The organism is Larkinella arboricola (genome assembly GCF_003259745.1).
GTDB lineage: Bacteria > Bacteroidota > Bacteroidia > Cytophagales > Spirosomataceae > Larkinella > Larkinella arboricola.
Map to the genome: position 1 here is coordinate 632,576 of NZ_QLMC01000005.1, position 57,671 is coordinate 690,246.

The following is a 57,671-nucleotide window of genomic DNA, read 5'->3' on the forward strand; positions in this document are numbered from 1 at the left end:
TTGCCCTTATTGGCATACTGAAACAGATCGCCATAGTTGGGCAACAGCGACACATCGGCTTTCTCGATTTCACCGATTGCGGCCAGCGCCGTCGTAAAATCACCCTGACCGCCGTTCAACCGCTTGGCCGTCCAGAGGTGTACGTCGGCTTTCACAGCCTGGGCCGCTGGTTTCGACCACTTGAAACGCCCGGTCGGAAAATTGTTGTCGGGATACAGTTGCAGGGCTTTTTCCAGATCGTCCTTGATTAATTTGAAAATCTCAGCCTGCGGAGAGCGCTCTTTTACGGTTACGTCGGCGCTGGCACTTTCGGTTGGCTCCGTGCGGATGATTAAATCGCCCCAGGTTTTGGTCATGGCGAAATAGGTAAACGCTCGCATGGTATAAGCCTGGGCCAGGATCGAATTTTTGGCGGCTTCTGAACTGAACGTAATCCCCGGAACATACTTCAGAATCAGGTTGGCCGAGTTGATCACCGTATAATAAATCCGCCAATCCGTATGCAGGGGCTGATCGGCACTTAAGGCATTGTGCAGCATGTCATTCCCCCCAGTGCCGTACACTCCGCCCTGGAAGATTTCGGAGCGTTGTTCACCGACCGCCGTGAGGGCATCTTCAATGGCGCGCAGGTTTACATACATCCCGTTCAGGGCTCCTTCGGCATCGTTCTGAGTTTTCCAGAATGTATTGTTGGTAATAACGCTCACTGGACTTACATCCAGGACATTACAGGAAAAACAACTAATCAGAATAAAACTGATACTGAATACTAGTTTAAGACTTTTCATAGCGCGTTCGATCAGAATGACAGTTTAGCTCCGAAAATGATATTCTTTGGCAGGGCATACCGGCCATCGTCTTTTCCGCCTTCTTCCGGGTTAAGACCGTTGTATTTCGTGAAGTAATGAATGTTATTGAGCGTCGCGTTGAACCGGAGATTGGCAACTTTGAACTTGCTCAGGAATGAGGTCGGGACTCCATAGCTCAGGGTGATTTCGCGCAGGGCCAGGAAGTCGCCGGAACCATAATAAAGGGATGTGCCTCCCGTTGTTGTGCCGTCAAACAGGTTGCGCTGTACGCGTTCTCCACCCCAGTACGAGCGGGGCAGCTCGGCAATATCGCCCTGTTTTTTCCACGAACGATCCACCATGTCCTGCGTCAGGTTGCCATCGGCATACATGTTGCCATCCAGAAACATTTTCGCCCAGTTGAAGATGGTATGCCCCGCCGTGTAATCCATCCGGACGTACAGCGACAGGTTTTTGTAGCTGACGGTATTAGCCATCCCACCTGTCCAGACCGGGAACTGATTGCCCATGTACCGCTTGTCGCGGGAGTCGATCAGACCATTCTTGTCGGCATCATAATATTCAACATCTCCTCCGTATTGCTTTTTGTCGTTCCCCACAATGTAGGTAGCAACGGGGCCACTCTGGGCCGCTTCATCCGTGGGGTATACCCGAACGAACTGCCGATCATACATTTCACCCATTCGGAGCCCTTCCTGCAAACCGCCTTTCCAGCGGTAATCCTGCGCGGCATCGTCCCAGACCAGAAAACCGCCTACCCGGTTATTTTCCGCGCCGTTATAGGGAAGTTTCAGGATCTTGTTTTTGGTCTTGGAAGCATTGAAACTCAACTGCCACTGAACCGGCGAAGAGGGGCCTAACACCCGGGCGCCCAGTTCCAGGTCAAAGCCCCGGTTTTGCAGGCTGCCCAGATTGGTCAGTACACTCGAAAAACCCGTCGAATTTGGAAGGGGGAGACTGGTTAGCAGGTTATCCGTTACCCGGCTATAGACATCGGCAATCAGGGTTACGCGGTTGCTGAAAAAGCCCAGATCGGTACCGATATTGAACGTTTTCGACTGCTCCCACTTTAAGTCCTTATTGGCAATAACGGTATTCTGAATGGCAGCAGCTCCGGCATATCTTGCGCCGACACTGTAAGCCCCTTGTGCCGTAAAGTCACCCAAACCGCTGATATTCCCGTTGACCCCGTAACTGGCCCGGAGCTTCAACTGCGACCACGTATTATTAGACCAGGTCCAGAATTTTTCGTTGTGCACATTCCAGCCCAGCGAAACCCCCGGAAAAAAGCCCCATTTGTAGGCATCCCCCAAATTGGAAGCCCCATCGTAGCGCATATTGAGCGAAACCAGGTACTTCATGTCATAATTGTAATTGGCGCTGGCGAAGTAGCCCATGATGACATGTTTCGAAATCGAACTGCTGACAGAAACCGCTTCCCCGGAAGCATTCAGCGTTGGAATCAAATCGGTTGACGCATTCCGGCCACTGGCGCTCAACGCGCTGTTTTTCCGGTCGTAGTAGGCAAAACCGGCCCGGGCATCCAGGTTGTGCACCCGGTTAAAGGTCTTGTTGTAGGAGAATACCCCATCCACCTGATACTGTAGCCATTTGGAACTGCTGGCCGATGCGACCCGGGAATCGACATACGCCGTGGGACCATTCCAGTAACCCGGTTGGAAATTATACGAGTTACCCGTCGTGTTGTACATGGATACCAGCGGTTCGAACGCCAGACCGGGAGCAATATCCCACCGACCGCCGAACGACAAGGTCAGTTTCTCGTTGACATTCTCATTGACCCGGGTTGTCATCTGATACAGCGGGTTACCGATCGAGTTGTTCGTACCGGGCGCCAGCGTACCGTCTTCAAAATACAGCTTGGCGGTAGGGGCCAGACCGGCATTGCGGTAGAAAATAACCGCAGTGGAGCTGTAGGGTTCGTTGTTGGAGGCCCGGGAATAAATGGCACTCGACGTAATTTTAAGGTTATCCCGAACTTTCAGTTCACCGCTCATATTCAGGCTTAACCGGTCGTATTTTGTGGTAATAACGGTTCCGTCGGCTTTCAGGTAGCCAAGCCCGACATTGAACGTCGATTTGTCATTTCCGCCCGAAATGTTCAGGTTGTGGTTGTGCGACAGGGCCGTTTGATACAGCAGGGACTGGAAATCGGTATCCTGAAAGATCAGGGTTTTGGTCGGGTCGGCGGGGTCGGGCATACTTTGCCAGCCTTCGTTCAGTTTGTGCTGGTTTGCGGGCGTCAGATACTGCGTGGTAAAAGCCGTATTCCGGGTTAAATCGTTACCTGTACCGTATCCCATCGGTAGTGTCAACCGCGACGCATAACTGCCAAATTTGGCATCGTCACTAAAAACGCCCAGGCGGTTGATTGTCAGGTAGTCCCGCGCATTGGCCATTTTGTACAGTTTACCGGGCCGAGAGTCCGTCAGATCATAACTGTAAGAAATCCGGGCCTGCCCCGATTTACCCCGGCGTGTGGTCACGATAACCACCCCGTTGGAGCCCCGGGCACCGTAGATGGCCGTCGAAGCGGCATCTTTCAAGACCTGCATGGTTTCGATCTCGTCGGCGTTCAGGTCGCTCAAATCTGTCCTGATAACCCCGTCGATGATGTACAGCGGAGCGGCTGCGTCCGGGTTATTGATGGAGGTTCCTCCGCGGACGATTACGCGGGGGGCGGCACCCGGCTGGCCGGACGTGCTCTGTACGCGAACACCCGAAACCGACCCTTGCAGGGCCGATGCCGGGTTGGCCATCGGCACGTTTTCCAATACCTTATTATCAATTTTACTGATCGAAGTGGTCAGCGTTTCCCGCGACTGCGTTCCGTAGCCCACCACCACGACCTCATTCAGCGTTTTGGTGTCTCCTTTCAGGGTAATGCTCACCAGCGACTGGCTGCCAACGGTTATTTCCTGAGACTCATAGCCCAGAAAGCTAAAGACCAGCACCGCCTGGTCGTTGGGAACATTGATGGCATACTGGCCATTGACGTCGGTCGTGGTTCCGGTTGTGGTTCCTTTCAGAACGATGCTCACGCCGGGCAGACCTTCGTTGCGCTCGTCGGTAACAGTGCCCTTAACCGTACGGGTTTGCTGAGCCACAACCGCCAGGCTGCAACAGAGCAGTGTAAGCAGAAAAAAACAGTGCTTTCCCGTTAAAAAAGCTGGTAAAGTTTTCTTTTTCATAAGTATCCCGAATAAAAAGTCGTGCCGAAGTTGACAGAAGCAAAATTAGGTTTCGGTCCTGTCGAAATCTGCTACTTTTATCTGTATTTGTGATACTATTTTTCAGAAAAGTCGTACCGGTATTTTTTGAGTCAGATAACTGCCTTCAGACGGCAGCGTTCAGGGTCTTCCGGTATTCGCTGGGCGTCATTCGCTTGATCTTTTTGAACTGACGGTTGAAATTAGCGAGGTTATTGAAACCGCTTTCGGTGGCGGCTTCAACGATGTTGAGGTCTTTTTCGGAGATCAGTTTACAGGCGTGACCGATGCGCACGGTATTTAAATATTCTACGAAGGAGACGCGGTAGTGTTCCTTGAAAAAGCAGCAAAACGTCGTCAGGGCCATGTTGGCAACGCCCGCAATTTCGGGCAGCGTAATTTCTTCCTGGAAGTTCTGCATGATATACTGGTTGATCTTTCTCAGGTGGTCGGACGATTTCAGCGGAATGTTTTGTACGTAGCCCGGGCTGGCAAGCATCTCATAGTCAGTGGTATTTGCTAAAAGGTCAAAGACGGATAGCAGGGCTGAGATCCGCTGCAACCCATTCATGGTTAGCATCTGTTTCATGAGGTCGGTTATCTTTTCGCGGGTTGCGCCGGTGATTTCCATTCCCCGGTTGGAGCGCATCAGGAAATTCCGGAACGGTTCCATCTCCGGGATGTCCATGAACGGTTTTCCCAGAAAATTATCCACAAACTGCACCACAATAGCGTCGGCCTGGCATTCGGCTTCGCCCCTGAAAAATTCCGGATCGTTCACCCAGACATGCGGAAGCGACGGACCCATAAACACCAGATCACCGGCATCGAAATACCCGATGTGATCGCCCACCATCCGGCGGCCGGTACTTTTCAGAACCAGTACTAATTCGTATTCCGGATGATAATGCCACGGGCAGGGAAAAAATTGGCCAACTTCCTGAAATACAATAAAAGATTTGTCGTATTCCTGTGGTAACCGAACTTCAACTGTTTTCATGATGGATAGAGCTTAGGATATAAAAGAGGTGAGTAAGTATACCAAAAAAAGTGAAGCAACCGGAGAGTTGTGAAAAATAGTACCAGAAATATGGATAAAAGTAACAGAAATAGCAAACTTCCCCGACTACTTTTGCTGACAGTTCCAGGTGTGATCAGGGACGTCTAGAACCACACCCTTTCTATCTGCATTTTCACGCATGAGTAAAACAAAAGTGATTCACCCCGATCGCGACCCCGCCTTTGCAACCGGCGCGTATTCGGACGGCGTGGTGGCCGGAGGCTTTCTATTTGTGAGCGGACAGGCGGCCGTCGATTTTAAAACTTCCCAGTTCGTGCGGGGCACCATTGAAGAGGAAACCCATCGCACGTTACAAAACATTAAAACCATCCTCGAATCGGTAGGCGCAACAATGGACGATGTGGTCAAATGCACCGTTCACCTGGCCGATATTGCCGAGTTCGACCGCTACAATGCGGTGTACGCCAGTTATTTTTCGGGCATTAAACCCGCCCGGACAACCGTGCAGTCGGTATTGGCCGAGGAACTGAAAGTAGAAATTGATTGCATTGTTAAACTCCCGGCCTGATTAACCTGCTCGGCGAATGGATCAGATGATACAAACAAGTGAGATCAGCGTAGGCGTGGTTGGATTGGGGTTGATGGGGAGCAGTATTGTGGCGGCTCTCTTATTGTCTGGTCATCCGGTGAAAGCCATTGCCCCCTTACCCGACGAACTGGCCGACGCGCCGGAACGCATTTACAGTCAGATTAAACACGGTGATGAAGCGGATTTGCTCCGCAAACCACCGGAAGCCTATCGGGCGCAACTAACGGTTTCGGGAGATTACAACATCCTCAGCGACTGCCGGCTGGTGCTGGAGTGCGTTACCGAGCGAATTGCCATCAAGCAGAGTGTTTACCAGAAAATAGCCGCCGTAGTCAGCGCCGATACGGTAATTGCCAGCAATACGTCGGCCATTCCGATCAGCCAGTTGCAGCAGTATGTGCCGAACCCGGAGCGGTTTATGGGCATTCACTGGGCCGAACCGGCCTACATGACCCGGTTTATGGAAATCACCTGCGGCACCGAAACATCGCTGGAACGGGCCAACTGGGCGTTTGAACTGGCGCACTACTGGCAGAAAGAACCCACGCTGCTGCGCAAAGACATTCGCGGTTTTGTGACCAACCGGCTGATGTACGCCATTTACCGGGAAGCCTTTCATCTGGTGGAAACGGGCGCAGCCAGTGTGGATGCTGTCGATAAAGCCTTTCGTTACGACGCCGGTTCCTGGATGACAATGATGGGCATTTTCCGGCGCATGGACTACACCGGTTTGCAGGACTACGCCGAGATTTTCCGGCGTATTTTTCCCCTCCTGTCTAATTCGGAGGAGGTACCTTCATTAATGAAACCACTCGTCGATCAGCAGTTGCGGGGAACGCAGAGCGCCCGGGGGCTGTATGACTATACCGAAGAAGAAGCAAAGGAATGGGAAAAAGCCTTTGCGGTTTTTAACAAAGACATTTTTCAACTGGCCGCCCGGTATCCGATCCGGACCGACCAGCGAATCGGCTAAATTCTACCATGACACACTACACCGAATCGGCCGCCCTGCTGGAGCGGGCTAAAAAAGTCCTGGCCGGGGGCGTCTCGTCTGAATTCCGGAAGTACAACCACCCGCACGCCATCTTTTACACGCACGGGAAAGGCAGCCGGATTTACGACGTGGACGGCAACGAATACCTGGACTTTACACTTAGTCAGGGGCCGTTGCTGCTGGGGCACTCGCACCCCGACGTTTTGCAGGCCATCAATACCTATTCCGAACAGGGACAACTTTTTGCCGGTCAGCACATCCGGGAAATCGAACTGGCCGAAAAACTGGCCGAACTCATTCCGTCCGCCGAACTGATGCGGTTTTGTCTCGACGGTTCTGAAGCCGTGCAGACCGCGTTTCGGATAGCCCGCGCCAAAACTGGCAAGGCCAAATTTCTCCGGTTTGAAGGGCATTACCACGGCTGGCTTGACAACGTAGCCTGGGGGCTTTCGACGCCTTCTGCCGAAGCCCTGGGCGAGCGGGAAAACCCTGAAGCGTATCCGTGGAGTGCCGGTCTGGCCGACCACGCCCGCGACGAATTCATCATCCTGCCCTGGAACGACCTGGAACTGGTCCGGAAAACTGTGGCCGAACACCAGCACGAACTGGCCGCTATCATCACCGAGCCGGTTATGTGCAACAACGGCTGCATTCTGCCCAAAGACGGCTTTTTGCAGGGGCTTCGCGCCATCTGTGACGAGTACGGCATCGCCCTGATTTTCGACGAGGTGATTACCGGTTTTCGGGTGTCGCTCGGCGGAGCGCAGCAACGGTTTGGGATTACCCCCGATCTGTCCATTTTTGCCAAGGCCATTGCCAGCGGGTATCCCATCAGTGCCATTGTCGGCAAACGGGAGTGGATGGGTTTGATCGAAGACGCTAAAGTGATTCACGCGGGAACGATGAACGCCAGCAACCCGACCGTGGCGGCTGCGCTGGCCACCATTCAGGTGCTGGAACGCGACCAGCCTTACGAACGGCTTTACCGCTACGGCCAGAAACTGATGGCCGGATTGCAGCAGGCGGCAGCCGAAACCGGGCAGAACCTGCGCGTACAGGGCCTCGGACCGATGTTTCACGCCGGATTTACCGATCTGGAAACCGTCACCGACTACCGGGGCACACTGTCGTACGACAAAGCCAAGCTCGGCAAATTCATCGCCGGGATGCACGACCGGGGCGTTCGGGTGATTGGCCGGGGCCTGTGGTACATCAGCGCGGCCCATACCGAAGCCGACATCGATCACGCCATTGCAACGGCCCGGCAGGTGCTGGAAAGTATGGTGTCAGAAACAACAAAGAACTAAAGGCGGCTCGTACGCAGGTTAACAAAACAAAGTATGGGGAATACATCCGCTCAAAGAGACGCCATTCTGGTAGTGGGCTGGAGCAAGGCCATAACGGGCATTATTGCCTGTCTGCGGCAGGCCGGTCACCCCGTGGTGGCTTATACGGGCAACGGTTTTGAAACCACCGAATGCCAGCCGATTTCGCCAAAAACAATAGATATACCAGAGCTGGATTCGTCGGTGGAACTCATCGACGGGCTCGACGAAGCGCGCGGTTTTAGTTTGATCATTGTCTGTACGGACGAAAATGAGTTCCAGAAAAAGACCCGGATTCAGCAACTGGAACAGGTGGTTTCGCCGGATGCACTCATTGCCCTCAACACCGAAAGCATTCCGCTCAGCACCATTCAGCGGGACGCCCACCACCCGGAGCGGATCATTGGCGTTAACTGGAGCGAACCCGCCGATACCACGTATTTTCTGGAGATCATTACCAACGAAAAAACCGATGACCGGCTTGTCGAGGACTTTTCCACGCAGGCAAAACAACGCTGGCAAAAAGATCCGTACGTCGTGCGCAGCGACAACGGGATTCGGACGCGAATGCTGTGCGCCATGATCCGGGAAGCGTTTTTTCTGCTCGAAAATAAGTATGTTTCCGTCGAGGACATCGACCGCGCCTGCCGCAACGACCCGGGGTATTATCTGCCGTTTGGCGGCCACTTCCGGTATATGGATTTGATGGGAACGTTTATCTACGGCGTAGTGATGCAGGATCTGTTTCCCGAACTGTCGAAAGACCGGCACGTGCCCGGGTTCTTCACCGAAATGGTGCAGAACGGCAGTCTGGGTATGGTTACCGAAAAAGGATTTTACCCGTACAAAGAAGGCGAAACGGCGCAGTGGGAAGTCTCTTTTCGGGAATTCAGCCAGCAAATCCGGGATCTGATGAGTAGGTACCCGTTTCAGTACGAAGCTACACCGGAATGGGCACATAAACCGTCTGTTGTCCATGACTAAGCGGCTTATCGTTGACGCCCACCTCGATCTGGCCATGAACGCGCTGGAATGGAACCGCGACCTTTCGCGCCCGCTAACCGAAATCCGGCAGCGCGAAATGGGGATGCGCGACAAACCCGACCGGGGCCGGGGCACGGTTTGTTTGCCGGAACTGCGCAAAGGCGGTATTGGATTGGTGGTAGCCACGCAACTCTCGCGGGTGACGCCCTACGGAAGCGCCCTGCCGGGCTGGCACTCGCCCCAGCAGGCCTGGGCCATGACGCAGGCGCAACTCGTCTGGTATCGGGAAATGGAAGCCCTCGGCGAAATGGTGCAGATCACCAACCTGACCGAACTGGACAACCACCTGGCCCTCTGGGATAATGCCGAACTGCCGGACGAGCAAAAACCGATTGGCTACATCCTGAGTCTGGAGGGCGCCGATTCGCTGGTGAATAGTTCGTACCTGCACCGGGCGTATGAGTACGGCTTGCGGGCCGTCGGACTGTCGCATTTCGGGCCGGGACGCTACGCGCCGGGAACGAAAATGGAAGGACCGATTACCCCGTTGGGGCTGGATTTATTGAAGGAAATGGGCCAGCTAAACCTGATTCTGGACGTGACCCACCTGACCGACGAAGGGTTCGATCAGGCGCTGGACGTGTATCAGGGGCCGGTCTGGGCCAGTCACCATAACGTGCGGACGATTGTACCGACACAGCGACAATTGACCGATGAGCAGATTAAACGGCTCATTGAACGCGATGCGGTCATTGGCGGGATGCTGGACTGCTGGGCAATGGATATCCGGTTTATCGACACGGTTTCGGACCCCTGGCAACTGAACATCCGGCTGGAAAACCTCGTCGATCACTGGGACCACATCTGCCAGATCGCCGGAAACAGTCGGCACGTCGCCATCGGCAGCGATCTGGACGGTATTTTTGGCACCGAGCAATCGCCCTGGGACATGAACTCGATTGCGGATTTGCGGAAATATGAGGACATTCTGGCCCGGCGCGGTTATGAACCTGCCGATATTGACAATATTTTTCACGGAAACTGGCTCCGGTTTTTACGCCGGGCCTGGAGCTAAACCCAGTCCTTTGCTATGAACGTGCCTACTTTTCAAGCCGGTGCGGCCCGGGTGGACATTACGCCCCCGCTGGGCACTTTGATCAACGGCGATTTCATTACCCATTACGCCCGTTTTATCCACGACCCCCTGTACGCCAAGGCGCTGGTGCTGCAACAGGGCGAAACAACCGTGGCGCTGGTGATTGTCGACATCTGCGCCATGCCGAAGGATTTTCTGGATGCGGTGAAACGGGATATTCAGGAACAAACGGGACTGTTGCCGCAAAATATTTTAATTTCCAGCACGCACACCCACGCAGCCGGTTCGGTGGCCAGCCTGTTGCTGGGCGCGGCCGATTTACCGTACCGCCAGAAACTGCCCGGCCTGCTGGTCGAATCGGTCAAAGCGGCTTTGCAGAACCGGCGTCCGGCAAAAATCGGGTTCGGGGCGGTGGACGTGCCGGAACACGTGGTTTGCCGACGGTTTTTCATGAAAGAAGGCTATCAGGCGCTCAACCCCGTCACGGGTGGGCTGGATGGTGTCAAAACCAATCCCTTCGGTGATGAGCAGCAGATCGACCGGCGGGTCGTTCCGGTTGATCCTGAGGTTGGTTTTCTGGCCGTGAAAGGACTGGACGATCAATGGATTAGCCTGCTGGCCAACTACTCGTTGCACTACGTTGGCGATTGGGAGAACGGCAGCATCACGGCGGACTATTTCGGTGTTTTTTCCGAAGAAATCGGTCGCTTGCTGCAAGCCGGTTCGGGCTTCGTTGGGATGATGAGCAACGGCACGAGCGGAGAAGCCAACATCTGGGATTTTCTGGACCCGGATCGGTATCCAACAGAGCAATTTGCTAAAAGTGAACTCATTGGAAAAGCCATTGCCGGAAAGGTATTCTCTGCGCTGCAAACCGTTGAGTGGCAAACCGCTCCCGCTCTGTCGGCCCAGTATGCCGAAGTGACAGCGGGCGTTCGGAAACCGTCAGCCGATGAACTGGAAGTGGCTAGAGAATTGGTGGCCGAAACGTATTATGAGGCCATTCAGCAGGTGGATATGGACGTGCTGCGCCGGATTTACGCCCGCGAGCAAGTATTGCTAAATGACTACCCGGACACAATCGAGTTTCCGGTGCAGGCCCTACAGATCGGTACCGGACGAATCGGCGCGTTGGGCGGAGAGTTTTTTGCCGAAACCGGCCTGAAACTCAAGCAAAGCCATTCGCCTTATTTTACGATCACGATGGCCAACGGGTATGTCGGCTACGTGCCGCCCGCGCACGAAATTGAGCGGGGTGGGTACGAAACCTGGCGCTGCCGGACCAGTTTTCTGGAACCGGGTGCTGAAGAAACGATTCGGACAAAGTTGGCGGAATTGCTGAAAACGCAGGCTGAGCGTCCGGTTTATTCGTAACCAATGGACCAAACGGATTGAACGATAACGGTTTAAATTCCTATGGAAACCCTCAACGCCCAGGCCCTCAAAGAATCGTTCCGAACCGACGGGTACGTTTTTCTGCCCGGCTTTTTGTCCACCGAAGAAGTTCGGGAGCTAAACGAGAGCGTGAAAAACTTTATTAGTGAGCAGGTGCCCGTGATGCCCCACGAGCAGGTTTTTTACGAAGACAAGGACGACCCGGCTACCCTGAAGCAGTTGATCGATATGCAGAAATACAATCCGTATTTTGATCGAATGTTGAACAACAGCCGGTTTAGGCAACTGGCTGAATCGTTGCTCGAGGACGCGGTGCTTCCCAAAACGCTGGAGTATTTCAACAAACCGCCCAAAATCGGCAAACCGACGCCCCCGCATCAGGACAATTATTACTTCATGCTGAAACCGGCCGAAGCCGTCACGATGTGGCTGGCGCTGGAAGACGTGGATGCCGAAAACGGCTGCGTTCGGTATGTCAAAGGTTCGCATCGTCATGGTGTTCGTCCGCACGGCCGGACCCAAACGCTCGGTTTTTCGCAGGGTATCACGGATTTCTGGAATGAAAACGATCAGGCGCAGGCCGTCGCCTTTCCGGCCAAACCGGGTGATCTGTTGATTCACCATTCCCTGACGATCCATTGGGCGGAAGCCAACCGCAGCGAAAGCCGCAGTCGTCAGGCCATCGGACTGATTTACTGGGCAAAATCGGCGCAGGAGGATACGGAAGCGAAAGAAGCTTACAGGCAAAAGTTAAAAGCAGAGTTGAGCCGGTAGAGTAGTCACGGAAGCGAGAGAAATACAAAACCGTTCGTTGGATACGGTTTTAGAAACGATATAAACAGATTGTTACCATGAAAATGCGCGAAAGCCGGGTTCTGAAGAAGTTGCGGGCCGGTGAAGTGGTGAGTTGTTTGAAAGTAAATTTTGGTGACGGACAGGTTTCTGAACTGGCCGCCATGGCCGGATTTGACTGCCTCTGGGTCGACCGTGAGCACCTGGCGCAGGATTGGTCGGTAGTGGCTACGCATGTCTGGGCTGCGAAAGCCCACAATACCGACGTTATGGTCCGGGTGCCGCGCGGAAGTTATAGTGATTATGTCAAACCGTTGGAACTGGATGCGGCCGGTATTATGGTGCCGCACTGCATGGGTGTCGAAGACGCCCGAAATGTGATAAAAATGACGCGCTTTCACCCGCTGGGGATGCGGGCCATCGACGGTGGTAATGCCGACGGATTATATACCAACCTGGATTTCAACGAGTACCTCCAGCAGGCCAATCAGCAACGGTTTGTGGTCCTGCAAATCGAAGACCCCGAACCGCTGGACGAGCTGGACGAAATTGCCGCCCTTGATGGGGTGGACATGCTGTTTTTCGGCCCCGGTGATTTCAGTCAGGCCATTGGTGCCCCCGGCGAATGGAACCACCCCAAACTCGTGGCCGCCCGCAAACGGGTTGCGGAAGTCTGCCGGAAACACGGCAAGTTTGCCGCCACCACCGGCAGCATCGACCGGCTGGAAGAATTTGTCAGCATGGGCTACCAGTTTGTGAGCGTAGGCGCTGATGTGGTGGGCATGAGTGCGTATTGTCACGGTCTGGTCAGTCGATTTAACAAAGAAACTACAACGACCCAACCAGTGCAGGGTGGTTACAAATAACATGAGAAAACGCGTTTTAGGAGCCACCGGCATCACGGTTTCCGAACTGGCATTCGGGGGCGTTGAAATCGGGCTGCCGTACGGTATTGGCGTGAAAGGCGCGGAAGATATGCTTTCTGAGCCGGAAGCGATCCATCTGCTCCACGCAGCCACTGATTCTGGCGTTACCTTTTTCGACACCGCCCGGCTATACGGAGCCAGTGAAACCATCATGGGCAAAGCCTTCCGGGACCGGCGCAGCCAGGTTGTAATCGGCACCAAATGTCGGCACCTGCGGGACGGCAACGGCGAACTTCCGGACGGTGATATGCTGAAAAAGATCATCAAAACGTCGCTGCTGGAAAGTTTAACGGCCTTGCAAACCGATTACGTGGATGTGTTCATGCTTCATCAGGCTGATCTGGGTATTCTGGCGAATGAAGACCTGCCCCGGATTTTTGCCGATTTAAAAGCGCAGGGCGCTATCCGCAGCACGGGTGTCTCCACCTATTCCGTCGAAGAAACGCAGAAAGCCATCGAAAGCGGGGTGTGGGATGTGATTCAATTGCCGTTCAACCTCATGGATCAGCGGCAGGCGGCTTTGTTTGCGCAGGCCCGGGAAAAAGGCGTCGGCATTGTCATTCGCTCGGTTTTGCTGAAAGGGCTGCTCACCAGTAAAGGCCAGCAATTGCACCCGGCCCTGGTTGACGTGGAAAACCACATTCGCCGGTTTGACGAGCTGGTGCAGGAACCGGTTCCGGACCTGTCCACGCTGGCGATTCGGTTTGCGCTGGCTTTTCCGGAAGTGTCGTCCATTCTGGTCGGCATCGACAAACTGGCCTATCTGCATCAGGCGCTGGCGGCCGTCAATGGGCCGGAATTATCAACTGAAACCGCCGACCAGGCTAAAAAGCTGGCGTACCCGAATCCCGCGTTTCTGGACCTTCCGCACTGGGACCGGATGGGCTGGCTAACGTAGCGGTTTCTTCGCAAAAACACTGATTTTATGCATGTCAAAGACTTATTGAGTTTGAAAAATACCGTCAGTCTGGTAACGGGCGGGGCCGGCAATTACGGCAAGTGCATCGTGGAAGGACTGGCCGAAGCCGATTCGACGGTTTTGATGGCGTCGCGGAATCTGGCCGCGGGGCAGGAGGTTGCCGCCCGGTTTCGGGATCAGGGGCTGGATGTTCACGCCCTGCAAGTCGATCAGGGCGACCCGGCTTCGGTTCGGGCGCTCAAAGAACAAATCCGTTCGCAGTTCGGAAAGCTGGACGTTTTTATCAATAACGCGGTGTCGCGACCGATGAAAGGCTACAACGCGCCCATCGAGGATTTTGCCGAGTCGATGCGTGTCAATGCTACAGGGTCGATGGATATTCTGCGCGAAATGGCCGACCTGATCGTTGAAAACGGGGGTGGCAGCATCATCAACATCGGCTCGATGATGGGCATGTTCGGGCCGGATTTATCCAATTACGAAGGCACCAATATGGGCACTCCGCCCCCGGATTATTTTTTCCACAACGCCGGTTTGCTGAACCTGACGAAGTACATGGCGCAGGTGCTGGCGGGAAAAAATGTGCGCGTCAACTGCATCAGTCCCGGCGGATTGTTTAATAACCAGCCGGAGCGGTTTCTGGAAAATTACACCAAAAAAGTGCCGCTGCGTCGCATGGCCAACAACGACGACATCAAGGGGCTGATCGTGCTGCTGGCTTCACCAGCGGGTGCGTACATCAACGGCGAAAACATTCTGATGGATGGCGGGCTGAATGCCTGACCGCCGTCATTTGATGTAGTTCCCCTTGCGCAGCACCTCCGCCCATTTTCGGTAGCCCGCCAGCGTCAGATGCACCCCGTCCCAGGTGTATTCTTTTCTGAGTTTTCCGGCCTCGTCTACGAAATGCGGGTGGAGGTCAATCACGTCAAAGCCTTCCGCCGGGGCCATTTCCTTGAGCGCGTCGTTCAGATACCGGATGTGGTCTTCCTTGTTATAGTGGTTTTTGAGCTTCTGAAACGTGTCGTTGGTGGGCAGCAGCGTTTGAAAATAAATCCGGGTGCCGGGCGCTCCGGCCTTTAACCGGCGCACCATCCGGCGGTAATTTTGCAGAATAACCGAGTCCGGGATATTGCGGGCCAGGTCGTTTATACCGATCAGAATAAATACTTTGGCCGGTTTCCCCTGAATCACTTCGTCCAGTCGTTCGAGCACACCGAACGTAATATCACCCGGAATGCCCCGGTTTTTGTACCGGGTGTTGCCAAGCAACTCGCTCCAGTCGGCCCAGAAGGTAATGCTGTTGCCCAGAAAAACCACGTCTTTGCGGGCGTGCGGCAGCGAGCGAAAAAGCTCAACCCGGGTGTTGTAAATATCGGGCCGGACGGTGCTATCCCACTTCATTTCCTGCGCCTGCGCCAGACTGCTCCAGATTAGGAGGGTAGTGGTTAGAATGGGTAGTTTCCCGGAATATTTTCGAAGATCTGTAATCGTCATCTGTCGTTAGCGTTCATTCTTCATCAATAGGTTAAAGCCGCGCTGGGGCCTTACCCCGTTTTGGCCTGCACGGCAATTTCGATGGCTGCCACCGTAATGGTTTCCTTGCTCTGGTTTTCGACCACAATTTTGTTCCAGCCGTCGGCCACCAGCGAAACCGGGAAACGGTAATTGTAGCCAACGTGGTCTTTGGTATGGTGGGTCAGCGAACCGCAGGGCATGAGCAGTTTTTCGGTCGATTCGCTGGTCAGGTTCGGCCAGCAGCCGTTCACCGAAACAGGCATGTAACCCGGTTTGTCCCCCGCTTTCAACACCACCTGAACCATCAATTCCAGATTCTGATCGGCGGGTTCGGCGCACATCGCCAGCTGGAACGGTCGTTGCGCAAAGGGGCCGATGCTGGCGGGCAACTGGGCCGGTAGCTCAAACGGGGTTGGATTAAAGAAGGCTCCGGCGGTGCCAAAACAGTAGTGTTTGGGCTTCCCGCGCAAAAAGCTCAGTTTGTCAATGTCGCGCAAAGCCGTGTAGTCGGCCCGGATGCCCGGCAGACGGCCCTGATCCGTACAGAAAAAATTAAACCATTCGATGCCCTGCGCGCCCATCGCCAGTTTTCCGGCTGCGTTGGCCCGCTCAATTTCCGGGCTGGCCCCAATGTATCGCATCCGCTCCCGAACGCTTCCCGACTCGTTTTGGGTGGGCAGACTATTCGCTCCATCGTCCACCGATCCGTAAATGGTCACGCGGTCGCCCAGCCGTTTGTGAAATTCGTCGTGGGGCATGTCCCAGGTGGTTGCCCAGAAACCCGCCGGAATAACAAAATCGAGGGTCCCTTCCTGGCACAGCGTCACGACATCCACGCCAATGGCTTTCAACTGATCCAGTGCACCCGGGATGCGCATCCCCAGCGGATACGGCTTTCCGGTTTTCTTCGCCCGGCGCTGCGTCAGGGCGCGAATCTGGCGAAACCAGTCGTTCATCACCGCAAGGGTCTGGGCCGATGCGCCGGGTTCGCAGCAGAGCGGTTGCCGCCACCAGTCCAGTTCCAGTCCCTCAAAGTCGTAATTGTCCACCACATCGCGAATCTGCTCGAACATCATGGCGCGAACCTCCGGCTTTTCGTAATTAAAGCCCTGCCGGTCGTGCGTGTTCTGCAAACCGTAGTAGGCCTGTTGCAGCCGCATTTCTTTCTGCTTATAAAGCGGATGATTGAAAAAGCTTCCTTCGGGGTTGCGGCTCCCGTGCATGTCGTTCATCCGAATGCTGACCCAGGGCGAGATTTTCCGGCGCCGACATGCTTTAGAGGTTTCCGCCAGCCAGTCCACGCCCGCATCGATTAGATCCTGATAACGGTTCATGAACACTGTGAAGTTGTCGAGAAACTCCTCCACGGCCTCGGGTTCCGTAATGCCCTGGCAGATGGCGTGGCCCCGGAAAAAATCGCGGTTGCCCCGCTGGTAGCCGTCGAGGACGCTTGGAAATTTCTTGCTGGGATACCAGGCTCGGTTCGCGTTGGCGTTGATGACGAAGGTGTCAATTCCGTTGTCGGCCAGCAAATCCACATAGCGGTGAATGGCCTTTGCCTGAAAAGGACCGCCTACCACCGTGGGTTTGGGGTTCATCTTACCGGTGCGGGGGTTCACGACGGTCCTGAGCGAAAAATCTTCGGGTTGCCACAGTTCCGGATTGTAAAAATAGACGCAGGTATCGCCGTTGAAAAGGTTACGGTGTTTGTCCAGACTGGTTTTCCTGGGCGGAAGGGTTTGTGCGCCCGCCGTTGCCTTGTCCGAACTAGTACTGAACGGATTGGGCAGGGCGGATACGGTGGCCGCACTGAGTAAGCCGTTGCGGACAAAACTTCGTCGGTTTCTTTTAGGCTGGGTAGACATCAATGGTAGGTGGCTTCAACTGGTGGAGCAGCTGGCAGACCCGGAAAATCAGGTTTGGGAATGATTGCTGGACAAAAATATCGTTTTCAGGACGGCCAGTCTTTTACAATATTATCCATTTGTAATACGATCTTTCAGATTGTTCCCTGATTGAAAACAACTCGATTTGTCCGGTCCTTTAAATGGGAGGGGAAGGGGGACAAAACGACCGGCGGTACGGCAATCAAAATAGGTCCGGTAAACCGTATACACCGATGCGACCGTCCGTTTGGCTAAAACCGGGACGAGCTGCGTAAGGCTAAAGATTTATGAGTTGGGTAAAGGAAATAATAAATAGAAGATAACGAATAAGTTTGGCTTCGTACGCCCTAACGGAGTGGGCTTTTGAAATGGCGGTTTATATTTGTAAGTCATACCGCTACCGTCTGAGGTTGATACGAGAAAAACAGACATACAATGCCTTTATTCGACGGCTGGTTTGCCTGCTGATGAGCCTTCATGTGCTCAACCTCAGTATTGATAGCCCCGATCAGTACGGCTCAACGCTCCAACGGCTTAATCGGGTGGAAGACCTGTCTGTCAACGACATCGAAAGCTATACGGAGTTTTTTCTGGAAGTTTGTTTTGGGATCGACAATGCTATTCCTGAGCACGATGAACCCGACGACGACTCGGATCTGCTGAAGCTCAAACAGGATTATTTCTTCTTTTCCAACGCTTTTATGTTTTCTCCCGCGTTACCATTGGTGCATCGGGAGCTCGCCAGATTTTCGCATGGCCAAACCGCCCGTGCCCCGATGCACGTGCTGGATATTCCTTCTCCACCCCCTCAATTCGTTTGAAAATAGCGTAGGCAACGAGGCTACCGGTCAACCAAACGAAATCCGCGTTTGATTAGCCCGGTATGTTCGACTGTGCTCCAATCGTCGGGTTTTTCTGATATGCCCGAACGATCGACATTCCTTTTTGCCATTCATCCAAATGGCTCTGCTGGATTTATACGAAAGCGGAGCCCGCTGGTCTTCAATTGATTCATAGGCTTATTCAAACGAATTTTCAATGTTTACAATATTCATTCGGCGCCCGCTGCTGGCGTCGGTTATTTCTGTATTGATTACGCTACTGGGGCTACTGGCGCTGAACGGCCTGCCCGTTACGCAGTTTCCTGATATTGTTCCTCCTTCCGTTACGGTTACGGCAACGTATACCGGCGCCAACGCCGAAGTGTGTACCAAAGCCGTGGCTACACCCCTGGAACGGGCCATCAACGGGGTGCCGGGCATGACGTACATGAACACGGTATCGAGCAACGACGGAACCACCCTGATTCAGGTTTTCTTCAACGTGGGCACCGACCCGGATATGGCCGCCATGAACGTGCAGAACCGCGTTACCTCGGTGCTGGACGAACTGCCCGCCGAAGTGATCAAGGCCGGGGTAATTACCGAAAAGGAGGTAAATAGTATGTTGCTGTACCTCAACCTCTATAGTACGGACCCCGATATGGACGAGAAGTTTATCTACAACTTCGCCGATATCAACATCCTGGCCGAACTCAAGCGGATTGAGGGGGTGGGCTTTGCCGACATCATGGGCGCCCGCGAGTATTCGATGCGGGTGTGGCTCAAACCCGACCGCATGACCGCGTACAACATCTCGGCCGAGGAAATTGTCGAAGCCATCCAGAAGCAGAACGTCGAAGCGGCACCTGGAAAAGCGGGCGAAAGTGCCGACCGCAAACCGCAGGTGCTCCAGTATGTAATGCGGTATACCGGTAAGTTTAACGAACCGCAGCAGTACGAAAACCTGGTGTTACGGGCCGATCCGGACGGCTCAATGCTGCGCCTGAAGGATGTGGCCGAAATTGAATTTGGTTCGGCTGACTACAGTGTTACGTCAAAGACCGACGGGCGTCCTGGTGCTTCGATCATGCTGAAACAGCGTCCCGGTTCCAACGCCCGCGAGATCATCAACAATGTCAAAAAACGCATGGCTGAGATTAAGGAACGGTCGTTTCCGGCGGGAATGGACTACAACTTCGCTTACGATGTATCCCGGTTTCTGGATGCGTCCATTCACGAGGTGGTGCGGACGTTGCTGGAAGCCTTTGTGCTGGTGTTTCTGGTTGTTTTTCTGTTTTTGCAGGACTGGCGGTCTACGCTGATCTGCGCACTGGTGGTGCCGGTGGCCCTGATCGGAACGTTTGCCTTCATGAGTCTGATCGGTTTTTCGATTAACCTGCTGACCCTGTTCGCGCTGGTGCTGGCCATCGGTATTGTGGTCGATGATGGAATTGTGGTGGTGGAAGCCGTCCACGCCAAAATGACCGAAGAGCATCTGCCGCCCGTCGAAGCCACGACGGTTGCCATGAAAGAGATCAGCAGCGCCCTGATTGCCATTACGCTGGTGATGTCGGCGGTGTTTGTGCCCGTGGCGTTTCTGTCGGGGCCGGTCGGGATTTTTTACCGGCAGTTTTCGCTGACGCTGGCCGTTGCCATTCTGATCTCCGGCGTAAACGCCCTGACGCTGACCCCGGCCTTGTGTGCGATGCTATTGCAACCGGCCCACGCTCATGCTTCGTCGGGACCATTGGGCCGATTTTTTGCCGCTTTCAACCGCGGATTCGACGCAATGACGGGGCGTTATCAGCGGTTATTGCGAAAAGTAGCCCGCCGGGGGGCCGTAACCATTGTTCTCCTGCTGGTATTTGGGTTGGGCACTTGGGGCATTAGTTCGGTGTTGCCCAGCGGCTTTATTCCCACCGAAGACCAGGGAATGATCTACGCAAACGTAACGACGCCACCGGGTGCCACAGTGCAGCGAACGGAAGATGTATTGGATAAGATTCAGAAGATTGCTGCCGGAATTGAGAGTGTCGAGAACGTTTCCACGCTGTCGGGCTTCAGCCTGATGACGGATGGAGCTGGTGCTTCCTACGGCATGGGTATGATCAACCTCAGAGACTGGAAAGACCGCAAGCAGTCTGTCGATGATGTGATTGCCCAACTGGAAGCTAAAACGCGGCACATTCAGGACGCCAGCATTCAGTTTTTTTCACCCCCGACGGTGCCGGGCTTCGGAAATTCAAGCGGGTTTGAACTCCGAATGCTGGACCGAACCGGTACGGGCGATTTGCAGAAGACTAAAAAAGTGGCCGATGATTTTATTGCTGCCCTGAAAAAACGGCCCGAAATCAGCGATGCTTTCACCAGTTTTAACCCGGATTATCCGCAATACATGCTGCATGTTGATCAGGACAAGGCTGCCCAGAAAGGCGTTTCCATCGAAAATGCGATGAACACGCTACAAACACTGATGGGCAGTTTGTACGCTACCAACTTTATCCGCTTCGGGCAGATGTACCGTGTTTTTGTGCAGGCTGCGCCGGAATACCGGGCTAAACCGGAGGACGTGCTTTCGCTGTACGTGAAAAATGAGGAGGGCGAAATGGTGCCTTACTCCAACTTCGTCAGTCTGGAACGGGTGTACGGACCCGAGCAGTTGATGCGGTACAATATGTATACGTCGGCACTCGTTAACGGCGATGCCGCCAAGGGCTTTAGTAGCGGGGATGCCTTGCGGGCGGTCGACGAAGTGGCCCGGCAGACCTTGCCCAACGGCTTTTCGTACGAGTGGTCGGGTATGTCGCGGGAGGAAGTCCTGTCGGGCGATCAGGCGGTCTATATTTTTATGGTCTGTCTGGTGTTTGTGTATCTGCTGCTGGCTGCCCAGTATGAAAGTCTGTTTTTGCCGCTGCCGGTACTCCTGTCGCTGCCCGCCGGAATTTTCGGTTCGTTTCTGGCGCTGCAACTGGCGGGGCTGCAAAACAATATCTACGCCCAGGTGGCGCTGGTTATGCTGATTGGTTTGTTGGGGAAGAATGCCATCCTGATCGTCGAGTTTGCCAACCAGCGGCAACAGGAGGGCATTTCTATCGTGAAGGCCGCCATCGAAGGGGCCGTAGCCCGTCTACGACCCATCCTGATGACCTCGCTGGCTTTTGTAGCCGGTTTGATTCCGCTTTGCATTGCTTCCGGCGCCGGGGCGTTAGGAAACCGCTCGATCGGGACGGCTGCCGCCGGTGGGATGCTGGTGGGTACCATCTTTGGGTTGGTGCTGGTACCCGGTCTCTATGTGCTCTTTGCTACGCTGGCCCAGAAATTTCAGGGCAGAAAGATTAAGGTTAACGACGATCTGATTCTGAGTGCATTGGCCAAACGAAGCCGGTCCAGCGAAGCGAATAATTAACCGATTTCTTCGGATTGAGAAATGATAAAGCCCGGTTTTGCAAGCCGGGCTTTATCATTTCTCAAAAGTAACAGGAGTTGACCCATTTGTGACAGGGTTTGGGCGGTGTTGTGCCGACCTTTGATTCAACAAAACAGCACAACAACATCAAAACAACATACGCCATGAAAGCCTTATTCAACACCCTGCTCGTCGCCCTGACCGTTGCCTTCACCAGTTTTACTGCCGCCCAGGCCGAAAACCACAAACCCATCGGTCAGCCTAAAAAAGTGGCCGCTTTCCAGAGCGGTATGTATACCACCCAGGAAGGTAAGTTACAGGTCGCCGTTAATAAAGAAACCGGGAGCGCCGTGATGGTCCGACTGGTTAACCAGGCCGGCAAAGAAGTCTTCGCTCAATCAATCGGCAAACGTCAGCAGGCCGTCCGTCTGCGGTTGGATGTGAGCAATCTGCCGGATGGAATTTATCAAGTGGAGATCACCAACGGCGTGGAGACAACCACCCAGGAACTGAAGCTGGATACCCGGAAACCAACCGCCGTTCAACGACTCGTTGCCGTGAACTAGGGGCCGAAAAAGACTATTTCCATACCGTAAAGAAAGACCGGTCCGTCCCGACCGGTCTTTCTCGTTTAGATTTAAATGGGTTCGGCGGTTGAGATCAGCAAACCTTTTGTATTTTGCTCCTTCGTTGCCGCCCGCTAACCCGCTGCTTCGGCAGGATGGGAGACGGTTCTGAAGGCTTCGTTTACCAACGCTGACCTGCCGCAACGACCGACCCTTACGCTGATTGATCAATGAAAACCAAAATACTCCTGGTTGACGATGAAGCCGATCTGGAAATCCTTTTTCGGCAGCGCTTTCGTCAGGCAATTCATGCAGGCACCTACGAGTTTGTTTTTGCCCATGACGGCCAGCAGGCGCTGCAAGTGCTGGAAGAGCAGCCCGACATTGATCTGGTGCTGACGGACATCAACATGCCCGGCATGGACGGCCTGACCCTGCTGGAACAACTGCCCCAGGTGAATGCCGTGGCCCCCGCGGTGGTGTTGACCGCGTACAGCGACATGACCAACATCCGGAGTGCCATGAACCGGGGGGCCTTCGACTTCCTGACCAAACCCATCCACTTCGACGATTTGCAGACCACCATCGAGAAAGGCCGTCGGCACGTTCAGCAACTCCGCGAAAGCCAGCAGGCAAAGGCCGCCGACGCGATGAAAACGCGGTTTTTTACCAACATCATTCACGAATTACGCGTCCCGCTGTCGCTGATTATTTCGCCGGTCGATAAGCTGCTGGAAACCGAAGAATTGCCCGATCACCTGCAACAACCTCTGGTAACCGTCCGCCGGAATACCCGGCAGGTCCTGCAAATGATTAATCAGTTGCTGGCCATCAATCAGCTCGAATCCGATCAGATGGAGGTGGTGGAACAGGTGGGAGATTTGCCGGGGTTCGTCGGGCAACTGGTCGATTTGTTTCGCCCTTCTACCGACCTCAAGGACCTGACGCTACGCTACGAAACGGATTTTCCCACCGGAAGCTACTGTTTCGATGCGGGCAAATGGGAAACCATTCTCTTCAACCTGCTGACCAACGCCATCCGGTTTACCTCGGTGGGGGGGATTACGGTTTCACTGCACCAAACCCCGACGGGTGCCCGTTTAACCGTGCGGGATACCGGAATTGGCATCAGCGCCCACAAACTCCCACACGTGTTTGACCAATATTACCAGGGTGATAACCAGCGCATTCGCTCCAACGACACCACGGGTATCAGTCTGGCGCTGGTGCGGGAACTGGCCTTGCGGCTGGGCGGAAGTGTGCAGGTCGAGAGCCAGATTGAAGAAGGGGCTTCCGGAACCGTGTTTGTGCTCGAATTGCCGGTGCAGCGGACCACTAGCGAAACCATCAGCCAGTCGGTGGAAGGTCCGTCGGTGTTGGTTGATCTGCCCGCGCGGGCCGGTGAATCAGGCGCTAAACTGCCGTCCGAATCCGCCGAGTCGGTGCCGCTGATTCTAGTGGTCGAAGATAATCCCGAACTGCGGGATTTTATGGTGACCGAACTGGCCATAACGTACCGGGTGCGGTCGGCGGCCAACGGCTACGAAGGCTGGGTGATCGCCAAGGAAGAACTGCCGTCCATCGTAATTACTGACCTGATGATGCCCCGCTTAGACGGTCATGGCCTGATTGAGCGCCTGAAGGCCGATCCGGCCACCGACCACATCGCCATCATGCTGCTTTCGGCGAGTGCCGAGGAGACGCACCGGCTGCGGGGTCTGAGTCTGGGCGCGAATGATTACCTGAACAAGCCCTTCCACCTGGGCGAACTGCGGCTGCGGCTGCGGAACCTCCTGAGTCATCAGCAGCGGCTGCGGGAACACTACCGCCAGCAGTTGGCCCAACCGGACAGCGCCAGTCCGTTGCAGAGCGTTGGGGATGAATTTTTGCGCAAACTCTATACGCTGATTGAGCAACACCTGGATGACTCGACGCTGAGTGTGGAATGGCTGGCCGAGGAATTGGCCATGAGCCGCAAGGCGCTGTACCTGAAAGTGCAGAACCTGACGCACCTGTCGCCCGTAGAGTTGATTCGGCAATACCGTCTGCGGAAAGCCATTGACTTGCTGCGGCTGGGGCATAGTGCCGCCGAAACGGCTTATATGGTGGGTTTTGAAAGCCCGTCGTACTTTACCAAAGTTTTTCGGGAGTTTTACCATCAAACGCCAACGTCCTACCGCAAGGGATAGAGCGGTTGGCATTAGTACGGAAGCATAGTACCTGAACCAATAAATCCTTAACCCCATGAAATACCCAAAAAAATCTTTCTGGATACGAGTCGCCGTATGCTTCCTGACGTTCTGGATGCTGACAGGCGCCAACGGGTTCGCCCAGCAGAAAAAGAAAACCGGCGGTAAAGCGGCAGATCGGTCAAAAACCACAGTCGGCGGTTCGGCAGATCCTAAAAACTGGAAACTGGGCGTGGCCCTGTACACGTTTAATCAATTTACCTTTCCGGAGCAGTTAGCCAAAGCGGATAGCGCCGGTTTAAAATTTGTGGAAGGCTATACCTTCGGTAAGGCCGGAGCGGCACTGAAGGATTCGCTGATCATGAATCTGTCGTCGGCCGGTATTGAAAAGCTGCGGCAACAGGTCAGCGACAGGGGGCTGTTGATGGAGTCGGTGTATCTGGTGGGTGGCAAAACCGTCGATAAATGGGTTCGTGAATTTGAACTCGCTAAAAAACTAAACGTAAAATACGTCACGGCCGAACCTCCGGTGGACCTTTGGGATAGCGTGGATAGTCTGGCCGGTGCGTATGGCGTAAAAGTTGCCCTGCATAACCACTGGAAAGGAACGAGCGCCTACTGGCACCCGGATTCGGTGCTGGCAGCCCTGAAAAATCACCCCAATTTCAGGGTTTGTGCCGATATTGGTCACTGGCCCAAGAGCGGTATTGATCCGGTGGAAGGATTGAAAAAACTGGAAGGGTACCTGATTGCGCTGCATTTGAAAGACATTGCCGCCTACAACGACCCGAAGCTCAAAGACGTGCCGGTGGGAACGGGTGTCATCAATTTTCCGGACGTGTTCAAGGAGTTGAAGCGGCAGAATTTTAACGGCCATATCATCATCGAGCGCGATACCCAGGATAAGCCCAGCAACCTGCCGGTTGTTATTCAGACCGTCAGATATTACAACGATCAACTGGGGCTAACGCCGGTCCGCTAACGCCGGTCGCTTATTGGTCCTTTGCCGAAAGCCAACTTCCTATTCATTTCCAAACCATGCTTTTTCTGTGCCTGAGCATACTGCTTTCGGTGGTTTTGCTGCTCAACTTTCGCTTATTTCCGCGCTACCAGGTCAATACGTTTCAGGCGATTGTGTTCAACTACCCGGTTTGCTTCCTGACTGGTTTTCTGCTGTTGCCGCGTAATCAGCCATTCGCCATTGATTTTTTCCAAACCTGGACGTGGCTGGCGCTGGGCCTCGGAGTCGGTTTTATCATCACGTTTATCCTGTCGGGAATCTCGACGCAGCGGATGGGCATTACAGCTACCTCACTGGCCAACAACATGTCGCTGGTGGTGCCGGTTTGCTTCAGCCTTTTCGTGTTTCAGGCCGGTGGTAAAACCTTCAACGCACTGAATTACATGGGGCTGGTGCTGGCCGTGGTGGCCGTTGGGCTGAGTACGTTCCGGAAAGAAGAAGGCCAGACCGTCCGGGCGCTGGGCTGGAATACGCTGCTGCCGGTGGGCGTTTTTCTGATGTACGGAGCCACCAATACCATGATTAATTACATGAACATCCACTACATTTCGTCGGACGACAAAACCTTGCAGGTGACGCTGACGATGGTATTGGGGGCAATTGCTGCCGGGCTGGCGATGCTGGCATTTCGGGCTATTCAGGGAAAAGAAGAACTTAAACGGCAGAATCTGGTGGGCGCTATCACGCTCGGGGTGCCCAATTTCCTCAGTTTTTATACGCTGATTCTGGCCCTGTCGCAGTTTGGCGGCAACGGGGCGTTTGTGTACCCACTTTACAACATCGGCGTCATTCTGGTCGCGGCTTTATCGGCCACGGTATTTTTTAAGGAAAAACTACTGGCCGTCAACCAGATTGGTCTGGCGCTGGCGGTATTGGCCATCGGGCTGATTTCGTGGCAGGAACTGGCGCAGTGGATAACGAGATAGCATCGTCTTCTTTTGTCTCCAATCTCACTTCTCTTGTCGGATTTCCCGAGAATTCTGTATTTTTCGCTTTTTAACGATTATTCCAAAACCTTGCATGAACCGTCGTCAGACTCTTGCTGCCTTAGCCGCCACGACTGGCGGAGCCGTTTTATCCCCATCGGCTCATTCAGCCGCTTCCTTCGTGAAAGACCCTCCGCCATTTGCATATGCCTTAAATGTAAGCACGATCCGGGGCCAGAACCTCGGTTTTGTGAAGGAACTGGAAGTGGCTTCCAAAGCCGGTTTTCGGCATGTTGAAATCTGGATGAACTCCTTTCAGGATTACCTGAAAACCCATACGACGGCCGATGTCCGCAAACTGCTGGGCGATCTGGGTCTGCAAGTCGAAAATGCCATCGGGTTTGCTCAGTGGATTGTGGACGACGAAACGACCCGCACGAAAGGTGTTGACCAACTCAAACAGGAAATGGAATTGCTGGCCGAAATTGGCTGCAAACGCACGGCTGCCCCGCCGATGGGCGCGACGCAGCAACCCGGTCTGGACCTGCGCAAAGCCGCCGAACGCTACCGGACCATTCTGGAGCTGGGTGATAAAACCGGTGTTGTCCCCCAACTCGAACTCTGGGGTGGCTCCAAAAACATGAATAAACTCAGTGAGGTGATGTTTGTGGCCATCGAAAGCGGTCATCCGTCGGCGCGGCTGTTGCTGGATATTTATCACCTCTACAAAGGCGGTTCCAGCCCGGCGAGTCTGCCGCTAGTGGGCAAACCCGGCATCGAGGTATTTCACCTGAACGATTACCCGACCAACCCGCCCCGCGAAACCATCGGGGATGCCGACCGTGTGTATCCCGGCGACGGCATTGGACCTGTCCGCGAAACGCTCAGGCAGATCAAAACGCCCGGCAAAACCATTGTTCTCTCGCTGGAACTGTTCAATAAAAGCTACTACGCCCAGGACGCGCTGGCAGTGGCCAAAACCGGTCTGGCGAAAATGAAGAAAGTGGCCGAGGGGGCGTAATTGGTTATAAATCAGAGTTAATCAGAGAGAATTAGAGTTGATCAGAGAACACCCTGATAACCTCTGATGTTCTCCGATTAACTCTGATTTACAGTCCATCAGTGCGAATCCCGTTTTACAACCGGGCCGGAACTGCCTTGCAAAAAGTCGAAGTCGGCGCCCTCGTGGGCCTGGAGGACGTGTCGGATGTACATTTTGGTATACCCCCGCTCGTAGCCGAGATCAATCGGTCTGAAATGCGCCAGCCGCCGGGCCAGTTCTTCTTCATCGACGTGGAGGTGCAGAAGCCGTTTCTCTACGTCCAGCGTAATCATATCACCGTTCTGCACCAGCGCCAGATTGCCGCCCACAGCCGCTTCCGGCGAAACATGCAGCACCACCGTCCCGAAACCTGTGCCGCTCATCCGCCCGTCCGAAATCCGGACCATGTCGTGAACGCCCTGCGCCAGCACCTTGGCCGGGAGTTGCATATTACCCACTTCGGGCATACCGGGGTAGCCTTTCGGACCCACGTTTTTCAAGACCAGCACACACGACGGATCAACGTCCAGATCGGGGTCGTCGACGCGCTTTTTGTAATCGTCGATGTTCTCGAAAACCACCGCCCGACCCGTGTGTTGCATCAATTCGGGAGAGGCCGCCGAGGGTTTCAGCACCGCGCCGTTGGGGCACAGATTCCCGCGCAGCACGGCAATTCCCGACTCGGGCTTGAACGGTTGGCTGACCGACGCAATCACGTCAGGATTATAGCACTCGGCGTTGGCGCAGTTCTCGCCCAGCGTTCGCCCGTTGATGGTCATGGCGTCGTTGTGCAGGAATTGTTTCAGTTCCCTGATGATGGCGGGCAGGCCACCGGCGTAGAATAAATCTTCCACAAAATGTTCACCGGATGGCTGCAAATTGGCCAGCAACGGTATTTTAGCCGACAGATTATCAAAATCGTCCAGCGACAACTCTACGCCCATCCGTCCGGCAATGGCCGTCAGGTGAAGGATGAAATTGGTTGAACCGCCCAGGGCGGCATTGACCATAATGGCATTTTCGAACGCCTGCCGGGTCAGAATCTGCGAAGGCCGGATGTTTTGCCGGGCGATCTCCACGGCCCGCATTCCGGCCAGGTGGGCCAGCACTTTCCGGCGTGAATCGGCTGCCGGAATGGTGGCATTGTCGGGCAGAGCCAGCCCCAGCGACTCGGCCATAGCCGCCATCGTGGAAGCCGTTCCCATCACGGCGCAGTGCCCTTGGCTGCGGGCCATGCAGGCTTCAGCGGCCACAAATTCTTCCTGCGACATTTCGCCTTTTTTGTTCGCTTCGGCAAACCGCCACAGGTCCGAGGTGCCGATGTTACGGCCTTTGTATTTTCCGGCCAGCATCGGGCCGCCCGACACCACCAGCGTAGGCAGATCGACGCTGCACGCACCCATCATCAGCGAGGGGGTGGTTTTGTCGCACCCGCAGAGCAGAACTACGGCGTCCATTGAGTTGCCCCGGATGGATTCTTCCACGTCCATACTGGCCAGATTGCGGAACAGCATGGTGGTCGGTTTCATCTGGCACTCGCCCAGCGACATCACCGGAAATTCGAGCGGGAAACCGCCCGCTTCCCAGACGCCCCGCTTGACGGCTTCGGCCAGATCGCGGAAGTGGGCGTTGCAGGGCGTTAATTCGGAAAAGGTATTACAGATGCCGATAACCGGCTTACTTTCAAATAAATGATGGGGAAAACCCTGGTTTTTCATCCAGGCCCGGTAAATAAAACCGTCTTTGCCTGTGCGGCCAAACCATTCCTGCGATCGAAGGTGCATTTTTAATGTAAAAAGATTAGTGAGTAAAGGAACAACGCGTTGTGTAAACCAGAAATTTACGGTTTTCGGCGTTCAGGACGGTAAGTTAGAAAGTTTTTGGCAAATGAAAACGGTTGGTTAATTCATCAATTATGTTTAATATCTTCGCAAAGAATACCCACCTTCCATCTCATACGCATGAACGAACCCGTTACTTGTTTTTTGATTGATGACGATGAAGACGATCAGGAGCTTTTTACGTTAGCCCTCAAAAAAGTTGACCCCAGCCTGACGTGTGTGGTCGCTGATGATTGCGGGGAAGCGTTGAAGAAACTGCGTCAGGAGGAAAACTTTTGGCCCCAATATATTTTTCTGGACCTGAACATGCCCCGGATGCACGGAAAGCAGTGTTTGATTGAGCTGAAAAAAATCGCCCGCATCAAGCACATTCCGATCATCATTTATTCCACGTCTTCGGAGCCGAAAGATATTCAGGAAACGAAAGCGCTGGGCGCTGCGGATTTTCTTACCAAGCCCCCGCTGATTTCCACCCTGACGGCCCGACTGGCTAACCTGTTGCTGAATCGACCCATGGCTTGAGTGTGCTTCTCATGGAAACAAATACGCTGCAACCTACATACCGATTCCTGGCCAGAGGTGGTCAAATGGGACAGTTGATCCGGACGCTCGACTGGTCCAAGAATCCGTTAGGCCCAATTGAAAGCTGGCCGCAGAGTCTGCGCACCACCCTAAGCATCCTGCTTCATTCCAGATTTCCCATGTTTTTATTCTGGGGGCCGGAACTGATCTGTTTCTACAATGATGCCTACCGGCCCAGTCTGGGCAACAGCGGTAAACACCCAACGGCTTTGGGGCAACCGGGGGAGTTAATCTGGCCTGAAATCTGGGCTGATATAAAACCGCTGATCGACCGGGTGATGGCTGGCGGAGAAGCCAGTTGGAACGAAGATCAATTGCTGCCGATTTACCGCAATGGCCAGATAGAAGATGTTTACTGGACCTATAGTTATAGCCCGGTGCACGATGAATCGGGGGGCGTGGGCGGGGTATTTGTGACCTGTACGGAAACCACGGAAAAGGTTATTACCCTGAAAACCATTGCCGAAAGCAAAGATCAGTTAGCCTTTGCCATCGAAGCCGCCGAACTTGGAACCTGGGACATGGACCCGGAAACCGACCGTTTTACGGGCAATGACCGGTTGAAGTCGTGGTTTGGTCTGGCTCCCGAAGCAGAAATTGATCTGCCGCTGGCACTGGCCCTGATTGCCGACAAAGACCGCCAACGGGTAAGGGATGCCATTCAAACCGCTTTGCAGCCGTCTTCGGGTGGAAATTACGATGTCGAATACACCATCATCAATCCCGTCGATGGTCGGGAGCGCCGGGTGAAAGCCAAAGGAAAAGCTTTTTTTGACGAAGCCGGCAAGGCGTATCGCTTCAACGGTACCCTACAGGACTATACCGACGAATACCGGGCCAGCGCAGAACAGCAAAAATTGCTGACCCTGGTTGAAAACAGCGTTGATCTGATGTCGGTGCTGGGCCTGGACGGTCGGAATACTTACATCAACAAAGCCGGGAAGCAACTGCTGGGAATCGACGACGATCAGGATGTGACCCGGATTCCGATTGCGGACTTACATACGCCGGAACAAATGGATTTTGTTCGTACGCAGGTCATCCCGACGGTGATGACCACCGGGCGCTGGTCGGGGCAGTTTGCCGCCAGGCACCTGAAAACGGGCGAAATCATTCCACTGTATAACAACTGCCTGCGAATCGACGATCCGGTTACGGGGCAACCGCTGGCTATTGGCGCCGTCATGCGGGATCTACGACCCGAAATGGCCGCGCAAAAGGCGCTGGAAGAAAGTCGCGAACAGTTTCGGCTGCTGGCCGATCTGATGCCGCAATTCGTCTGGACCGCTCTGCCGTCGGGTATTCTGAATTATTTCAACCAGTCGGTTTACAATTTCTCCGGGTTATCGGCCGAAGAGGTTCAACGTCATAGCTGGCTCCGGCTGGTGCATCCCGACGAACGGCAGGCCACCGTCGATGCCTGGATGAACAGCATAAAAACCGGCGACGGGTTTGTTTTTCAGCATCGTTTCCGGCGGCATGATGGCGAATACCGCTGGCAGTTGAGCCGGGCCGTACCGATAAAAAACGGCGAAGGCGGTATTCAGTGGTGGATTGGAACCAGTACCGACATCGACGATCAGAAAAAAATGGCCGACGAACTGGAGCGAATGGTTCAGCAACGCACCCTCGAACTGCACAGCAGCAATCAGGAACTGATCAAAACCAACCATGAGCTTGAGCAGTTTGCCTACATCGCCAGCCACGACCTACAGGAGCCGCTGCGTAAGATTCAGTCGTTTTCGGAACTGCTTCACCTCAACCTGACGGACCGCGAAATGTCGGGGCAGTACCTGAACAAAATCAGCACGTCGGCCCAGCGCATGGGGGAGCTGATCAAATCAGTGCTGAACTATTCCCGTTTGTCGAACACGGTCGAACGCTTCGTCGAAACCGATCTGAACCACATTCTGGCGGGGGTGGAGTCGGATTTTGAGCTTCTGATTGAACAAAAAGGGGCTGTTATCCGGCGCACGGAACTGCCGGTTATCGAAGGCATCCCGATGCACCTGAGCCAACTGTTTTCAAATCTGGTCGGAAATTCGCTGAAATTTTCCGGCAACGAGCCGGTGATCGAGATTTCTTCCCGGCTTCTGTCGCCCGTCGAAGCCGCGCAAATCCAGGAGTTGAGGACCGATATACCGTATGTTCACATCCAGGTGAAGGACAACGGTATTGGCTTTGAGCAGGAATACGCCGAGCGGGTTTTTACGATCTTCCAACGGTTAAACCACACGAAGTCCTACAGCGGTACGGGGATTGGCCTGGCGCTCTGCCGAAAGATTGTTGAGAATCATTCCGGGAAAATCAGGGCCGAGAGTGAACTGGGTAAAGGAGCCACGTTCCATATTTACCTGCCCATGAAACGATAACGGATGGGCAGCGGCTGCGGTTTACAGTTCCAGAGAAACCGTCCGCATCCGCCCACCGTAAACCGTATTCCATCAAAATTATTGAAGCAATTCGCTGATTTTCTTGCTTAGTTCGGCACCCCGCAGGTTGCGGGCGATGATCTTACCCGTGGGATCGAGCAGGAAATTGGCCGGAACGCTGTTGATGCCGTACTGCTGGGCTACGTCATTTTTCCAGCCTTTCAGATCGCTGACGTGCGCCCAGGTGAGCCGGTCTTTCCGGATTGCGTTGAGCCAGTTTTGCCGGTTGTTGTCGAGCGATACCGAGAAAATGGTGAAGTTCTTGTCTTTGAACGTTTTGAAGGTTTGCACCAGATTCGGGTTTTCTTCCCGGCAGGGGCCACACCAGCTTGCCCAGAAATCAACCAGCACGTACTTGCCTTTGAAAGACGACAGCTTCACGACGTTGCCCAGCGTATCGGTTTGCGCAAAATCGGGGGCCATTTTGCCCACGTTCAGCCGGTTCATGAGGTCAATCTGCTGCCGGAAAAACTGGGCCTGCGACGACTTGCCAATCGGCATCGTTTCCAGTCGGGTAAGCATACTGTCGGCACCAGCCAGATCGTTCATGCTGATCAGAACGCCCAGCACGTTGACACTGGCCGCGCTGTTGGGGTGGGCCGCAATAAAGTTTTTAAACCGGACCTGATCCTGCCTGACGGCTTCTTCGCGCTCTTTGAGGGCCGCCTGCATGGTGGCTGCGTCATTAGTGGCCCGGGCGTTGCCGTATTTGAGTTCGGCCCGCTTATAGCGGTTGGCAATGGCAGTATCCATCATCATTTTTTCCAGACTTTGCCGCAGGTTCTCTTCTTTCGAGCCGGTTATTCGGATGGCCCAGAGCGAGTCGGCGTTGCCCCGGATCGTGATGGGGGAGTTTTCCAGGTAGAAATACTGACGACCGGGTTTGCCCTCTACACTCAGACCATAAAACGCCACTTCGTCCAGCTTACCCTTAAACGTAAACTGCCCTTTGGCGTTGGCTGTAGCGGTATCGGCGTGTTGTTTGGTTTTGTAAAAGGAATTTTCGGTCAGAATGATCTTCCTGTTCGCGGCATTTTTCAGCGTACCGGAAACCGTATACCCACCCGCCAGGGATTGTCCCGCTGTTTTTTTTACGGCTTTGGATTGGGAATATCCCGGAGTCGCCAGCAGAAGCAGGAGAGGAGTTAAGAAGAAAAGTTTCATACGTGAGCGGTTTTAAGCACAATTAGGCCAAATTGCGGACGAAATGCATGACAATGTACGTACAAAGATAGGTCCAATTGACGTTTAATCAGCCAAAAATTAGCGTAGGTGCGTTTTACGAGGCAAACAAAACCGGGTAGCTCAATAGTTCATTAGGCGTAGACGCTGCGCTTTTTGTTAATGGCCCGGGCGCAGGGAAAGCGAAATAGTAGAAAAATACCGTAAAACCATCTCACACAAAACCATGAATCAGAGAAAATCCACATTGTACCGTATGCTTTTTCTGAGCGTGATGCTCGGTATGTCGGCCTGCTCCCGAAACCCGGTAACGGGGAAGCGCGAGCTATCGCTGATGTCAACGGAACAGGAAATCGCCATTGGTAAAGAATCCCATCCGTCGGTTGTAGCCAGCATGGGCCTGTACGACGACAAAAAGCTGAACGATTTTATCAACCAGAAGGGCAAGGCGATGGCTAAAGTTTCGCACCGCCCCGACCTGCCTTATCAATTTTATATTGTGGATTCGCCGGTCGTGAATGCCTTCGCGGTGCCGGGCGGGTACGTTTATTTCACGCGGGGCATTATGGCCCACTTCAACAACGAAGCGGAGTTTGCCGGGGTGCTGGGGCACGAGATCGGGCACATTACCGCCCGGCATTCGGCGCGGCAGCAAACCGGCCAGTTGCTCGGCACCATCGGCATGATCGGCGGGGCCATTCTGGTGCCGCAATTGGGCCAGAACCTGGATGCACTTCAGCAGGGCTTGCAGGTTTTTATGCTTAAATACAGCCGCGATCACGAGTCGGAATCGGATAAAATCGGCGTGGAATATTCGAGCAAGATCGGGTACGACGCCCGCCAGATGGCCAACTTTTTCAGTACCATCAAACGCATTTCCGATAACGCCGGTCAGCAGGTTCCCGACTTTCTGTCTACTCACCCGGACCCCGCCAACCGCAATACGAAGGTCAACCAGATGGCAACCGCCTATCAGCAACAGAACAAAGGCAATTATCAGGTGGAACGGGATCGGTACCTGCGGATGATTGACGGCATTCTGTACGGCGAAGACCCCCGGCAGGGATTCGTTGAGAAGGATATGTTTTACCACCCGGAACTGCGGTTTCAGTTTCCGGTGCCCAAAGGCTGGCAGCACCAGAATTCACCCGCGCAGTTTCAGATGACCGCCAAAGACGGCAAGTCGGCCATGATTCTGATGCTGGCAAAAGGCAACAGCCTCGACGAAGCCGCCAAAACACTGGCGCAGGAACTGAGCCTGAACGTACTCGAAAGCCAGCGAACAACCATCAATGGCAATCCGGCTTACGTGATGGTTTCGCGGCAGCAGACCCAACAGCAACAGGGGCAGCAGCAGCAGAACCCGCAAACGGCGCTCCAGATCGGAACGTGGTTAATTCAGTACAACAACGCTATTTACGCCCTGCACGGTCTGGCGGCAGCCAACGACTTTGAGGGCGCTTACCGCTCGTTTCGCCCCGTGGCCGAAAACTTCCGGGCGCTCACCGATCCGGAGAAAATCAACCGCAAACCGGAGCGCGTGCAGGTGAAACCGGTTCCCCGCGATGGAACCTTTAAAGAGGTGATGACCGCCCTGGGAATGCCTGCCAACCGACTGGAAGAACTGGGTGTGCTCAACAGCATGAAGTCCGACGACCGGGTAACACGGGGGTCGCTGATCAAAATTATTAGTCGATAGGATTGGAAACGGTTCATCGGGTTTGGCGAAAACGGGCGAAATACCGTATTTTCACCCCTTCACCCTGATTTCCTTGACCCGATGAACCTTAAAGGCTGGCTGCTGCTCGGTAGCTTTCTATCCTCGCCCTGTTGGGCTCAACTTCAATCGTTGCCCACTTACCAACCCGCGGTTTTCAACGGCGACTGGCTGATTAACCCTGTTTCCCAGAAAGCGGTTGTTTCCCAGACCAATCAGGGAAAGGAACTGGTGCTGTCGAACGGTTTGGTTATTCGTCGGTTTCGCGTCAGCCCGAATCTGGCCACGGTCGATTACCGGAATCTGACCACCAACGAACAGTTTATCCGGTCGGTCAAGCCGGAAGCCATTGTGGTACTGAACGGTAAGAAATTCCGGGTTGGCGGTTTGGACGGACAGAAAGAACACGCTTATCTGAAGGAGGAGTGGCTGGACGGATTTAAGGCCAACCCTGCTGATTTTCAGTATAAAAGTTTTCGAGTTTCGGCCTTGAAACCCAATCTGAGCGGGCAATCCCGAACCTGGACGATGAACCCCAACCCGCCCACCGGTCAGGAGTTGCAACTGACGTTTGCGGCCAGTCAGCCGGAGTTGCAGGGCGTGGAGGTGGTGGTTCATTACGCACTCTACGACCGCATTCCGACGCTATGCAAATGGGTGACCATCGAAAATAAAAGCGGTAAATCGTTGCACATCAATCAGGTGGTGAATGAAATACTGGCGACACCGGAGGAGGAGTCGGCGGTGGTGGGCAAACCCGACCAGATGAAGAAACCGCAGCGGATTTACATAGAAAATAACTTTGCGTTTAACAACGCCATGCGGTATGATCTGTCGGATCAGGCCACGCACTGGAAAACCGATTCGCTCTACACCTCGCAGGTGAATTACAATTTCGAAACCCCCTGCCTACTGGAAGTGTATCCGACGCAGGGCATTGGCATTGATCTGGAACCGAACCAGACCTACACCTCCATCCGCAGCTACGAACTGTTGCTGGATTCGTACGACCGGGAGCGCAACGGCCTGGCCCGGCGGCAGTTTTACCGAACCGTGGCACCCTGGACCACCCAGAATCCGATCTTTATGCACCTGGTCAGCACCGACCCGGCGGTGGTCCGGAATGTCATTGACCAATGCGCCGAAACGGGGTACGAAATGGTTATTCTGAGCTTTGGCAGTGGGCTGAACATGGAAGACGTTAGTGATGCGAACATCCGGAAGTTTAAGGAGCTGGCCGATTACGCCCATTCCAAAAAGATTCTGCTCGGCGGTTATTCGCTGTTCAGCAGCCGCCGGATCGACGACGAAACCGACGTAATTGACCCCAAAACCGGGCTGCCCAACAAGGGGGCTTTTTTCGGCCACGCGCCCTGTCTGGCCAGTGCGTGGGGCATTTCGTACCTGAATAAACTAAAGAAATTTATCACCGAAACCGGTTTTGATCTGCTCGAACACGACGGGCCGTATCCGGGCGATGTCTGTGCATCGACAAAGCATCCCGGCCACAAGGGACTTGACGACTCGCAGTGGGTGCAGATGGAGATGCAGAAAGGATTATACCGGTTTCTGAACGAAAAAGGCGTGTACATCAACGCGCCCGACTGGTATTTTCTGGACGGAACGCATAAAATTGCGGTTGGCTACCGGGAGGTCAACTTCTCGCTGTCGCGCGAGCAGCAGAAAATTCTGAACCGGCAGAACATTTACGACGGCACCTGGGAGAAAACCCCGTCGATGGGCTGGGGCTTTGTGCCGCTGACCAAATACCAGGGCGGTGGCCCCGAAGCCGTGCTGGAACCGCTCAGCGAGCACCTCGGCGATTACGAGCAACTGATGATGCAGTATTACGGTGCGGGCGTTCAGGCTTGTTACCGTGGCCCCCGGCTCTACGATACCGAAGAGACGAAGCAGACCGTCAAAAAAGTCATCAACTGGTATAAGCAGTACCGTTCGATTCTGAACTCCGATATTATCCACCTTCGGCGGGCCGACGGTCGGGATTGGGACGGTATCATGCACGTGAATCCAGCCTTAAAAGAAAAAGGGCTGGTGATGCTCTACAATCCGCTCAAAACCACCATTACCCGAACCATCAAACTGCCGCTGTACTACACCGGTCTGCGCCAAACCGCGTCTGTTCGGGTAGGCGAGGGCAAGCCGCGTGCGTACGCACTGAACCGAAATAATGAAGCCGAAATGACGGTTGAACTGGCACCGGAAAGTTACCAGTGGCTCGTTGTTGAAGGGAAATAAAGCTAATCCTTCAGCCGGTTTCTGAACTCCTCGCTGGGGTAGGTGGTTACGCAAGTGACCTTACTATACAACGTATGCCTGATTTATTTAGTCCGATAACCATCCGCAGTATTGAGTTTAAGAACCGTATTGTGGTGTCGCCCATGTGCCAGTATTCCAGCGTAGACGGTTTTGCCAACGACTGGCACCTGGTTCATCTGGGCAGCCGGGCCGTGGGTGGAGCGGGCCTGATCATTACCGAAGCCACGGCGGTTTCGCCCGAAGGCCGGATTTCGCCCGATGACCTGGGCATCTGGAAAGACGAGCATATGGTCAACCTGAAACGCATCACGGCTTTTCTGGAAGCCCACGGAGCCGTGCCGGGTATGCAGCTCGCCCATGCCGGTCGGAAAGCGAGTCACCACCGGCCCTGGGACGGCGGAAAGGCCATTGCCCCGGATGCCGAACGCGGCTGGCAAACCGTAGCGCCCAGCCCTATACCGTTTATTCCTGCCGAATCAACACCGCTGGAACTGGATGCGGACGGTATTGAAAAAGTCCTTGCCGATTTTGTTGCCGCCACCCGCCGGGCGCTGGAATGCGGATTTAAAGTAATTGAACTCCATGCCGCCCACGGTTATTTGCTCCACGAATTTTTGTCGCCCATCAGCAACCATCGGACGGATCAATACGGCGGGTCGTTCGAAAACCGTATTCGTTTTTTGCTCGAATTGCTCGAACGCGTGCAAACCGTCTGGCCGAAAGAATATCCCCTGTTCGTCCGGATTTCGGCGACGGACTGGACCGAAGGCGGCTGGACGGCGGAGGATGCCGTGGCTTTGTCGGCAATCTTGAAAGAGAAGGGCGTTGATGTGATCGACTGCTCGACGGGGGGCAACGTGGCCGGGGCCAAAATTCCGCTCGGACCCGGTTATCAGGTGCAGTTTGCCGAGAAGGTCAAAAAAGAAACCGGTATTCTGACCGGCGCCGTCGGCCTGATCACCACGGCAGAACAAGCCAACGAGATCATCACCAGCGGTCGGGCCGACTTTATTTTGCTGGCCCGCGAGTTTCTGCGTGACCCGTATTTTCCGATGCATGCCGCCCAGGAATTGGGGGCAGAAATTAAATGGCCGTCGCAATACGAAAGAGCCAAACGATAAAAACCACGTCAGGGGCCTTGCAATTTGCAAGGCCCCTGACGTATGAAGTCTAAACCGTTACGCCGATAACCGCAACAGGGCTTCCAGATCCAGCGGATGCGTATACATTTCAATAGAACCGTCGGGCTTTTGCGGCCATTCCTCCCGCGGACGGTCCCAGTACAGTTCAACGCCGTTCTGGTCGGGGTCATTAAGGTAAATCGCTTCCGAAACACCGTGATCCGATGCCCCCGTGATGGGGTATTTGGCTTCGACCAGCCGCCGGAAAGCCACCGATAAATCCTGGCGGGTTGGGTACAGGATGGCGGTATGAAACAGTCCGGCGCTGCGAGCGGGCGCCGGAGGGGCGTTCTTGCTATACCAGGTATTCAGGCCGATGTGGTGGTGATACCCCCCGGCGGAGATGAAGGCCGCATCTTTGCCGTAGGTCGTAATGAGGGTAAAACCCAGCAGATCGCAGTAAAATGCCAGCGAGCGTTCCAGATCGGCTACTTTCAGGTGAACGTGTCCGATGCGGGTATTATCCGGAATGGTGTACGTCATGGTGGTTGGAGGTTGGTTTACTTTTTATCCAGTCTTGGATACGTGAGCAACACCCGAACCGTGACAAAAAGTTGCCCCACGTGCCGTTGCGTATGCTCGGCGGCATGAAAAAGCAGCCCTAGAACCGTAGAAGGCAGTTGCGCCCGACCAATGCCCCGGAAGTCTGTCAGGGTCTGTTCGTCGGTGACCGCCAGTTGCTGGAGGGCCCGGTCTACCTGCGCATGAAACCGGTTCAGCAGCTCCTCAACCGGGCGTTCGGATTCAAACGATTTTCCTTCCGAAGCCAGCCAGTGGCGTTGTGGCTCCGATAAATTTTCTCCTTTGGCATACGTAAAGAGCCGATCCAGAACACCGGTCAGATGTTGTAAATGAAAGCCGACCGAGGCTACGCCCGCCGGTTTTTGCCAGAGGTAATTAGTCGGAAAATCGTGCATTAGGGATTCGACTTCCTCGCGGGCCTGCAAAAGAGCGTGCGCAACGGGCTGAAGCAGGGGAGGAACACCGGGGACAGGCCCGCGCTGCCAGACTTCCGGTTTCTGAGCGGTTGACATCGTGTGAAATACGTCTAGCTTTTTAAGGGTTGTTCAATCGTTTAAATCCGTTGCCTGCGGCTCTGGAGGTAGGTTTCCATTTCTTTCAATGTCAGGGCATTAAACGTCATGTTTTTGGTTAACCCACCTTTGCGAGCCACCCCAACGCCGTAGTGCATATCGTGAAAACCAGCCATTTCGTGCGCGTCCGGGTTGATGCTGAGCATAACGCCCTTGCTAACGGCATACTGAATCCACCGCCAGTCGATATCGAGCCGCCAGGGGCTGGCGTTAATTTCAATCACCACCCCACGTTCGGCGCAGGCATCAATGACGGCTTTGTAGTCAATCGGATACCCCGCCCGCGCCAGCAGAAGCCGTCCGGTTGGATGGCCTAGAATGGTGGTGTACGGATTTTGAATGGCGCTGATGAGCCGCGCGGTGGCTTTTTCGCTGGTCATCGACAGATTGGAATGGACCGAAGCTACCACGTAGTCGAAGGAAGCCAGGATTTCGTCGTCGTAATCCAGCGAACCGTCGCCCAGGATGTCGGATTCGATGCCTTTTAGAATGCGGAACGAGCCCCCGAACTGTTCGTTCAGCCGGTCAATTTCCTCGTGCTGCTGCCTGATGCGGTACGGTTCCAGACCGTGGGCGTAGGAGGCCGTCTGCGAGTGGTCGGCAATTCCAAAATACTGGAAACCTAAATCACGGCAGTAGGTTGCCATTTGTTCGAGCGAATGTTTGCCGTCGGAATACGTACTGTGGTTATGCAGAATACCCCGCAGGGCGTCCCAGGTAACCAGATCATTGGGATTGTGGTTTTGCGACCAGACAAACTCGTGATTGCCTTCCCGCATTTCCGGCACGACATACGGCAGGCCCGCCCGCTGGTAGACGGCTTCTTCGGCTTCGGCGGGAAACGCCATGCTGGTCTGGAGCAGCGTCCAGCCCGTAGAGCCGGTAGTCGCCAGGTGTTTTTCAGCCGCCGAATGAATAAATAACTGGCTTTCAAACTGCCCAGGAGCCGCCGTGACGATTTCCAGCATTACCTCATAGCCGCTGGCCTGACCGCGCCAGACGAACGGGGTTGATTCAATCACGTTCTGTTCGAGATAGGAAAGCGAATTCAGAAACGCAAAGGCGGCAACGGGATTGGCGGTACTGACCACAAACTGCACGGTTTCGACCTCTTCGGCTTTCTGCCGGACCTGCCCGGTAATTTCGACGCGGCTGAATTCCTTCTCAAACACGTCCAGTAGCATATTGGCCAGCGCTTCGGCTTTGTCCATGCGGAGTTTGCCGGTCTGGTTTTCCAGAAAAACCAGGGAATCCAGAATGGCCTGCTGTGTTTTTTCGCCGAAGCCTTTGATCTTGGCGATTTCGCCACTTTCGCAGGCCAGCCGCAAATCCCGAATCGTATCGATGCCCAGCTCCCGCCAGAGCATCCGGATCTTTTTAGCGCCGATGCCCTTGATTCGGAACATTTGCAGAACGCCTTCGGGCGTCTGGGCCAGCAGGTCGTCCAGGTCCTGAAGTCGGCCGGTTTCGACGATCTGAAGCACTTTTCCGGCAACGGCTTTGCCTACGCCCGGCAGTTTGATTAGTTCGGGAAAGGATAATTTGGTGAGGTCCTCACTGGTTTTGTCAAGGTTAAAGGCGGCTGTCTGAAATGATTTGATCTTGAAGGCATCTCCGTCGTGGAGTTCCATCAGTTTCGCGGTCAGTTCCAGTATATCGATGATTTCGGTGTTGGACATGGGTTGGGATGTAGTGTTTTATTGACCAAAAAACAATCAGCATAGTTTGTTGGGCCGCTGTAAAAGAAAGTTAAGTGAATGTATTGATTATGTCTTGAATCTCACTAACTTAATTCTCCCAACAATCGTTTAACCCGTACATGGACATACGTGACCCCCATCTTTGGAAGCAGGCCAAAGCTCGTGCCGGCTTCAAAATGCATCTGCGGACCTATCTGTTTGTCAATGGTGTTCTCTGGCTGATCTGGCTGGTTATTTCGCTGGTTTTTCAGGAAAAATGGGGTAACTACCCGTGGCCAATCTGGGCAACGCTGGGTTGGGGCATCGGCCTAATCTCACATTATTTCAGCGTCTACCACGGTTTCAATGAAAAGAGCCTGGCCGAACGCGAATACGAACGGCTGAAACGGACCCACGGGCTTTAATCCGTGAGAGCGAAAATCGGTTGATGGGCCAACCCTCTCACGGACCAGAGCCTGCGAGGCCCGACCTACGCGGTTCGACCGGGTACGTCAGACGGCCACCGGTGCTTTGATGGCCGGATAGGGGTCGTAGTTTTCCAGTTTGAAATCCTCGTATTTAAAATCAAAAATTGACTTCACATCCGGGTTGAGCCGCATGGTGGGCAGCGCACGCGGTTCGCGGGACAGTTGCAGGTTAACCTGATCGAGGTGATTCAGGTACAGGTGCGTGTCGCCACCCGTCCAGATAAACTCGTGGGGTTCGTAACCGCATTCCTGCGCGATCATCATCGTCAGCAGCGCGTACGAAGCAATGTTGAACGGAACGCCCAGAAACACGTCGGCGCTGCGCTGGTACAATTGGCAGGACAGACGGTTTTCGGCTACGTAGAACTGAAACAGCGCGTGGCAGGGCGGCAGGGCCATGTTGGGAACATCTGCCGGATTCCAGGCCGAAACAATCATCCGGCGCGAGTCCGGGCGGTATTTCAACTGCTTCAGAACATCCTGCAACTGGTCGATGACCTGTCCGTTCGGACCTTCCCAGCTACGCCATTGCTTCCCGTACACCGGTCCGAGTTCACCGTTCTCATCGGCCCACTCATCCCAGATTCGAACGCCGTGTTCGCTCAGGTACCGGATGTTGGTGTCGCCCTTGATAAACCACAGCAATTCATGGATGACCGACTTGAGGTGTATTTTTTTCGTTGTAACGAGGGGGAAGCCTTCCTGTAAATCAAACCGCATCTGATAGCCGAAAACACTGATGGTGCCGGTTCCGGTGCGGTCGGTCTTTTGGGTGCCATTCGCCAGAATATGACGGAGCAAATCGTGGTAGTGTTTCATAACGCCAAAATAACAAAACGCTTTTAGACAAAAGACAAGAGAGGAAAGAAAAAAGACGCACGCGGGTCCTTTTCTTTCCTCTCTTGTCGGACTTCTTTTTTCGTATTAAACCGGTTTTTCAATCGTCAGGGAATACGTGATGCTGGCCGTGGGGCGGAGCTGGGCCGTGGCCGAGCAGTATTTGTCCATCGACAGATCAATGGCCCGGCGCGCTTTGTCTTCGTCCAGATTACCCTTCAGAATGTAGTGCAGGTGAATGGTATGGAAGGGCGCGGGCGTGGCATCGGCGGGGCGCTGGCCTTCGACGGTGATACGGAAATCTTCGATCACCTGACGCTGCTTCTTCAGAATCAGAATCACATCAATGGCGCTGCATCCGGCCAGCCCCATCAGGAGCATTTCCATCGGACGTGCACCGGCGTTATGACCGCCAATGTCAACCGCCCCGTCGATGTGAACAGGAACGTCGGAAACACCGGTTGCCTCGAAGTGGAACGCATCATCCACGCGGTTCAGCTCCACTTTCATGGTTTTTGTTGCGGGAGAAACGGTATTGGGTTGCTCACTTAGCATAGTTTTTTCGTTATGGATATACGTAGTGGGTGCAAAATTGCTTGTTTCTCATAAATTACGTAATTTCACCTGAATAAATTCCTGACAATCATGTCGGACAAGCTATTTGACGTAAAAAACGACAGGCGACTCAGCATGTATCTATACCGCGCCGGATTCGGTTTCTGGCTGCTGTATATCGTGATGGGCGCCCGTTTCATGCAGCAGGTAAGTATCTACCGGACCGACTGTGCAATCTTCTCTTTTTTTCTGATGGTGGTGGCGCTGTCGGCGTCGATGTATTACGATTATCACCACCATCCCGCCGAATTTGAACAGAAAAAGAAGTGGCTGATTGCCATGTATCTGGTGCTGGCCGGTCTTGTCTACATTTTTATTTTCCGCAAAGAGCCGCTGGATGTGTCCCAGTTGCTGCCCCGGTTTTAGGATTTCATCACCTTCGTAATTTCATTCAGCCGCTCAAGCTTTTCCTGAAAATCGCCCTTCAGCCGGTTTCGAATGGTTTGCAGGTTGTCCAGCGTGGCCTGTAACGAATCGGGCAGAATTTCTTCCAGCACTTCCCGAAACCGTTTGGCGAACGTCGGCGATTTTCCGTTCGTCGAAATGGCAATCTTCAAATCCCCTTTCCTGACGACCGAACTCAGGTAAAAATCGCACAGATCGGGCGTGTCGGCCACGTTGACCAGAATCCGGTGGCTTTTGCAATCGGTCTGAATCTGTGCGTTGACGGCTTTGTCGTTGGTGGCCCCAATGACCAGATCGTTATTTTCCAGATAGCGGGTTGAATACCGGTCGTACACCAGTTGAAGGTTGGGGTGCTGTTCGGCCAGCGTACGGATTTCTTCGCGGATTTCGGGGGCAACCAGCGTGATGGGGGCATTCGGGCCGTTGGACAGCAGGGCCGTCACTTTTTCCAGACCCACGTATCCACCGCCAACAACCAGCGTTCGCAGGTTTTCAATTTTCAGGAAAATAGGGAAGAGGGTGTTCATCGTCCGGGGTTGGTTGGGGCAACGTCTGCTGAAACAGATTGGGCGGATAAACAGCCAATCCCGTTCTATCCGCCCAATTTATTCTTTTCTATTGGATTACTTAGTGGTTTGCGATGGCCTGCTGTAAATCGGCCAGTTGCAAATCCCGCAGCCGGGCTACTTCGCCCACCACGATGATGGCCGGAGAGCCGATTTTTGCCGTAGCGACCTGTTCAACGATGTTTGAAACCGTTCCGGTAACCACCTGCTCGTCCGTCAGCGAACCGTTCTGGATGATGGCAACCGGAAGGTCTGCCTTGCCAGAGTCGCCAAAAACCGTCATGATTTCGGCCAGTTTGTGCATACCCATCAAAACCACCACCGTAGCCGTCGATTGAGCCGCCAGATGCAGATCGTTCGAGAGGTGGCCGGTTTTGGTTGTGCCGGTAACTACCCAGAAACTTTCGCTCACACCGCGGGTGGTTAGGGGGATACCCGCCAGCGCCGGAACCGAGTAACTGCTCGACAAACCGGGAATGACTTCTGTTTCAATACCGTATTGCCGGGCGTATTCCATCTCTTCGTAACCGCGTCCGAAAATAAACGAGTCTCCGCCTTTCAGGCGAACCACGTGGCCGTACTGCTGCGCGTAATGCACAATCAGCGGGTTAATTTCTTCCTGCGTACACGAATATTCATTGATCCGTTTGCCCACATAAACCTTGAGGGCATCCGGTTTGCAATAGTCCAGTAAATCGGGGTGTACCAGCGCGTCGTACATCACGACATCGGCCTGTTGCAAGGCTTTCACCCCTTTAAGCGTAATCAATTCCGGATCGCCGGGACCCGCACCCACCAAGGTTAATTTCATTTTCAATGCGTTAAGAACAAAGAGGTATGAGTTAAGAATGAAGAGTTAAATGCGTCAGCCAACTCATAATTCTTCATTCTTAACTCCTCATTCTTTTTTAGCTGTCTTTTGCGATTACTAATTCCTGAAGTTGCGGCAGGCCGTTCTGCTCAATGTGACGCTCACGATAGGCTCTTACTTGCTCCACAAAGTCGGTGGCTTTCGCAATGAACGACTGCGCAAATTCTTCCGTCGGCTCGTTCTTGTTGATGCTGAAAACCAGCGCTTTGAAGTCACCTTCCTGTTCGTGGAAACCGTCGCCCAGGAAGTTTTTGTCGAAGTCGCTGACAACACCGTGCTGGGTATTGGTATTAATGTCTTTCATCATCAGAGCACCTTTTGCACCGGTAATCAGCACGTTGTAAGCGTGATAGATAGCATCGGCCCAGCGGCTTTCGGCGTAGGCTTCCTGCGCCCAGCTTAACTTGTCGGTTGCTTCGGTCAGGGTGGTAGCAACCAGGTCGATTACCACACCGGCACACTCGCCAATCCCGATTTCGGTCACAAATTGCTCGGTATGATCCCAGTCCGTATAATCCTCCTGCGACAGCGTTTTCAGATCGGCCAGCGGTTTCAGTAGGGTATAGAAGTAGTTTTTGCCTTGCCGGGCGTAGTAATCGCTGTAATATTCGCCGTCAAATGCGTTGGCATCGTAATCGTTCAACAACGTCCGCAGTGCTTCGGGACCCCGTTTGGTCGGCACTTTAACAACTTTATCGCCAAACAGTCCTTCACCTTTGCCATTGAAACCGCCCCCGAGCAGCACTTGCAGCGCCGGGATAACGTACGCGCCGTTCTTCACCGAACTGCTGTGAAAACCGATGTTGGCCACCGAGTGCTGACCGCAACCGTTCATACAGCCCGAAATCTTGATTTTGATATCGTTGTTATGAATCAGGTCCGGAAACTCGGCGGTCATCATTTTTTCGAGGGCCCGCGTAATGCCGTAGCTGCTCGAAATAGCGAGGTTACAGGTATCCGTACCGGGACAGGTTGTAATGTCGGCGGCTGAATCGAATCCCGGTTTGGCCAGTTCGAGCGCATCGAGTCCGGCAAATAAAGCGGGCAGATTTTCCGGTTTCACAAACCGCAGCAGATAACCCTGGTTAACCGTTACCCGGATGTCGTCACCGGCGTATTGTTTCACCAGACCCGCCAGGGCACGAGCTTTGTCCGAGTGCATATCGCCCAGCAGGACCCGCAGCTGAACGGCGTACCAGCCTTTTTGCTTCTGCTCGAAAACGTTGGTTTTCAGCCAGGCTTGATAGCGTTCGTCGGTTGACAGTTCCGCGGGATTGATGGAGCTGGAAGCTTCCAGAGGAATGTTTTCGGAACCCGGACGCGTATCAATAGCGTAGGTTTTATGCTTCAGGGCCAGCCGTTCTTCTTCCACCCGGCGCAGCAGTTCTTCCAGACCGATGTCCTGCAACAGGAACTTCATCCGGGCTTTGTGCCGACGGGTCCGTTCGCCGTAGCGGTCGAAAACGCGAATCACGCCTTCGATGAACGGGATCACCTTATCTTCTTCCAGAAATTCGTACGCGGTTTCGGCCATGTAGGGCTGGGCGCCCAGACCACCACCAACCATTACTTTAAAGCCGCGCTTGCCTTCCTGAACGCGGGGAACCAGTCCCACGTCGTGCATATAGCCGTACGCGTTATCTTTTTCGCTCGACGACAGGGAAATTTTAAACTTCCGGCCCATCTCCTGGCAAATCGGGTTGCGCAGCAGGTAGTCGAAAATGGCGTAAGCGTAGGGGGTAATATCAAACGGCTCGTCGGGATCAATACCGGCTTTGGCCGAACCCGTTACGTTCCGGACGGTATTGCCGCAGGCTTCCCGCAGCGTAATGCTGGCGTCTTCCAGATCGGCCCAGAGCTGGGGCGTATCGGCCAGCTTGACAAAGTGTAATTGAATATCCTGCCGGGTGGTTGCGTGCAGGTTACCCGTGGCGTATTTATCGGAAATGTCAGCAATTCGGATGAGTTGGTCGGCGGTAATGCGACCGTGGGGCAGCTTGATGCGAATCATCTGCACCCCGGGCTGGCGTTGTCCGTAAACCCCGCGCGACAACCGGTATTTGCGGAAATGCTCTTCGGTCATTTCGCCCTCCCGGAATACGCCGATTTTATTTTCCAGGTTCAGAATGTCGCGTTTGGCAACCGCACTAACGTTATCGGTGAATTGAACAGACATAATATAGAGGCTTTAGTGAGATAGTCGATAGAATTGAAAGAGTAATCTTTAGAATAAAAGGCCGGTGTCAGTTCCGGCACGGTTGGGGTATGGTTTACATACAAATGTACTTCTTTATGAGTTCCTGAATTCGCTTCAGCAGGCTTACTTTTTATTATTGGTTATAACATTTGGTTATGAATTATGTTTAACGCTCGTTATTGAAAAGAAGCCTATCTAACAATGCAAAACGGCCCTTACTAGTGAGCAGGGCCGTTTTTATGAATAAAAAAGAAGGTTATTCCGCTTCGCTTTGCAGCATCAGGGCACCAACGGTAACATTAGAGGTTTCATCGATTAAAATGGCTCCGCCGTTAACCCGGTTTTTGGCATAGGGGTCGAAGCTGATGGGTTTCGCCGTTTTGATGATTACTTTGGCCACATCGTTCAGTTTCAGTTCTTCAACGTCGCCGTTCTCTTCGTACGTATTGACATTCAACTGGTAAACGATCTCACGGATGGCGCACCGAGTCCGGAACGTGCCGTGCTGCAACGTATACTTGTTTCCAACTTTGAGGGCCTTGGCGTCCATCCAGCACAGCATCGCTTCGACGTTTTGACTCACAAGCGGCTGGTTGTCGGTTTTGACGATCAGGTTACCCCGGCTAATGTCCACGTCGTCGGCCAGGTGCAGCACAACCGACATGGGAGCAAAAGCTTCGTCGTAGTGCGTTTCGGCGATTTCGATGGCGTCGATGGTAGAAGTTTCGCCGGTCGGCAGAACCGTCACGGCGTCGCCTTTCCGGAAAATACCGCTGGTGATTTTACCGGCATACCCCCGGTAATCGTGCAATTCAGCGGTTTGCGGCCGAATGACGTACTGCACCGGGAACCGGGCGTCGGTCAGGTTTTCGTCCTGGTCAAGCACCACGGTTTCGAGGTGGCTGAGCAGCGGTTCACCCTCAAACCAGGGCATATTGACCGACTTATCCACCACGTTGTCGCCGTTCAGGGCGCTCAGCGGAATGTAGGTGACCTCGCTGAAATTCAGCTTTTGAGCCAGATCGTTGTAGTGAATGCAGATATTGGAAAAGACGTCCTGCGAGTAATCGACCAGATCCATTTTGTTGACGGCCACCACAATGTGCGGAATACCGAGTAGCGACGCGATCAGCGAATGCCGACGGGTTTGCTCCACTACACCATGACGGGCGTCGATAAGCACCACCGCCAACTGACAGTTCGATGCACCCGTCACCATGTTGCGGGTATACTGAATGTGGCCCGGTGCGTCAACAATGATAAACTTGCGCTGGGGCGTCTGAAAATACCGGTATGCCACATCGATGGTAATGCCCTGTTCGCGTTCGGAGCGCAGGCCATCGGTCAGCAGGGCCAGGTCAATTTCGCCTTCGTCACGGCTTTTGCTGGCGCGTTCGATGGCTTCGAGCTGGTCGGCCAGAATGGATTTGGAATCATATAACAGGCGGCCGATGAGTGTGCTTTTGCCGTCATCGACGCTCCCTGCGGTAATAAATCGGAGAAGGTCCATAATTAAACAATTGTATCGAAATCAATGTGTTTGTAATACGTGCTGGCCTTGGATATCTGATACTCAGTCTGATCGAACACACCAGCTTTAAGCATTTCCCGAATAAGGTGTTCAAGCTGTTGCTGCAAGTGCGGCAAGCGATCCCGAATCGTTTCAAAAACAATCAGCTTATCAACACCAATATAGTCGTGGGCTACAACGTTGCGGAACGCCTTGATCTGTTGCCAGGGAATAGAGCAGATCGTTTTTACTACCGGGTCGCATACTTTACGTCTTTCATTGCCCTGTATAAAATGATGGGCTCCGCAAATCGCTTCAGCATGACGTCGACCGGAATTTTTAAGTCCTGCTGTAACGTGTCTCTCAGTTGAATTACCTGCTGATAGGGAATATCCTCTTCGACCATTACGTCAATATCGTGAAAGGCTTCACCTCGGGCAAACGAGCCAAAAACGCCAATTCGGTTCAACTCAAAACGGTCAAAAATGCGGTTGGTTCGCAAATACAATTGAAACCGTTGAAAGTCGAAGGATTGCATAGTGACTCTTTTTTACCTTAAAAATAGCCGCCTTTTTTCCGGTCTTCCATGGCCGCTTCCGACACCTGATCGTCGATCCGGGTTTCCCCCCGTTCGCTGATGCGGGTGGCCTGAATTTCGGCAATGGCGGTTTCGAGCGTATCGGCATCGGATTCAACGGCGGCTGTGCAGGAAATGTCGCCTACCGTCCGGAAGCGCACTTTCCGTGTCACAATCTGGTCGGTTTCTTCCACCTGAATGACACCTTTGGCCGTGGCCAGGAGCTTGCCGTCGCGCAGAATCAGTTCGCGTTCGTGGGCAAAGTAGATGCTCGGCAGGGCGATGTTTTCGCGTTTGATGTAATTCCAGACATCCAGCTCGGTCCAGTTGGAAATCGGGAATACGCGGACGTTTTCGCCCTTATGGATTTTGCCGTTGTAGATGTTCCAGAGTTCGGGGCGTTGCAGTTTGGGGTCCCAGGAGCCGAATTCGTCGCGAACCGAGAACACCCGCTCCTTGGCACGGGCTTTTTCTTCGTCGCGTCGGGCGCCCCCGATGCAGGCATCAAACTCAAATTCTTCGATGGTGTCGAGCAGGGTGAACGTCTGCAAAGCGTTCCGGCTGGCGTTGCGGCCCGTCGGTTCCTTCAGTTTCTTTTCCCGGATGGTATCTTCCACGTAGCGGACAATCAGCTTCTCGCCCAGACTTTCGGCCAGCCAGTCGCGGAAGTCAAGCGCTTCCTGGAAGTTGTGGCCGGTGTCGATGTGCACAAGCGGGAACGGGAATTTGCCGGGGCGGAAGGCTTTGCGGGCCAGATGGACCAGCGTAATGGAGTCTTTCCCGCCCGAAAACAGGAGCGCAGGCCGTTCGAACTGCCCGGCTACCTCGCGCATGATGTGAATCGCTTCCGATTCGAGTTGATCTAAATAATCAAGTTTGTAGGTACTCATCGTATTCTCTGCTTACCTCTGCAATTCTCCGCTTAGCTCCGCGAAACAACCTCTGGAATACTTATTTCGCAGAGTTAAGCGGAGAAGGATGGAGTTTAGTAGAGGGTTATTTTGCGTGTAATCCACATTCTTTTTTCGAATTGTCTTCCCACCACCAGCGACCGGCCCGGAAATCTTCACCTTCCCGAATGGCCCGGGTGCAGGGCTGGCAGCCGATGGAGACGAAACCCCGGTCGTGAAGCGGGTTGTACGGCACGTTGTTTTTACGCACGTAGTCCTTCACTTCGTCAAATGTCCAGTTCATTAGCGGGTGGAATTTGAAGAGTTGATGAACATCGTCGTTTTCCAGTTGCGTCATGCCCTGACGGTTTTGCGACTGCTCGGCCCGAATACCGGTAATCCAGATTTTGTTACCCGCCAGTGCCCGGTTCAGCGGTTCTACTTTCCGGATGAAACAGCATTCCTTCCGGTTTTCGACCGACTCGTAAAAGCTGAACGGTCCTTTCTCGCTCAGCATTTTTTCGAGCGGTTCGCCCTTCGGATAATAAGCTTCAATCTTGGTGTCGTAGCGACTGTTGGTTTTCTGCCAGACCTGATACGTTTCGCCAAACATCCGGCCCGTGTCCAGCGAAAAAATCCGGATCGGGATGTTGTTGGCCAGAATCAAATCCGTAATGACCTGATCTTCGTAACCAAAACTGGTTGAGAAAACGACCTGCCCCGGAAACAGTTCAGCCAGCGTGCGCAGGCTTTCCACTTCGTTTTTGCCCGCCAGCAGTTCGCTCAGGCTTTCCAGGGTGTAAGAAGGTTCTGCTATCATAGCGTACCTACGGGTTTTGCCCCGTTATTATTAGTCAAATTAAGCTATAGTCGTTATTTTAAAGCGATGGGTTTGCCTCCCGACTGGGCCGAACGCCGGGCCGCATCCAGGATTTCCATCACGATCATATTCACTTTCAACGATGACAAATCATCCACCGATTTAGTTTCACCGCGCACCACCTGCGCCAGATAATCAAACGGGTCCGTAACCGGCGCATCGGTTTTGGCGGCTTCGGTGGTTTGTTCGGCTTTGTCGCCTTTCAGCCGGATGCGCATTCGGGTGCCGTCCAGCGTAAATACGTACCCCGTCTCGCCGTACACTTCCATGTCCTTGCGGCTAAACGGCCAGTTCCACGACGCCTGAATCACCACCTGCGTTTTTGGGTACTCCAGAATAATCGTCGCATCGTCGTCCACTTTCGGATACACGTCCGGTTTGATCTGCAACGTAAAGGCACTGACCGTGCGTGGTTTTTCGCCTTTCAGCAGCCAGGTCGCCAGATTGGCCCCGTAGCAGCCGAAATCGAACAGCGCACCGGCTCCGTTGGTTACGGGGTCGGTCAGCCAGGCCACAAACTCTTTATTCATCTGGGCCGGTCCATCGTGGCCGTCGTGTACCACAATCCGGCGAATCGGACCAATGGCGCCTTCCTGAACCGCCATCCGGTGGGCTTTGTGGTTACTGCCGTACCAGGTGGTTTCGTAGTTGGTCAGGAGATGGATGTTGTGCTTTTTCGCCAACGCTTCCATCTGCCGGGCCTGATCGATGCTGACCGCCAGCGGTTTTTCCACCATCACGTGAACACCGCGGGGCGCACAGACCTTGACCACGTTCAGGTGGTTGCTGATCTCGTTAAATGCCGTTACGGCATCGGGCCGGGTTTTATCCAGCATTTCCTCCACCGTCGGATAGACCAGACTCATCGGCAAACCGTGCTGCTTCATGTACCGTTCGGCCACTTCGCGGTTTGGTTCGGCAATGCCGACCACCTCAATAGTAGGGTCGCCGGTTTGTTTGGCCCGGTTCAGAATCCAGTTGACATGCGAATGCACCAGACCCACCACGCCGACGCGTACCGGTTTTTTGGTGGATTGGGCGCTTGTATTCATGCTCACGGTTTGCGCCAGTAGACAAAGAAAGAGGCAGTATCGTATGCGCACGGTTTTCATCAGCTACTGGCTTTTAAAAGCTTACAAATTAGTTCAGTATCATCCGGCAATCGCCGACTTCACAACTTCCGCCGACCGGGTTACGGCCTGCTCAAAATCGGCCACCAGATCGTCGCCGTCTTCCAGACCGACCGACACACGAATCAGCCCTTCCGTAATGCCCAAAACGGCTTTTTCGTCCGGCTTCAGTTTGGAATGGGTAGTCGTAAACGGGTTGGTCACGATGGTGCGTGTATCCCCCAAATTAGACGAAAGGGAGGCAATTTCCAAGGCTTCGTATAAAGCTTTTACCCGCTCAAAACCGCCTTCTACCTCGAACGTCACGATGGCACCACCGGCGGCCATCTGGCGCTGGGCCAGTTCAAACTGCGGATGGGAGGGGAGGAACGGGTATTTGACGGCTTTTACATCCGGGTGCTGTTCCAGAGCCTGGGCCAGTTTCAGGGCGTTGGCGCAGTGGCGCTCCATCCGGAGCTCGAGCGTTTCCAGACTTTTCGACAGCGTCCAGGCGTTGAACGGCGACATCGACGGCCCGGTATGGCGGGCAAAAAACCGGATGGGTTGAATCAACTCTTCCGGACCGACAATAATACCGCCCAGAACCCGGCCCTGTCCGTCCATGTATTTTGTGGCCGAATGCACCGAAATGTCCGCGCCCAGGTCAAGCGGGGTTTGCAGAATCGGTGTGGCAAAGCAGTTATCGACGTTCAGGATAAACCCGTATTTCTTTTTCAAACGAACCAGCATTTCCAGATCGACCAGTTCCAGACCGGGGTTCGACGGCGTTTCCAGGTACACCATTTTCGTGTTCGACTGAATGGCGGCTTCCCAGTCGGCTTCCGTCGCCGTGGCATCTACATACGTATACGTAATGCCCCATTTGGTCAGGATCTGCGAAATAATCTGGTGGGCCGAACCGAATAGGGCGCGGCAGGCCACGATATGATCACCCGACTTAAGCAATCCGGCCATGCTGGCAAAAACGGCGGCCATTCCGGTTGCGGTGGCAATGCCAGCCTGGGCGTTTTCGAGCATACACACTTTATCGACAAACTCCGTAACGTTCGGGTTGGAGAAACGGGAATAGATGTTGCCCTCTTCGGTTTCTTCAAACAAGGCTTTTCCCTGTTCCGCACTTTCAAACGTAAAACTGGAGGTCAGAAACAAAGGCGTCGAATGTTCGCGGTACTGCGACTTCTTCGTCTGAATACGGATGGCTTTCGTTTGTTTTTTCATGGATGAGAAGATAGACAGGAGAAACGAGACAAAAGACAAGAGATGTACTATTTTTAAAGTCTTTAGTCTCTGGTCTCACCTCTTTTGTCTCATAATACGACCGATAAAATATTACGCAAACTTACGATTATTACGACGACACCGACCATGATCATCATGGCTTTTATGGGCAGGCGGGTCGACAGAATGGCCGCGATTGGGGCCGCAATCATACCGCCCAGCACCAGACCCAGAATGACCTGCCAGTGCGTCATACCGATGAGCGTCACGAAGGTCAGTGAACTGGACAGGGAGATGAAAAATTCCGCCAGGTTGACCGAGCCGATGGTGTAACGCGGATGCCGTCCGCTGGCGATCAGCGTGGAGGAAACAATCGGTCCCCAGCCGCCCCCGCCGATGGCGTCCATTGTGCCGCCAAACCACGCCAGCAAACCAATCTTTTTGATCGGCTTTTTCTTGATGTGTTTGGCCAGGGCTTTTTGGATGATCAGAACCCCCAGAATAGCCGTGTACACCGCCACCGCCGGTTTGATATAAACTGAATACTGTTCCAGCGAAACCAGGACGTAAGCGCCCATACAGGCTCCGATTACGCCCGGAATCAGGACGGCTTTAAACAGTTTGCTGTTGACGTTGCCAAACCGCAGGTGCATATAGCCTGAAACGCCACTGGTAAAAATTTCGGAGGTATGGACGCTGGCGCTCACTGCCGCCGGACTCACGCCCACCGTCAGCAGCAGGGTCGAAGCCGTGACACCGTAGGCCATGCCCAGCGCCCCATCAATCATCTGAGCCACAAAACCGCCCGCCAGATAATACCAGAAATCGTCGTTCAACTCCAGCGTACTCATCACCAGATTGAACCGGTCGAGCGTCAGGTAACTGAACAGCAGATGGCCGACGATCATCAGCGACAGGGCCGAGAAAATATAGATAGCGATCTCGGTACGGGTACGCTTGCGGAGCAGAACGGAGCGGGTTGTAACATCCTCCGCCAGATGGATGTCAGATTCCGGAAAAGCCGTGCGCAACATCTCGATCTGTTCGGTGGCCGACTCGCCCTGAACCGTAATTTTTAATCCATTTAAGTTCAGCCCCACGGGGAGGGAAGATTCCGGCGAAGAGTCGGGTGCTGAGACAGGCTGCATAACTAATTAAGTATATATAGTTACTAGAGAAATCTTCTTATGAAAAACGGCATCGTTAAAATGCCGCGGGGCTTTTCAAAATATTCTGCAAAGGTGGGTAATCTATTGGATTAAAGCAAGAAACCGAAACGTAGAATTCCACAAAGCGATTTGAAGGATATAAATTTTCCAATCAGCGAACGGGGCCACTGATTGGAAAACCGTTGAGAAATTCTATACTAGCGGTCTTATTCTCCTCCGGCAATGGGGTCAGGCTCACCGTCGGGGTCGCCCGTCACGTAACCGTTGGTGGGCAGGTTCCGACCGCGAAGCAGCAGCAGCCCCGCAACGTGCGGAGAAGCCATCGACGTACCGGACAAGGTGGCGTATTTACCGTTCAGGTAAGTCGAGCGAATCCGTACCCCGTAGGCGCAGATATCCACCGTCGGACCGTAATTGGAGAAGGACGCAAACCGCCCGTTCTGGTCCATCGCCGAAACCGTAAACACGTTAGCGTGGTTGATGTTGGCCGGGGCGTATTTCTCGGACGACTCGCCTTCGTTTCCGGCAGCAATGGCAAACAGAATGCCTTTATTGGCTGCCTGCGTAATCACGCGTTGAAGCGTCGTGGACGTGCCTTCGCCCCCAATGCTGATGTTGACCACATCCCCGGCTTTGCCATTCTGGTAAACGTGCGAAACCGCCTGAACCAGCGCCGACAATTTGCCTTCACCCTCGTTGTCGAGCACCCGTAGCGCCACCAGCGTGGCTCCCGACGCAATGCCGGTTATGCCGATGGTATTGTTTTTTGCCCCAATGATGCCCGCGATGTGGGTACCGTGGCCGTTTTCGTCATCGACGATTTTGCCGGTAATAAACGACTGGCTGCGGGCCGCATCGACGTTCAGATCGGGATGGTCGAGGTCGATGCCCGTGTCCAGAATCCAGGCGGTTTTGTCAGGGTTGAGGTCACCCCGGCCGTAACCGGTTTGCTTCACGTTCCAGGTCAGCGTGGACGTAGTGGCAACATCGACGCAACTGCACAGCGAAATAATCCGGTCAGGTTCCACCAGCTCAACGCTTGGATCGGCTTTCAGCTGTTCGGCCTCGGTCGCGCTGACGTGCGCCAGAAAACCGGTTGATTTACCGGAAAACAAAACCTGCACGTTGGGGTCGTTCAAACCGTGGCGCGTGAGCAACTGCTGCACCGCCGAAGCCATCCGGGCGTTGGGAGCCACCGGCAGATCGGTAGTGGGTTTGTACGTAACAATATAGGCGTTGGGGATGACCTGACCGTTGTTGATCGACGATTTGACCAGGCAATCGGCCGTGGGGCCAATCTCCCGATCCGATTGACAACCGATGAGAATAGAAAAGGTAACGACCTTAAAGACCAAAGCCGTTATAGATGTCCACCGCATGGATTTCAGAGTAAGAAAGCTATATAATTAAAGAACGTAGCGATGGGTCAATAAATTCAGGTCATTACGGGGAAAAGAACTGTTTACGTAACGAAATGGAAAACAGAAAATTGTCGCCGTCCTCCGTTGCGTTTGATTTTGTCAGAATCGTGCCGAAATAGTAGAAAAAGCCGTTATTTTTGCTTTTTTGAATTTATTAAACCCGCATGAAAAATATCGTAGCCGCTGGCTTATTCGCAGCCATATGCGGTTTGACAGTCTCTTCTGCTTCAGCTCAGGACACGACGCTAACGATTCGAGCTGTTGAAGGCCTGAAATTCGACGTTCCCCGCTTTGTGGTACGGCCCGGCACCCGGATCAACCTGACACTGGATAATTACGACGACATGGCGCACAACCTCGTGGTAACGCTGCCGAACTCCCGCTTGCGCGTCGTGAATACGTCGCTGGCACTGGGCGATCAGGCCGTCAAGCTCAATTACGTGCCCCGGACGCCGGATGTGGTCGCTCATACCCCGGTGGTGGAACCCGGCAAAGCCGAGAAAATCAGCTTCGTACTTGATCAGGAAGGCGTTTATTCGTACGTCTGTACCTATCCTGGGCATGGTTTTGTCATGTACGGGGCCATTTACGTTACCCGACGACCCGCCACGGTTCCGGCGCTGGACAAAGACCCCCACGTAGCCGCCAACCGGAAAGACGATGCCGGCCACGCGCATCACCTGCCTGATCATCCGTATGAACTCAAATACCCCGCCGTATACCGGACCTTCATGCCCGATTCCGGCCCCGCGTCGATTGCCGTCGGCCTGACCCCCAAAGCAGCTTATTGCTGGGATGCGGGATCGTGCCGGTTGCGCTACGCCTGGACCGGCGGCTTTATTGACCAGACCGACCACTGGGACGGCAACGGCAAGAAACCCACACATGTCCTCGGTGACGTTTATTTTCGCGATCAGGGTGGTTTCCCGATCCGTCTGGGAACAGCCGATCGGTTGCCGGAAGTTAAATTCAAAGGCTACCGCCTGATCAACCGGTATCCGGAGTTCCGGTATCTGGTCAACGGTATTGAAGTACGCGAAATGATCAAACCGTTGAAAACCGGGCGGGGGCTGGTCCGACAGTTTACGCTCGGCCCGGTTTCCGGACCCGTGTATTTTGTCTGCAAATCCGGCGATGGCGTCAAATACCGTCCGTCGGTGGGCAAAATTCAGGACGGGTTTGTGCGCCTGCCGGTGGGAACCAGGAGTTTTACGCTTACGATGATTGCTGAATAATGAGAAATAAAATCAAGAGTGCCAGTCGAGTGAAAACCTTTCTGTCTGCGTTCGTTGCCCTAAGCCTACTGAATCTGAATGGATGGTCAAAACCGCTTTTCCCCGCCGACACGATCACGGATTATTACGAGGTGGAAACGATTCAGATGCCCAAAGGCTTGACGGCCGAAACCGACGGGCTGGCGGTGATGCCCGATGGCCGGATTGTGGCCGGTTTTCACC

Annotated in this window: 50 protein-coding genes (2 of these 50 running past the window's edge); 26 read left to right on the forward strand and 24 right to left on the reverse strand. The window is 53.9% G+C overall.

Going from position 1 to position 57,671, the window contains the following annotated elements; genetic code table 11:
- From LX87_RS21865 to LX87_RS21875, 3 genes are all read right to left on the reverse strand, one after another.
- On the reverse strand, nucleotides 1–788 hold the 5' portion of the coding sequence (locus LX87_RS21865) for a RagB/SusD family nutrient uptake outer membrane protein (protein WP_111630386.1). 688 nt of this gene lie to the left of the window's left edge; the window shows 788 of its 1,476 coding nt (coding positions 1–788); the start codon lies at nucleotides 786–788; its stop codon lies off the left edge, out of view.
- A gap of 11 nt (nucleotides 789–799) precedes the next feature.
- Nucleotides 800–4,021 carry a SusC/RagA family TonB-linked outer membrane protein gene (locus tag LX87_RS21870; protein ID WP_111630387.1) on the reverse strand — a complete coding sequence of 1,074 codons (3,222 nt, stop codon included), beginning with the start codon at nucleotides 4,019–4,021 and terminating at the stop codon, nucleotides 800–802.
- Between the two features lie 145 nt (nucleotides 4,022–4,166).
- Nucleotides 4,167–5,039, reverse strand: coding sequence for an AraC family transcriptional regulator (locus LX87_RS21875; RefSeq protein ID WP_111630388.1), 873 nt, complete (start codon nucleotides 5,037–5,039; stop codon nucleotides 4,167–4,169).
- A gap of 199 nt (nucleotides 5,040–5,238) precedes the next feature.
- Here LX87_RS21875 and LX87_RS21880 point away from each other — a divergent pair, with 199 nt between their 5' ends.
- The 10 genes from LX87_RS21880 to LX87_RS21925 all read left to right on the forward strand — a co-directional run bounded on the left by LX87_RS21880 (nucleotide 5,239) and on the right by LX87_RS21925 (nucleotide 14,863).
- On the forward strand, nucleotides 5,239–5,628 hold the full coding sequence (locus tag LX87_RS21880; protein ID WP_111630389.1) for a RidA family protein: 390 nt from the start codon (nucleotides 5,239–5,241) through the stop codon (nucleotides 5,626–5,628).
- 16 nt (nucleotides 5,629–5,644) lie between these two features.
- Entirely contained in the window at nucleotides 5,645–6,622 is a 978-nt protein-coding gene (locus LX87_RS21885; protein WP_111630390.1) for a 3-hydroxyacyl-CoA dehydrogenase family protein, read from the forward strand.
- Between the two features lie 8 nt (nucleotides 6,623–6,630).
- Nucleotides 6,631–7,950 (forward strand): aspartate aminotransferase family protein, encoded by a 1,320-nt coding sequence (locus LX87_RS21890; RefSeq protein WP_111630391.1) that lies wholly within the window; start codon nucleotides 6,631–6,633, stop codon nucleotides 7,948–7,950.
- Between the two features lie 33 nt (nucleotides 7,951–7,983).
- Nucleotides 7,984–8,952, forward strand: a complete 969-nt coding sequence (locus LX87_RS21895; RefSeq protein WP_111630392.1) for a 3-hydroxyacyl-CoA dehydrogenase family protein — start codon at nucleotides 7,984–7,986, stop codon at nucleotides 8,950–8,952.
- The gene (locus LX87_RS21900) at nucleotides 8,945–10,027 is read left to right on the forward strand and encodes a dipeptidase (protein WP_111630393.1); all 1,083 of its coding nucleotides are present in this window, start codon (nucleotides 8,945–8,947) and stop codon (nucleotides 10,025–10,027) included. Before LX87_RS21895 ends, LX87_RS21900 begins: the two co-directional genes overlap by 8 nt.
- A 15-nt stretch (nucleotides 10,028–10,042) precedes the next feature.
- Nucleotides 10,043–11,422, forward strand: coding sequence for a hypothetical protein (locus tag LX87_RS21905; RefSeq protein WP_111630394.1), 1,380 nt, complete (start codon nucleotides 10,043–10,045; stop codon nucleotides 11,420–11,422).
- Between the two features lie 42 nt (nucleotides 11,423–11,464).
- Complete coding sequence (locus LX87_RS21910; RefSeq protein WP_111630395.1) at nucleotides 11,465–12,217, forward strand: phytanoyl-CoA dioxygenase family protein; 753 nt, start codon at nucleotides 11,465–11,467, stop codon at nucleotides 12,215–12,217.
- A 77-nt stretch (nucleotides 12,218–12,294) separates the two neighbouring features.
- Nucleotides 12,295–13,101 carry an HpcH/HpaI aldolase family protein gene (locus tag LX87_RS21915; protein ID WP_111630396.1) on the forward strand — a complete coding sequence of 269 codons (807 nt, stop codon included), beginning with the start codon at nucleotides 12,295–12,297 and terminating at the stop codon, nucleotides 13,099–13,101.
- 1 nt (nucleotide 13,102) lies between these two features.
- Nucleotides 13,103–14,059 (forward strand): aldo/keto reductase, encoded by a 957-nt coding sequence (locus LX87_RS21920; protein ID WP_111630397.1) that lies wholly within the window; start codon nucleotides 13,103–13,105, stop codon nucleotides 14,057–14,059.
- Nucleotides 14,060–14,086: 27 nt separating this feature from the next.
- A complete protein-coding gene (locus LX87_RS21925; RefSeq protein WP_111630398.1) occupies nucleotides 14,087–14,863 on the forward strand; it encodes an SDR family oxidoreductase in 777 nt (258 codons plus the stop codon).
- Nucleotides 14,864–14,869: 6 nt separating this feature from the next.
- Here LX87_RS21925 and LX87_RS21930 read toward each other — a convergent pair whose 3' ends face one another.
- A complete protein-coding gene (locus LX87_RS21930; RefSeq protein ID WP_111630399.1) occupies nucleotides 14,870–15,577 on the reverse strand; it encodes a GDSL-type esterase/lipase family protein in 708 nt (235 codons plus the stop codon).
- A gap of 50 nt (nucleotides 15,578–15,627) precedes the next feature.
- A complete protein-coding gene (locus tag LX87_RS21935) occupies nucleotides 15,628–17,463 on the reverse strand; it encodes an alpha-amylase family protein (RefSeq protein WP_111630400.1) in 1,836 nt (611 codons plus the stop codon).
- Nucleotides 17,464–17,894: 431 nt separating this feature from the next.
- Between LX87_RS21935 and LX87_RS21940 the strand changes: the two genes are divergently transcribed.
- The 7 genes from LX87_RS21940 (at nucleotide 17,895) to LX87_RS21970 (ending at nucleotide 27,434) form a co-directional block, all read left to right on the forward strand.
- Nucleotides 17,895–18,305 carry a hypothetical protein gene (locus tag LX87_RS21940; protein ID WP_146624529.1) on the forward strand — a complete coding sequence of 137 codons (411 nt, stop codon included), beginning with the start codon at nucleotides 17,895–17,897 and terminating at the stop codon, nucleotides 18,303–18,305.
- A gap of 217 nt (nucleotides 18,306–18,522) precedes the next feature.
- Nucleotides 18,523–21,711 carry an efflux RND transporter permease subunit gene (locus LX87_RS21945; protein WP_111630402.1) on the forward strand — a complete coding sequence of 1,063 codons (3,189 nt, stop codon included), beginning with the start codon at nucleotides 18,523–18,525 and terminating at the stop codon, nucleotides 21,709–21,711.
- Between the two features lie 164 nt (nucleotides 21,712–21,875).
- Nucleotides 21,876–22,277: a T9SS type A sorting domain-containing protein gene (locus LX87_RS21950; protein ID WP_146624530.1), complete on the forward strand. Its 402-nt coding sequence runs from the start codon at nucleotides 21,876–21,878 to the stop codon at nucleotides 22,275–22,277.
- A 230-nt stretch (nucleotides 22,278–22,507) separates the two neighbouring features.
- The gene (locus LX87_RS21955; RefSeq protein ID WP_111630404.1) at nucleotides 22,508–24,466 is read left to right on the forward strand and encodes a hybrid sensor histidine kinase/response regulator transcription factor; all 1,959 of its coding nucleotides are present in this window, start codon (nucleotides 22,508–22,510) and stop codon (nucleotides 24,464–24,466) included.
- A 55-nt stretch (nucleotides 24,467–24,521) separates the two neighbouring features.
- Complete coding sequence (locus tag LX87_RS21960; RefSeq protein ID WP_229310764.1) at nucleotides 24,522–25,448, forward strand: sugar phosphate isomerase/epimerase family protein; 927 nt, start codon at nucleotides 24,522–24,524, stop codon at nucleotides 25,446–25,448.
- A gap of 56 nt (nucleotides 25,449–25,504) precedes the next feature.
- Nucleotides 25,505–26,413, forward strand: a complete 909-nt coding sequence (locus LX87_RS21965; RefSeq protein ID WP_111630405.1) for a DMT family transporter — start codon at nucleotides 25,505–25,507, stop codon at nucleotides 26,411–26,413.
- Nucleotides 26,414–26,507: 94 nt separating this feature from the next.
- A complete protein-coding gene (locus tag LX87_RS21970) occupies nucleotides 26,508–27,434 on the forward strand; it encodes a sugar phosphate isomerase/epimerase family protein (protein ID WP_111630406.1) in 927 nt (308 codons plus the stop codon).
- 98 nt (nucleotides 27,435–27,532) lie between these two features.
- Here LX87_RS21970 and LX87_RS21975 read toward each other — a convergent pair whose 3' ends face one another.
- Complete coding sequence (locus tag LX87_RS21975) at nucleotides 27,533–29,239, reverse strand: IlvD/Edd family dehydratase (RefSeq protein ID WP_111630407.1); 1,707 nt, start codon at nucleotides 29,237–29,239, stop codon at nucleotides 27,533–27,535.
- Nucleotides 29,240–29,416: 177 nt separating this feature from the next.
- Here LX87_RS21975 and LX87_RS21980 point away from each other — a divergent pair, with 177 nt between their 5' ends.
- Complete coding sequence (locus tag LX87_RS21980; protein WP_111630408.1) at nucleotides 29,417–29,818, forward strand: response regulator; 402 nt, start codon at nucleotides 29,417–29,419, stop codon at nucleotides 29,816–29,818.
- Nucleotides 29,819–29,829: 11 nt separating this feature from the next.
- Nucleotides 29,830–32,250 (forward strand): PAS domain-containing sensor histidine kinase, encoded by a 2,421-nt coding sequence (locus LX87_RS21985; protein ID WP_111630409.1) that lies wholly within the window; start codon nucleotides 29,830–29,832, stop codon nucleotides 32,248–32,250.
- A gap of 78 nt (nucleotides 32,251–32,328) precedes the next feature.
- On the opposite strand, the gene LX87_RS21990 is transcribed toward LX87_RS21985, so the two are convergent.
- The gene (locus LX87_RS21990; protein ID WP_111630410.1) at nucleotides 32,329–33,474 is read right to left on the reverse strand and encodes a TlpA disulfide reductase family protein; all 1,146 of its coding nucleotides are present in this window, start codon (nucleotides 33,472–33,474) and stop codon (nucleotides 32,329–32,331) included.
- A gap of 244 nt (nucleotides 33,475–33,718) precedes the next feature.
- Here LX87_RS21990 and LX87_RS21995 point away from each other — a divergent pair, with 244 nt between their 5' ends.
- From LX87_RS21995 to LX87_RS22005, 3 genes are all read left to right on the forward strand, one after another.
- The gene (locus tag LX87_RS21995; protein ID WP_111630411.1) at nucleotides 33,719–35,191 is read left to right on the forward strand and encodes a M48 family metalloprotease; all 1,473 of its coding nucleotides are present in this window, start codon (nucleotides 33,719–33,721) and stop codon (nucleotides 35,189–35,191) included.
- A gap of 81 nt (nucleotides 35,192–35,272) precedes the next feature.
- Nucleotides 35,273–37,465 carry an alpha-galactosidase gene (locus LX87_RS22000; protein WP_111630412.1) on the forward strand — a complete coding sequence of 731 codons (2,193 nt, stop codon included), beginning with the start codon at nucleotides 35,273–35,275 and terminating at the stop codon, nucleotides 37,463–37,465.
- Between the two features lie 74 nt (nucleotides 37,466–37,539).
- Nucleotides 37,540–38,607 carry an NADH:flavin oxidoreductase/NADH oxidase gene (locus LX87_RS22005; RefSeq protein ID WP_111630413.1) on the forward strand — a complete coding sequence of 356 codons (1,068 nt, stop codon included), beginning with the start codon at nucleotides 37,540–37,542 and terminating at the stop codon, nucleotides 38,605–38,607.
- A 57-nt stretch (nucleotides 38,608–38,664) separates the two neighbouring features.
- Here LX87_RS22005 and LX87_RS22010 read toward each other — a convergent pair whose 3' ends face one another.
- Genes LX87_RS22010 through LX87_RS22020 form a run of 3 tightly spaced genes read right to left on the reverse strand, consistent with a single transcriptional unit; the run spans nucleotide 38,665 to nucleotide 41,440 of the window.
- Nucleotides 38,665–39,150, reverse strand: coding sequence for a VOC family protein (locus LX87_RS22010; RefSeq protein ID WP_111630414.1), 486 nt, complete (start codon nucleotides 39,148–39,150; stop codon nucleotides 38,665–38,667).
- Between the two features lie 17 nt (nucleotides 39,151–39,167).
- Nucleotides 39,168–39,701, reverse strand: a complete 534-nt coding sequence (locus LX87_RS22015) for a DinB family protein (protein WP_111630415.1) — start codon at nucleotides 39,699–39,701, stop codon at nucleotides 39,168–39,170.
- A 41-nt stretch (nucleotides 39,702–39,742) separates the two neighbouring features.
- Nucleotides 39,743–41,440, reverse strand: a complete 1,698-nt coding sequence (locus LX87_RS22020) for a DNA polymerase/3'-5' exonuclease PolX (protein WP_111630416.1) — start codon at nucleotides 41,438–41,440, stop codon at nucleotides 39,743–39,745.
- Nucleotides 41,441–41,580: 140 nt separating this feature from the next.
- On the opposite strand from LX87_RS22020, the gene LX87_RS22025 reads away from it, so the two are divergent.
- Nucleotides 41,581–41,865, forward strand: a complete 285-nt coding sequence (locus LX87_RS22025) for a 2TM domain-containing protein (RefSeq protein ID WP_111630417.1) — start codon at nucleotides 41,581–41,583, stop codon at nucleotides 41,863–41,865.
- Nucleotides 41,866–41,952: 87 nt separating this feature from the next.
- Here the strand turns inward: LX87_RS22025 and LX87_RS22030 are convergent, their stop codons facing one another.
- Both LX87_RS22030 and LX87_RS22035 read right to left on the reverse strand, forming a co-directional pair.
- Nucleotides 41,953–42,747, reverse strand: coding sequence for a thymidylate synthase (locus tag LX87_RS22030; protein WP_111630418.1), 795 nt, complete (start codon nucleotides 42,745–42,747; stop codon nucleotides 41,953–41,955).
- A gap of 105 nt (nucleotides 42,748–42,852) precedes the next feature.
- Nucleotides 42,853–43,320, reverse strand: coding sequence for an OsmC family protein (locus tag LX87_RS22035; protein ID WP_374755142.1), 468 nt, complete (start codon nucleotides 43,318–43,320; stop codon nucleotides 42,853–42,855).
- 135 nt (nucleotides 43,321–43,455) lie between these two features.
- Between LX87_RS22035 and LX87_RS22040 the strand changes: the two genes are divergently transcribed.
- Entirely contained in the window at nucleotides 43,456–43,746 is a 291-nt protein-coding gene (locus LX87_RS22040) for a cupin domain-containing protein (RefSeq protein WP_374755143.1), read from the forward strand.
- Here LX87_RS22040 and LX87_RS22045 read toward each other — a convergent pair.
- The 12 genes from LX87_RS22045 to LX87_RS22100 form a co-directional block, all read right to left on the reverse strand.
- The gene (locus LX87_RS22045) at nucleotides 43,743–44,312 is read right to left on the reverse strand and encodes a precorrin-2 dehydrogenase/sirohydrochlorin ferrochelatase family protein (RefSeq protein ID WP_111630421.1); all 570 of its coding nucleotides are present in this window, start codon (nucleotides 44,310–44,312) and stop codon (nucleotides 43,743–43,745) included. The two genes, LX87_RS22040 and LX87_RS22045, sit on opposite strands and share 4 nt — an antisense overlap.
- Nucleotides 44,313–44,412: 100 nt before the next feature.
- Nucleotides 44,413–45,162, reverse strand: coding sequence for a uroporphyrinogen-III C-methyltransferase (gene cobA / locus LX87_RS22050; protein WP_111630422.1), 750 nt, complete (start codon nucleotides 45,160–45,162; stop codon nucleotides 44,413–44,415).
- Between the two features lie 97 nt (nucleotides 45,163–45,259).
- Complete coding sequence (locus tag LX87_RS22055) at nucleotides 45,260–47,398, reverse strand: ferredoxin-like domain-containing protein (protein ID WP_111630423.1); 2,139 nt, start codon at nucleotides 47,396–47,398, stop codon at nucleotides 45,260–45,262.
- A 277-nt stretch (nucleotides 47,399–47,675) separates the two neighbouring features.
- Nucleotides 47,676–48,929 carry a sulfate adenylyltransferase subunit 1 gene (locus LX87_RS22060; protein WP_111630424.1) on the reverse strand — a complete coding sequence of 418 codons (1,254 nt, stop codon included), beginning with the start codon at nucleotides 48,927–48,929 and terminating at the stop codon, nucleotides 47,676–47,678.
- A gap of 2 nt (nucleotides 48,930–48,931) precedes the next feature.
- Nucleotides 48,932–49,240 carry a HepT-like ribonuclease domain-containing protein gene (locus tag LX87_RS29380; RefSeq protein ID WP_111630425.1) on the reverse strand — a complete coding sequence of 103 codons (309 nt, stop codon included), beginning with the start codon at nucleotides 49,238–49,240 and terminating at the stop codon, nucleotides 48,932–48,934.
- Complete coding sequence (locus tag LX87_RS22070) at nucleotides 49,180–49,467, reverse strand: nucleotidyltransferase family protein (protein WP_111630426.1); 288 nt, start codon at nucleotides 49,465–49,467, stop codon at nucleotides 49,180–49,182. Before LX87_RS22070 ends, LX87_RS29380 begins: the two co-directional genes overlap by 61 nt.
- 17 nt (nucleotides 49,468–49,484) lie before the next feature.
- Nucleotides 49,485–50,396: a sulfate adenylyltransferase subunit CysD gene (gene cysD / locus LX87_RS22075; RefSeq protein WP_111630427.1), complete on the reverse strand. Its 912-nt coding sequence runs from the start codon at nucleotides 50,394–50,396 to the stop codon at nucleotides 49,485–49,487.
- 106 nt (nucleotides 50,397–50,502) lie between these two features.
- Nucleotides 50,503–51,216, reverse strand: a complete 714-nt coding sequence (locus tag LX87_RS22080; protein WP_111630428.1) for a phosphoadenylyl-sulfate reductase — start codon at nucleotides 51,214–51,216, stop codon at nucleotides 50,503–50,505.
- A 53-nt stretch (nucleotides 51,217–51,269) separates the two neighbouring features.
- A complete protein-coding gene (locus LX87_RS22085) occupies nucleotides 51,270–52,328 on the reverse strand; it encodes a Gfo/Idh/MocA family protein (RefSeq protein ID WP_211325348.1) in 1,059 nt (352 codons plus the stop codon).
- Between the two features lie 99 nt (nucleotides 52,329–52,427).
- Nucleotides 52,428–53,624 (reverse strand): trans-sulfuration enzyme family protein, encoded by a 1,197-nt coding sequence (locus tag LX87_RS22090; RefSeq protein WP_111630430.1) that lies wholly within the window; start codon nucleotides 53,622–53,624, stop codon nucleotides 52,428–52,430.
- Between the two features lie 89 nt (nucleotides 53,625–53,713).
- The gene (locus LX87_RS22095) at nucleotides 53,714–54,772 is read right to left on the reverse strand and encodes a sulfite exporter TauE/SafE family protein (protein WP_111630431.1); all 1,059 of its coding nucleotides are present in this window, start codon (nucleotides 54,770–54,772) and stop codon (nucleotides 53,714–53,716) included.
- A 227-nt stretch (nucleotides 54,773–54,999) separates the two neighbouring features.
- The gene (locus tag LX87_RS22100; RefSeq protein ID WP_111630432.1) at nucleotides 55,000–56,172 is read right to left on the reverse strand and encodes a S8 family serine peptidase; all 1,173 of its coding nucleotides are present in this window, start codon (nucleotides 56,170–56,172) and stop codon (nucleotides 55,000–55,002) included.
- 206 nt (nucleotides 56,173–56,378) lie between these two features.
- Between LX87_RS22100 and LX87_RS22105 the strand changes: the two genes are divergently transcribed.
- Together LX87_RS22105 and LX87_RS22110 are read left to right on the forward strand one after the other, a co-directional pair.
- A complete protein-coding gene (locus LX87_RS22105) occupies nucleotides 56,379–57,449 on the forward strand; it encodes a plastocyanin/azurin family copper-binding protein (protein WP_111630433.1) in 1,071 nt (356 codons plus the stop codon).
- 29 nt (nucleotides 57,450–57,478) lie between these two features.
- Nucleotides 57,479–57,671: the beginning of a PQQ-dependent sugar dehydrogenase gene (locus LX87_RS22110; RefSeq protein WP_310587934.1), read on the forward strand. Its footprint extends 1,310 nt past the window's final position; the window shows 193 of its 1,503 coding nt (coding positions 1–193); its start codon is at nucleotides 57,479–57,481; the stop codon falls past the right edge of the window.

Coding starts and splice junctions, on each gene's coding strand:
- LX87_RS21900 (WP_111630393.1), top strand. CDS start 8,945: ATGACTAAGCGGCTTATCGTTGACGCCCACCTCGATCTGGCCATGAAC.
- LX87_RS21970 (WP_111630406.1), top strand. CDS start 26,508: ATGAACCGTCGTCAGACTCTTGCTGCCTTAGCCGCCACGACTGGCGGA.
- LX87_RS21990 (WP_111630410.1), bottom strand. CDS start 33,474: ATGAAACTTTTCTTCTTAACTCCTCTCCTGCTTCTGCTGGCGACTCCG.
- LX87_RS22105 (WP_111630433.1), top strand. CDS start 56,379: ATGAAAAATATCGTAGCCGCTGGCTTATTCGCAGCCATATGCGGTTTG.
- LX87_RS22070 (WP_111630426.1), bottom strand. CDS start 49,467: ATGCAATCCTTCGACTTTCAACGGTTTCAATTGTATTTGCGAACCAAC.
- LX87_RS22040 (WP_374755143.1), top strand. CDS start 43,456: ATGTATCTATACCGCGCCGGATTCGGTTTCTGGCTGCTGTATATCGTG.
- LX87_RS21935 (WP_111630400.1), bottom strand. CDS start 17,463: ATGTCTACCCAGCCTAAAAGAAACCGACGAAGTTTTGTCCGCAACGGC.
- LX87_RS21925 (WP_111630398.1), top strand. CDS start 14,087: ATGCATGTCAAAGACTTATTGAGTTTGAAAAATACCGTCAGTCTGGTA.
- LX87_RS22005 (WP_111630413.1), top strand. CDS start 37,540: ATGCCTGATTTATTTAGTCCGATAACCATCCGCAGTATTGAGTTTAAG.
- cysD (WP_111630427.1), bottom strand. CDS start 50,396: ATGAGTACCTACAAACTTGATTATTTAGATCAACTCGAATCGGAAGCG.
- LX87_RS21960 (WP_229310764.1), top strand. CDS start 24,522: ATGAAATACCCAAAAAAATCTTTCTGGATACGAGTCGCCGTATGCTTC.
- LX87_RS21910 (WP_111630395.1), top strand. CDS start 11,465: ATGGAAACCCTCAACGCCCAGGCCCTCAAAGAATCGTTCCGAACCGAC.
- LX87_RS22090 (WP_111630430.1), bottom strand. CDS start 53,624: ATGAAAAAACAAACGAAAGCCATCCGTATTCAGACGAAGAAGTCGCAG.
- LX87_RS22060 (WP_111630424.1), bottom strand. CDS start 48,929: ATGGACCTTCTCCGATTTATTACCGCAGGGAGCGTCGATGACGGCAAA.
- LX87_RS21995 (WP_111630411.1), top strand. CDS start 33,719: ATGAATCAGAGAAAATCCACATTGTACCGTATGCTTTTTCTGAGCGTG.
- LX87_RS21875 (WP_111630388.1), bottom strand. CDS start 5,039: ATGAAAACAGTTGAAGTTCGGTTACCACAGGAATACGACAAATCTTTT.
- cobA (WP_111630422.1), bottom strand. CDS start 45,162: ATGAAATTAACCTTGGTGGGTGCGGGTCCCGGCGATCCGGAATTGATT.
- LX87_RS21895 (WP_111630392.1), top strand. CDS start 7,984: ATGGGGAATACATCCGCTCAAAGAGACGCCATTCTGGTAGTGGGCTGG.
- LX87_RS22030 (WP_111630418.1), bottom strand. CDS start 42,747: ATGAAACACTACCACGATTTGCTCCGTCATATTCTGGCGAATGGCACC.
- LX87_RS22020 (WP_111630416.1), bottom strand. CDS start 41,440: ATGTCCAACACCGAAATCATCGATATACTGGAACTGACCGCGAAACTG.
- LX87_RS21985 (WP_111630409.1), top strand. CDS start 29,830: ATGGAAACAAATACGCTGCAACCTACATACCGATTCCTGGCCAGAGGT.
- LX87_RS21950 (WP_146624530.1), top strand. CDS start 21,876: ATGAAAGCCTTATTCAACACCCTGCTCGTCGCCCTGACCGTTGCCTTC.
- LX87_RS21980 (WP_111630408.1), top strand. CDS start 29,417: ATGAACGAACCCGTTACTTGTTTTTTGATTGATGACGATGAAGACGAT.
- LX87_RS22100 (WP_111630432.1), bottom strand. CDS start 56,172: ATGCGGTGGACATCTATAACGGCTTTGGTCTTTAAGGTCGTTACCTTT.
- LX87_RS22080 (WP_111630428.1), bottom strand. CDS start 51,216: ATGATAGCAGAACCTTCTTACACCCTGGAAAGCCTGAGCGAACTGCTG.
- LX87_RS22045 (WP_111630421.1), bottom strand. CDS start 44,312: ATGAACACCCTCTTCCCTATTTTCCTGAAAATTGAAAACCTGCGAACG.
- LX87_RS22035 (WP_374755142.1), bottom strand. CDS start 43,320: ATGCTAAGTGAGCAACCCAATACCGTTTCTCCCGCAACAAAAACCATG.
- LX87_RS21920 (WP_111630397.1), top strand. CDS start 13,103: ATGAGAAAACGCGTTTTAGGAGCCACCGGCATCACGGTTTCCGAACTG.
- LX87_RS21905 (WP_111630394.1), top strand. CDS start 10,043: ATGAACGTGCCTACTTTTCAAGCCGGTGCGGCCCGGGTGGACATTACG.
- LX87_RS21975 (WP_111630407.1), bottom strand. CDS start 29,239: ATGCACCTTCGATCGCAGGAATGGTTTGGCCGCACAGGCAAAGACGGT.
- LX87_RS21965 (WP_111630405.1), top strand. CDS start 25,505: ATGCTTTTTCTGTGCCTGAGCATACTGCTTTCGGTGGTTTTGCTGCTC.
- LX87_RS22000 (WP_111630412.1), top strand. CDS start 35,273: ATGAACCTTAAAGGCTGGCTGCTGCTCGGTAGCTTTCTATCCTCGCCC.
- LX87_RS21915 (WP_111630396.1), top strand. CDS start 12,295: ATGAAAATGCGCGAAAGCCGGGTTCTGAAGAAGTTGCGGGCCGGTGAA.
- LX87_RS21880 (WP_111630389.1), top strand. CDS start 5,239: ATGAGTAAAACAAAAGTGATTCACCCCGATCGCGACCCCGCCTTTGCA.
- LX87_RS22010 (WP_111630414.1), bottom strand. CDS start 39,150: ATGACGTACACCATTCCGGATAATACCCGCATCGGACACGTTCACCTG.
- LX87_RS21930 (WP_111630399.1), bottom strand. CDS start 15,577: ATGACGATTACAGATCTTCGAAAATATTCCGGGAAACTACCCATTCTA.
- LX87_RS21885 (WP_111630390.1), top strand. CDS start 5,645: ATGGATCAGATGATACAAACAAGTGAGATCAGCGTAGGCGTGGTTGGA.
- LX87_RS22015 (WP_111630415.1), bottom strand. CDS start 39,701: ATGTCAACCGCTCAGAAACCGGAAGTCTGGCAGCGCGGGCCTGTCCCC.
- LX87_RS21945 (WP_111630402.1), top strand. CDS start 18,523: ATGTTTACAATATTCATTCGGCGCCCGCTGCTGGCGTCGGTTATTTCT.
- LX87_RS21955 (WP_111630404.1), top strand. CDS start 22,508: ATGAAAACCAAAATACTCCTGGTTGACGATGAAGCCGATCTGGAAATC.
- LX87_RS22095 (WP_111630431.1), bottom strand. CDS start 54,772: ATGCAGCCTGTCTCAGCACCCGACTCTTCGCCGGAATCTTCCCTCCCC.
- LX87_RS21890 (WP_111630391.1), top strand. CDS start 6,631: ATGACACACTACACCGAATCGGCCGCCCTGCTGGAGCGGGCTAAAAAA.
- LX87_RS22055 (WP_111630423.1), bottom strand. CDS start 47,398: ATGTCTGTTCAATTCACCGATAACGTTAGTGCGGTTGCCAAACGCGAC.
- LX87_RS22025 (WP_111630417.1), top strand. CDS start 41,581: ATGGACATACGTGACCCCCATCTTTGGAAGCAGGCCAAAGCTCGTGCC.
- LX87_RS22085 (WP_211325348.1), bottom strand. CDS start 52,328: ATGAATACAAGCGCCCAATCCACCAAAAAACCGGTACGCGTCGGCGTG.
- LX87_RS21870 (WP_111630387.1), bottom strand. CDS start 4,021: ATGAAAAAGAAAACTTTACCAGCTTTTTTAACGGGAAAGCACTGTTTT.